Annotated in this window: 39 protein-coding genes (1 of these 39 running past the window's edge); 22 read left to right on the top strand and 17 right to left on the bottom strand. The window is 46.4% G+C overall.

The genetic code is table 11. The features are described 5' to 3' along the window. Positions 1 to 1175, top strand: partial view of an ROK family transcriptional regulator gene (locus tag B5F25_RS10475; protein WP_022040241.1) — the 3' portion only. 28 nt of this gene lie to the left of the window's left edge; 1175 of the gene's 1203 nt are visible here — the last part of the coding sequence; the start codon falls outside the window, past its left edge; it ends in the stop codon at positions 1173 to 1175. A 72-nt stretch (positions 1176 to 1247) separates the two neighbouring features. Here the strand turns inward: B5F25_RS10475 and B5F25_RS10470 are convergent, their stop codons facing one another. The 4 genes from B5F25_RS10470 to B5F25_RS10455 form a co-directional block, all read right to left on the bottom strand. Beyond that, on the bottom strand, positions 1248 to 1415 hold the full coding sequence (locus B5F25_RS10470) for a 4Fe-4S binding protein (protein WP_013618916.1): 168 nt from the start codon (positions 1413 to 1415) through the stop codon (positions 1248 to 1250). A 121-nt stretch (positions 1416 to 1536) separates the two neighbouring features. Continuing rightward, positions 1537 to 4503, bottom strand: coding sequence for a glycoside hydrolase family 3 N-terminal domain-containing protein (locus B5F25_RS10465; protein ID WP_087249450.1), 2967 nt, complete (start codon positions 4501 to 4503; stop codon positions 1537 to 1539). A 1-nt stretch (position 4504) separates the two neighbouring features. After that, positions 4505 to 5350, bottom strand: coding sequence for a metallophosphatase (locus tag B5F25_RS10460; protein WP_022040244.1), 846 nt, complete (start codon positions 5348 to 5350; stop codon positions 4505 to 4507). Positions 5351 to 5363: 13 nt separating this feature from the next. After that, on the bottom strand, positions 5364 to 6119 hold the full coding sequence (locus tag B5F25_RS10455) for a 5'-nucleotidase (protein ID WP_087249448.1): 756 nt from the start codon (positions 6117 to 6119) through the stop codon (positions 5364 to 5366). Between the two features lie 199 nt (positions 6120 to 6318). Between B5F25_RS10455 and rplS the strand changes: the two genes are divergently transcribed. After that, positions 6319 to 6672 (top strand): 50S ribosomal protein L19, encoded by a 354-nt coding sequence (gene rplS / locus B5F25_RS10450; RefSeq protein WP_022040246.1) that lies wholly within the window; start codon positions 6319 to 6321, stop codon positions 6670 to 6672. A 448-nt stretch (positions 6673 to 7120) separates the two neighbouring features. On the opposite strand, the gene B5F25_RS10445 is transcribed toward rplS, so the two are convergent. After that, positions 7121 to 8446, bottom strand: coding sequence for a glycosyl hydrolase family 28 protein (locus B5F25_RS10445; protein WP_206423543.1), 1326 nt, complete (start codon positions 8444 to 8446; stop codon positions 7121 to 7123). 325 nt (positions 8447 to 8771) lie between these two features. On the opposite strand from B5F25_RS10445, the gene B5F25_RS10440 reads away from it, so the two are divergent. The 4 genes from B5F25_RS10440 to B5F25_RS10425 all read left to right on the top strand — a co-directional run bounded on the left by B5F25_RS10440 (position 8772) and on the right by B5F25_RS10425 (position 14600). Continuing rightward, positions 8772 to 9902 carry a glycoside hydrolase family 88 protein gene (locus B5F25_RS10440; protein ID WP_022040248.1) on the top strand — a complete coding sequence of 377 codons (1131 nt, stop codon included), beginning with the start codon at positions 8772 to 8774 and terminating at the stop codon, positions 9900 to 9902. Positions 9903 to 10133: 231 nt separating this feature from the next. Further along, positions 10134 to 10337 carry a hypothetical protein gene (locus B5F25_RS21715; RefSeq protein ID WP_162614397.1) on the top strand — a complete coding sequence of 68 codons (204 nt, stop codon included), beginning with the start codon at positions 10134 to 10136 and terminating at the stop codon, positions 10335 to 10337. Positions 10338 to 10516: 179 nt separating this feature from the next. After that, positions 10517 to 13294 (top strand): glycosyl hydrolase, encoded by a 2778-nt coding sequence (locus tag B5F25_RS10430; protein ID WP_087249444.1) that lies wholly within the window; start codon positions 10517 to 10519, stop codon positions 13292 to 13294. A gap of 22 nt (positions 13295 to 13316) precedes the next feature. Next, positions 13317 to 14600 (top strand): rhamnogalacturonan acetylesterase, encoded by a 1284-nt coding sequence (locus tag B5F25_RS10425; protein WP_087249458.1) that lies wholly within the window; start codon positions 13317 to 13319, stop codon positions 14598 to 14600. On the opposite strand, the gene B5F25_RS21710 is transcribed toward B5F25_RS10425, so the two are convergent. Together B5F25_RS21710 and B5F25_RS10420 are read right to left on the bottom strand one after the other, a co-directional pair. Continuing rightward, the gene (locus tag B5F25_RS21710) at positions 14525 to 14824 is read right to left on the bottom strand and encodes a hypothetical protein (RefSeq protein ID WP_162614396.1); all 300 of its coding nucleotides are present in this window, start codon (positions 14822 to 14824) and stop codon (positions 14525 to 14527) included. The two genes, B5F25_RS10425 and B5F25_RS21710, sit on opposite strands and share 76 nt — an antisense overlap. A 145-nt stretch (positions 14825 to 14969) precedes the next feature. After that, the gene (locus B5F25_RS10420) at positions 14970 to 17063 is read right to left on the bottom strand and encodes a beta-galactosidase (RefSeq protein WP_087209614.1); all 2094 of its coding nucleotides are present in this window, start codon (positions 17061 to 17063) and stop codon (positions 14970 to 14972) included. A 593-nt stretch (positions 17064 to 17656) separates the two neighbouring features. Between B5F25_RS10420 and B5F25_RS10415 the strand changes: the two genes are divergently transcribed. The 4 genes from B5F25_RS10415 to B5F25_RS10400 all read left to right on the top strand — a co-directional run bounded on the left by B5F25_RS10415 (position 17657) and on the right by B5F25_RS10400 (position 23112). After that, positions 17657 to 18292, top strand: a complete 636-nt coding sequence (locus tag B5F25_RS10415) for a DUF4450 domain-containing protein (protein WP_022039936.1) — start codon at positions 17657 to 17659, stop codon at positions 18290 to 18292. Continuing rightward, positions 18289 to 19710: a glycoside hydrolase family 28 protein gene (locus B5F25_RS10410; protein ID WP_087249442.1), complete on the top strand. Its 1422-nt coding sequence runs from the start codon at positions 18289 to 18291 to the stop codon at positions 19708 to 19710. Before B5F25_RS10415 ends, B5F25_RS10410 begins: the two co-directional genes overlap by 4 nt. A gap of 89 nt (positions 19711 to 19799) precedes the next feature. Then, positions 19800 to 21698, top strand: a complete 1899-nt coding sequence (locus B5F25_RS10405; protein WP_087249456.1) for a rhamnogalacturonan lyase — start codon at positions 19800 to 19802, stop codon at positions 21696 to 21698. A gap of 13 nt (positions 21699 to 21711) precedes the next feature. Continuing rightward, positions 21712 to 23112, top strand: coding sequence for a glycoside hydrolase family 88 protein (locus B5F25_RS10400; RefSeq protein ID WP_087249440.1), 1401 nt, complete (start codon positions 21712 to 21714; stop codon positions 23110 to 23112). Positions 23113 to 23186: 74 nt separating this feature from the next. Here B5F25_RS10400 and rhaM read toward each other — a convergent pair whose 3' ends face one another. The 5 genes from rhaM to B5F25_RS10375 all read right to left on the bottom strand — a co-directional run bounded on the left by rhaM (position 23187) and on the right by B5F25_RS10375 (position 33504). Then, entirely contained in the window at positions 23187 to 23501 is a 315-nt protein-coding gene (gene rhaM, locus B5F25_RS10395; RefSeq protein ID WP_022039940.1) for an L-rhamnose mutarotase, read from the bottom strand. Between the two features lie 194 nt (positions 23502 to 23695). Further along, positions 23696 to 25342: a rhamnogalacturonan acetylesterase gene (locus tag B5F25_RS10390; RefSeq protein WP_022039942.1), complete on the bottom strand. Its 1647-nt coding sequence runs from the start codon at positions 25340 to 25342 to the stop codon at positions 23696 to 23698. 293 nt (positions 25343 to 25635) lie between these two features. Beyond that, the gene (locus tag B5F25_RS10385) at positions 25636 to 26958 is read right to left on the bottom strand and encodes a glycoside hydrolase family 28 protein (protein WP_225226445.1); all 1323 of its coding nucleotides are present in this window, start codon (positions 26956 to 26958) and stop codon (positions 25636 to 25638) included. 229 nt (positions 26959 to 27187) lie between these two features. Next, positions 27188 to 30424, bottom strand: a complete 3237-nt coding sequence (locus tag B5F25_RS10380; protein WP_087249438.1) for a DUF6250 domain-containing protein — start codon at positions 30422 to 30424, stop codon at positions 27188 to 27190. 83 nt (positions 30425 to 30507) lie between these two features. Next, positions 30508 to 33504, bottom strand: a complete 2997-nt coding sequence (locus B5F25_RS10375; RefSeq protein WP_087249436.1) for a sugar-binding domain-containing protein — start codon at positions 33502 to 33504, stop codon at positions 30508 to 30510. Between the two features lie 329 nt (positions 33505 to 33833). Here B5F25_RS10375 and B5F25_RS21705 point away from each other — a divergent pair, with 329 nt between their 5' ends. Beyond that, positions 33834 to 33971 (top strand): hypothetical protein, encoded by a 138-nt coding sequence (locus B5F25_RS21705; RefSeq protein WP_162614395.1) that lies wholly within the window; start codon positions 33834 to 33836, stop codon positions 33969 to 33971. 116 nt (positions 33972 to 34087) lie between these two features. Here the strand turns inward: B5F25_RS21705 and B5F25_RS10370 are convergent, their stop codons facing one another. From B5F25_RS10370 to B5F25_RS10355, 4 genes are all read right to left on the bottom strand, one after another. Beyond that, the gene (locus B5F25_RS10370; RefSeq protein WP_087249434.1) at positions 34088 to 38419 is read right to left on the bottom strand and encodes a two-component regulator propeller domain-containing protein; all 4332 of its coding nucleotides are present in this window, start codon (positions 38417 to 38419) and stop codon (positions 34088 to 34090) included. Positions 38420 to 38677: 258 nt separating this feature from the next. Beyond that, complete coding sequence (secA, locus tag B5F25_RS10365; protein WP_087249432.1) at positions 38678 to 41974, bottom strand: preprotein translocase subunit SecA; 3297 nt, start codon at positions 41972 to 41974, stop codon at positions 38678 to 38680. A 102-nt stretch (positions 41975 to 42076) separates the two neighbouring features. Next, positions 42077 to 43660, bottom strand: coding sequence for an alkaline phosphatase family protein (locus tag B5F25_RS10360; protein ID WP_087249430.1), 1584 nt, complete (start codon positions 43658 to 43660; stop codon positions 42077 to 42079). Further along, positions 43660 to 44835, bottom strand: a complete 1176-nt coding sequence (locus tag B5F25_RS10355) for a DUF4105 domain-containing protein (RefSeq protein WP_087249428.1) — start codon at positions 44833 to 44835, stop codon at positions 43660 to 43662. The genes B5F25_RS10360 and B5F25_RS10355 overlap by 1 nt, the downstream gene beginning before the upstream one ends. A gap of 133 nt (positions 44836 to 44968) precedes the next feature. Between B5F25_RS10355 and B5F25_RS10350 the strand changes: the two genes are divergently transcribed. The 11 genes from B5F25_RS10350 to B5F25_RS10300 all read left to right on the top strand — a co-directional run bounded on the left by B5F25_RS10350 (position 44969) and on the right by B5F25_RS10300 (position 57032). Further along, positions 44969 to 45697: a type III pantothenate kinase gene (locus B5F25_RS10350; protein ID WP_022039037.1), complete on the top strand. Its 729-nt coding sequence runs from the start codon at positions 44969 to 44971 to the stop codon at positions 45695 to 45697. After that, on the top strand, positions 45684 to 46946 hold the full coding sequence (locus B5F25_RS10345) for a hypothetical protein (RefSeq protein WP_087249426.1): 1263 nt from the start codon (positions 45684 to 45686) through the stop codon (positions 46944 to 46946). Before B5F25_RS10350 ends, B5F25_RS10345 begins: the two co-directional genes overlap by 14 nt. 22 nt (positions 46947 to 46968) lie before the next feature. After that, positions 46969 to 48327 carry a hypothetical protein gene (locus tag B5F25_RS10340; protein WP_022039039.1) on the top strand — a complete coding sequence of 453 codons (1359 nt, stop codon included), beginning with the start codon at positions 46969 to 46971 and terminating at the stop codon, positions 48325 to 48327. A gap of 6 nt (positions 48328 to 48333) precedes the next feature. Beyond that, positions 48334 to 48957, top strand: coding sequence for an LPS export ABC transporter periplasmic protein LptC (gene lptC / locus B5F25_RS10335; protein ID WP_022039040.1), 624 nt, complete (start codon positions 48334 to 48336; stop codon positions 48955 to 48957). Between the two features lie 5 nt (positions 48958 to 48962). Next, positions 48963 to 50228 (top strand): hemolysin family protein, encoded by a 1266-nt coding sequence (locus tag B5F25_RS10330; protein WP_087210997.1) that lies wholly within the window; start codon positions 48963 to 48965, stop codon positions 50226 to 50228. A 101-nt stretch (positions 50229 to 50329) separates the two neighbouring features. Next, positions 50330 to 52465, top strand: coding sequence for a peptidylprolyl isomerase (locus B5F25_RS10325; RefSeq protein WP_087211000.1), 2136 nt, complete (start codon positions 50330 to 50332; stop codon positions 52463 to 52465). 598 nt (positions 52466 to 53063) lie between these two features. Continuing rightward, the gene (locus tag B5F25_RS10320) at positions 53064 to 53567 is read left to right on the top strand and encodes a UpxY family transcription antiterminator (RefSeq protein ID WP_225226456.1); all 504 of its coding nucleotides are present in this window, start codon (positions 53064 to 53066) and stop codon (positions 53565 to 53567) included. Positions 53568 to 53669: 102 nt separating this feature from the next. Next, positions 53670 to 54794 (top strand): hypothetical protein, encoded by a 1125-nt coding sequence (locus B5F25_RS10315; RefSeq protein WP_087249422.1) that lies wholly within the window; start codon positions 53670 to 53672, stop codon positions 54792 to 54794. Positions 54795 to 55057: 263 nt separating this feature from the next. Beyond that, positions 55058 to 56305 (top strand): nucleotide sugar dehydrogenase, encoded by a 1248-nt coding sequence (locus B5F25_RS10310; RefSeq protein WP_087249454.1) that lies wholly within the window; start codon positions 55058 to 55060, stop codon positions 56303 to 56305. Positions 56306 to 56370: 65 nt separating this feature from the next. After that, positions 56371 to 56619, top strand: a complete 249-nt coding sequence (locus B5F25_RS10305; protein ID WP_087249420.1) for a DUF6364 family protein — start codon at positions 56371 to 56373, stop codon at positions 56617 to 56619. Next, positions 56616 to 57032 (top strand): PIN domain-containing protein, encoded by a 417-nt coding sequence (locus tag B5F25_RS10300; protein WP_087249418.1) that lies wholly within the window; start codon positions 56616 to 56618, stop codon positions 57030 to 57032. Before B5F25_RS10305 ends, B5F25_RS10300 begins: the two co-directional genes overlap by 4 nt. Before the next feature lie 205 nt (positions 57033 to 57237). On the opposite strand, the gene B5F25_RS10290 is transcribed toward B5F25_RS10300, so the two are convergent. After that, positions 57238 to 57671 (bottom strand): IS5 family transposase (locus tag B5F25_RS10290; RefSeq protein ID WP_140406916.1); only part of this gene is annotated, 434 nt, incomplete at its 5' end.

Raw genomic sequence — 57671 nt, 5'->3', positions numbered from 1 at the left:
AAAAAGGTTCGAAAAGTGCTATTATGAAAAAGCATATCATTACCTATTTAATATATAATGAAAATTCGACCATTACCGACCTAGCCAAAGACATGGACTTAAGCATTCCTACTGTAACAAAAGTAATAGACGAAATGCATGAACAAGGCTACATTGATGAATATGGGAAATTGGAAACGAGCGGTGGAAGACATCCAATTCTTTATGGACTAAACCCTGATTCGGCCTATTTTATCGGCGTATCCATAACGTGGAACAGCCTGCATATCGGTCTCATCAACTTCAAAGGTGATTTACTGAAACTACAAATGGGTATCCATATCGAACGGCAAGACACAATGGCATGCATTGACAAAATCTGCCGACACATTGAAACCTTTATTGATGGACTCAGCATCAGTAAAGAGCGGATTATACACATCAATGTAGCTCTGTGCGGACGGGTGAATCCAGAACTGGGATACAGTCACAGTTTCTTCAACTTCGGCGAACGCCCTTTAGCAGAAATATTGACAGAACGTATACACATCGAAGTTTCTATCGAGAACGATAGCCGCGCCATGTTGTATGGCGAATATATCAAAGGAGCTCTAAAAGGTTCGCGCAATGCTCTTTTTATCAATATAGACTGGGGGCTGGGCATGGGTATTCTGATAGACGGGAAATTATACAAAGGCAAGTCTGGGTTCTCGGGCGAATTCGGCCACACCTATGGGTATGACAACCAGATTATCTGCCATTGCGGCAAAAAGGGATGCCTGGAAACTGAAAATTCCTGTTCGGCTCTCTACCGCAAATTCATCGAACACCTGAAAGCAGGCGAGACTTCGATTGTCCTGTCTGAAAAGTCCATCGAAGACATTACCTTGGATGATATATTCAATGCCATAGGCAAAGAAGACTTACTTGCCATTGAACTGGTAGAAGAAATCGGACAACAACTGGGGGTGCATATCGGTAACCTTATCAATATTTTCAATCCTGATACAGTTATCATTGGAGGGGAAATGTCGAATGCAGGCGAATTTCTGTTACAGCCCATCATTACCACCGTACGAAAATACACACTTAGCCTGATGAGCCGCGATTCAGAAATCATTTTGTCAAAACTGAAAAGCCAGGCAGGTATCATAGGCTCATGTCTATTATCGAGAAGCCGGATGTTTGAAGCCTGACCCAAATACAAAAGAGGATGCACTCCAAAAAGAGAACATCCTCTATAAATTTTAAAACCGACGATTTATCGATTATCCTTGGTGGATTGCTTCAGAAGGACATACATCTGCGCAAGTACCGCATTCTGTACACATATCCGGGTTGATAGAATATTTGTCACCTTCAGAGATTGCGCCAACCGGGCATTCATCGATACAAGTACCGCAAGCGATACAATCGTCACTAATTACGTAAGCCATTGTTGTAAAAGTTAAAAGTTATTATTAGTACTAATTTGATAATGCAAAGGTAACTTTTTTATGTGAAGTTGTAACGTCTACATAGCAATATTTGATTAATTTGTACATAGTCTAAATAGAATCACCGCTTTATAGACTGATACATTGCTTGTTGCATACGTGTACGTATATTCAGCTTAGTCAGATTCTTATGATTGAATGCACGCGGATAAGTGCGGTTGCTCAAGAAAACAAAGACCAAATCGTTTTCCGGATCTGCCCAAGCACAAGTACCAGTAAAGCCTGTATGCCCAAAAACCCCTTGCGGAGTTTCAGCCGCACACGGGCTATGCTCTGGATGCCCGGTATCAGGCTTGTCGAACCCCAGTCCTCTCCTGCTCTCTTCCGACTGTAAGGTAATGAATAAGTCGCATGTAGCCCTACTCAGGTAACGATGCCCTCCATACACTCCCCGATCCAACAGCATTTGAAAGACAGCTCCTACATCATGTGCCGTCGAAAAAAGTCCGGCATTACCTGAAACTCCTCCCATGAAAGCTGCAATCTCATCATTTACATACCCTTGCAGTTCTGTTCTACGCAAAAAGTCTTCAGCCGCAGTAGGCACAATCTGCGATTTATCAAACCGATGCAAAGGATTGTATGCCGTATGCACCAAACCCATCGGCTTATAGAATACACTATCCAAATACACATCCAATGCAACGCCTGCAACAGATTCCACTAACTCTTTCAGCAACATAAAGTTCAAACAACTATACCGGTAAGAATGTCCTTTCAAAGGTATATCTGCCAATTGCCGGTTTATCTCTTTCCGAAAATCAGCATTCAAATACAAGCTGTCGGACAAAGGCAACACATACTTCCCTGTGCGTACAGAAGAAACCCATTCTTTTTTATAAACGAACCCGGTACAGGCATACAGGTTTTCATCTACTTGCAACGTGTGATACCGGTCATACTTTTTACGAAACAAACCTCCTTTACATGACTTCGAATCAATAGCTTCCTTATAGAAAGCCCAGTAAGCAGGCAAACCAGATTCGTGAAACAACAAATCCTGGACAGTAATACGCGATTTCCGTGTATCTTCCAACATTGGCAAATACTGACTCATCCGATCGGTCAATCCGAATTTACCTTCGTCATACAATTTCATTACAGCCAACAATGTACCGGTCACTTTACTCAAAGAAGCCAAATCATATAAATCATTTTCTTTCACCTTGCGCGAACCATCGTAGGTAAATGTTCCGAAGCATTTATTATAGACAGGATATCCATCCTTCAATATCAGCACATGACATCCGGGATAAGCCTGCGCATCAATCCCTTCCTGGGCTATTGTATCAATACGTGCCAATATACGCGAATCCATACCAAAATCTTCAGGTGTATACAAATAGGGGCAATCAGGGTCTATTGTTATGCCTACACCTGCTTGACACCAGCCGGGAATGCCTACCGACAAACGTCCTGTCACCTTGTCTCTGCCTGTCATGACCTTTGCTACATAACGTTGAACTGCTTCTGTTCCGACATGTGCCTGAACAACGGCTGAAGCATGCTGCAAGACAGGAAGCATAGTCTTCAAATCCTCCTGAGGAACAAAAGAAACGACCACCAGTGGTTTATCGGCTGCCAATTCCTGAAGAAACGGCACATAAGATTCATAATCTTTCTGATGCAATGCCACGATAACCTGCTGTGCCGTGCGAAGCCGCTTACGAATGGACTGCAACGAATCCACACGTGCATGTACCCAATTGATTGTTATCGATTCCTGCAATCCGTTGTAAAAAGGATAAGAATCGACTATCGAAGGAGAAATGCTCAACAAGACATTACCTGACAAAGCCAATTCCAACGGAAGTATTTCCAACGAGTCCTTCAGTACTGTAACAGCTGCTTTATCCAATGCCAGCAGCAAGCTGTCTGTTTCAGGAATGCGTATACGAGACTTCAAATCTTTTTCATCCACCACCGGGCGCTGACTTAGACCCAATGCATATTTAAAGGTAAGTACCTTCCGGCATTTCTCGGTAATCACCTCTTCGGTAAGCAGGCCTTTCTTTATAGCATTCATTACTCCAGTCATTTCCCGCTTTAAATTACGTGGAGCCAACAACAAATCGTTTCCGGCCAAAAGTGCCTGTGCACACACATCGTCCGCCTGACGGATACCTCGCATTTCGAGCGCATCGGTAAAGACTAGTCCGGAGAAATGAAACTCATCCTGCAACATAGTGGTTATAATATCGGAAGAAATAGAAGCCGGCTTCTCCTCCAATTCAGGAACTTGCAGATGCCCGACCATCATACCACTTACTCCCGCATCTATCGCCCTACGAAATGGATACAACTCAATAGAATCCATACGGGCACGGTCAAAAGGAAGCACTGGCAATGCCTTATGCGAATCGACATCCGTATCACCATGTCCGGGAAAATGCTTGCAGACAGCCAACACACCTCCATCTTCCAAACCGCGTGCATAAGCAATAACTTTCCGTGCCACTTCTTTGGGGTTACTCCCGAAAGAACGGGTATTGATGACTGGATTTCCCGGATTATTATCCACATCCGCCACAGGAGCGAAATTAACCTGCACCCCTATTTCACGCAACTGACGTGCCACCTCTCTCCCATAACGATAAATCAACGAATCATCCTGAACACATCCCAATATCCGGTTTTTGGGAAATTCGGGCGTATCTTTCAGACGCATAGCCAATCCCCATTCACCATCAAAAGTAATCAGCAAAGGGATCCGGCTCCATTGCTGTGCCAAGTTAGTCAATTGCACCTGCTGGTCTATCCGCCCCTTGGCAAACAACAATCCACCTAATCCATATTCCTCAATCGCTTTCCGTATCTGGGCTTTGTTGCGCGGAGCTGTAACAGGATCTACCGTATGGATAAACAGCTGTCCGATTTTCTGTTTCAATGTCATCTCCGACAACCGGCTTTCTACCCATCTGCGGCACGCTGCCGTATCTTTCACCTGGCTCAATACCGAAGGCATCGTGTGAGCCTCTACCCAGACAGACAACAACAAGCATATATATAAAACGACCGCCTTTCTCATCTCAGTTCTTTTGCAAAGTCAACACCATTTTTCCTATAAAAGCGGCATGCTTTCCCATTTGTTGCAAAGGCACTTCCACGCCATCCAGATTCTTATAATATTCAGGTTTCTCAAAATAAGAATGCGAATGTCCGCCCAATACTACATCGATATTGCACGTATTCTCTATCAGTTCCACATCCGAATAAGGCTCTCCTTTCCAACCCAAATGAGAAAGACAAATCACCAAATCACACTTCTCCTGCATTTTCAGCAGGTCAGCAATCCGTTGTGCTTCAGAGACAGGATCCTCAAACTTCACATCACCATACGATGCTTTTGCCACCAAACCTTCCAGTTGCGCGCCCAACCCGAACACTCCAATCTTAATGCCATCCCGATGCAACACAACATACTCTTTCACCAAACCTTCCAGCACAGTACCCGTCACATCATAATTGGCACATACAATGGGAAACTCTGCCAACCTGAACAAACGCGCCATATTCTCCAAACCGAAATCGAACTCATGGTTCCCGATAGTACCAGCATCATAACGCATCTCGTTCATCATGCTGATTTCCACTTCTCCCTTATATATATTATAATAAGGTGTACCTTGCGAGAAATCCCCACAATCGAAAAGCAACAAATCAGGATGGATTTCACGCTGCTGGCTGATAAAAGTAGCACGTCGCACCATACCGGCTTTCCCTGCCAGCAAGGTATCCTGGTAATTTTCAGGAAAAGGCTCAATACGACTATGCATGTCATTGGTATGAAATAAATAAATCTCCTTGGTTGACTGGGCTGCTGCTGTAACCACAAGCAAACATACCCATAAAGAAATAAGACACAATTTTTTCATTGCTTAATCTGTATTATTGTTCAACAATCCGCCCTTCCACCTTCGCATCAACACACTTGCCCAAAGCTTCCATCTTTTTCACATAATCGATGAACAAATCCCGCAAAACAGCATTTTCCGGTTCAAGCTTACCCACAGCTTCTTTAAAGGCTGACAAGTGATCATTCCCTTCGGCCAAATAGTCAATGGTAGCTACCTGATAGTCCTTTTCCGGGTCAATGTCCTTTCCACCGACTTTCGCACTCAGCAGATTGCCCGATTCCGATATGACAAGCCTTGCTCCACTTAGTCCTTCTCCATGTACCCCAGCCATCTGCCTGAACAGTTCCTGCAAGTCTTTCCCTTTCAATGTCACTACCACCAAATGGTTTTCGAACGGAGTGATTTCATAAACCGATGCAACCGTTACCTCCCCTTCATTCAGCAGACTGCGTATGCCTCCCATGTTCATCACGCCCACATCTGCCGGCATACCGGTTTTAACTTCCGCCGCCGTACGCAACACGTCTGCTAACAGATTCGACAAAGGCGATTCGGGACGGTAAACTTCCAACTTCCGTGCCGCATGGCCGATTACCGGCTTCATGATGCTATCCACACCCTCCTGGTAAGGCTGCAACATACGCCACGCTTTCATATCTTGCTCCACATCGTATGCTTTTGTCACAGGTACCCTTTCTCCTTCTACCGACACCAGCGAATAGCCTGAACTACATGCCGTTAAAGCTAGGGCTACCACATACATGCCATAACATAATCTTTTTTTCATATTGATTGTCTGTTTATTTCCAGTCAAAGTTAGAAAAAAAGCCGACGATGCCCAAATTTTCCTTCAAAATAAAGCGAAAAGGCTTTGCCATGTCGCAAAAAATCACTTACTTTGCACCGCTTCCGCGCAATCGCTGTCAAGAAGAGTTACTTGGTATGTTGCGTTGGGTACGATAAACAATTTAATTTCAAAAAACAAGATGGATTTAATTAAAATTGCAGAAGAAGCATTTGCTACTGGCAAACAGCATCCTTCATTCAAAGCAGGTGACACGGTTACAGTAGCATACCGTATCGTCGAAGGTAACAAGGAACGTATTCAGATGTATCGTGGTGTAGTTATCAAAATCTGTGGACACGGCGAAAAGAAACGCTTCACCGTACGTAAAATGTCTGGTACAGTAGGTGTAGAACGTATTTTCCCCTTGGAGTCTCCGGCTATCGACAGCATTACTGTCAACAAGATTGGTAAAGTGCGTCGTGCTAAATTGTACTACTTGCGCAAACTTACCGGTAAGAAAGCGAGAATCCAGGAAAAACGTACAAACTTATAATTCGGATTCGATTGTTTCCTTACATAAAAGCCGGCTTCTATTATCAGAGGCCGGTTTTTTTATGATATCTGTCGTGCATGTGGCTACCATTATATAAAAAGAGTCAGGGAAATCAAAGCCAATACTTCTGTGCTATTGGCATTTATAGTCAATCAGAGATAATTTTACGCAATTCATTTCTGATTGACTATATAAGTTCCTATGTTTGTAATGTGCTAGCAAAATAGCATAAAGCCAAGAGAAACTGTTTTGAATTTCTCCAAAAAGTTTTTCTTGGCTTTATGTATCCGTTTTCGTGTGTGCTTTGGGCAATTTTTGGTCATTTCCGCTTCTGTCCTTCATCAGATAGCCCGCTATCTTCCTCATCACACTAGCGGAAATACTCCAAATCAGCACACGATAAATTCAAAACAGCTGCTTGCTGGAAATTTAAGGGTATCCACTAATATCATTCCACTTTCTTACCGTTTATCGTCACATTCTTCAAAGTAAACCCTTCTACACAATCTTTCTGTATTTCGGGCTTCTTTGTTACGGTCAAGTTTAAGTTTTCGAACATAAAATCGGACAATTTATATTGGTCTTCCGCTTTTGCCACATCAAACACCACCTCACATTCCATCGTAATATTCCGCATCGTCACGTGGCTAGAATATGAATAAGGTATATCCTCCCGCCCTTGCAGATCGAAGAATTGGGTCCATGGTTTTGCATAAAGAAAGCTGGAAACCGTACCGGTGATATTTTCTACCGTAATATATTCGTAGTTCTGGGGCGTATCGGGACGCATCTTCAACCAAAGCAAGCGCTTTGCATTGTCCAGCCGGCAACGACGAAGCACGATGTTATGGTCATGGATGGATTCACTTCCGCAAGTCAATGCACTATGGCAAAACCCATACACGCAATCTTCTATGATAATGTTACGGTTCGAACCATTGTTTTTCTTATCCTGGTCAGCCCATGGTCCCTTTCCACCTTTCAAGGCAATGGCATCATCGTTGACCGACATATAGCAATTCTTCACCAACACATTGGTGCAGACATCAATATCAATGGCATCCGAACTGGGCGCCTTCACCGGTTCGTAAGGGGCGAAAATTGAAAGGTTCAGCAACTTGACATTCTCGCAACGGTAAAGATGGGTAGTCCAAAAAGGAGAGTTCTCCAGACGCACACCCGAGAGCTGCACATCTCTTGAATCGGCGATATATACCAGACGTGGGCGCAACTCTTCCAAGTTGGTGCATTTCGGATTCACTTGCCGGCGCAACCAAAAAGATTTCCAATAACGCAGACCATTTCCGTTAATACGTCCTTCACCCGAAATGGTAAAGCCATCCACCCCGATGGCATTGACCAAAGCTGCAAAATATTTCAGGTTCTGCCCTTCCATACGTGTATCAATAACAGCAAAGTGGCTGATATCATCACTTCCCTTCAAAGTTCCACCTTTTTCTATATACAGGTGTGTATTGGGCTTAAAGAAAAGTGAACCGCTCAAAAACGTTCCTTTCGGGATATAAACCACTCCGCCCCCATCCTGCGACGCCTTGTCGATAACTGCCTGTATCTTCTCTGTCTGCAAGACTGTACTATCGTTTACCACTCCATAATCTGTAATGCGATAACTTTTACCCAAATCCTGCAAATTCACAATTTCCGTCTGACGGAACCAGTCGGGCACCGGAGTACCATCGGGAAACACATCTTTTGCCGAGAGATGCAAAGCACACATCGCTACCCAAGCAAAAGCCAACCACTTTGTCCACATTTTATTCATATTACCTATACTTTTTAAATTGAGAAACTGTTTTGAATCTCTCCAAAAATTTTTTGCGTCTTAATGTATTCGTTTTCAAAACAGTTTCTGGATATACCAATCAATTGTCATGTCGCAAAGATAAACGAACCAAACAATATTTGAAATAGAAAATCATACAGAAACCAAGTGTAATTGTACAAATTACTTTCCCCGCAGACAAAATTTACCCAAATATGGATAAAAACAAAGGAATCTGTATTATTTTCCATTTTTTCAGTACAGAATAATCCGTACTTTTGCCCAGGAAATATTTATTTAATCAATATAAAGAACCATGAAAAAATTATTTATTGCAGCATTGGCGCTCTTCTTGGGAGGTATTGGAATGCTGAAAGCACAGGAAATACCCGACCAGAAAGAAACGCTGAAAACACTGATCAAGGTAAACGATTTCTACATGAAAAACAATCCCGACTGTCGCCAGCCCAGCTACGTGAACAAGATGCGGCCTAGCAACATCTGGACACGTGCCGTATATTATGAAGGACTGATGGCACTCTATTCCATCTATCCCGATGACAGATATTACAACTACACCTATCAGTGGGGAGAATTTCATGACTGGAACATGGTGCGTGGTGAAACATGGACACGTCATGCCGACAACTATGCTTGCACGCAAGTATATATAGATATGTATAACCTCTGTCCCGACCCAAAAGTGTTACGTCATGCCAAGGCCAACCTGAACATGCTGCTCAATACGCCGCAAATCAATGAATGGACATGGATTGACGCCATACAGATGGGAATGCCCGGATTTGCCAAGATGGGCAAACTGACCGGCGAACAAAAATATTTCGACAAGATGTGGCAGATGTATGAATATACCCGCAATCGGTTGGGTGACAATGGCATGTTCAACCTTAAAGACGGTCTGTGGTGGAGAGATGCAGACTTTGACCCTCCCTACAAGGAACCAAACGGCGAGGACTGCTACTGGAGTCGTGGAAACGGATGGGTATATGCTACCTATGTACGTATATTAAATGAGATTCCTGCTGACGAGACCCACCGGCAGGATTACATCAACGATTTCCTCACCATGAGCAAAGCACTCAAGGCTTGCCAGCGTGAAGACGGATTCTGGAACGTCAGCTTGCACGACCCTACTCATTTCGGAGGCAAAGAACTGACTGGTACTTCGCTCTTCGTATATGGCATGGCATGGGGTATCCGTACAGGATTGCTTGACCGGAACGAATACCTGCCCATCGTACTGAAAGCCTGGAATGCCATGGTGAAAGACGCTGTGCATCCCAACGGATATTTAGGATACGTACAGGGAACTGGCAAAGAACCGAAAGACGGACAACCCGTAACCTACGACAGCAAACCCGATTTTGATGATTTCGGTACAGGGTGTTTCCTGTTGGCAGGAAGTGAAATATATAAGTTACAATAAACAGTAAAAAACAATGCATGCACCTGCATGTGTGATATATAACCGGATTTTTCAATAGGAATATACTTGTTTTTCAGGATTGGATTAAAAGTGTGTTGAGCTGATTCACCACAGGAAGCCTTGCCTATTTCGGATAGACAAGTGTTTTCTGTGGTGTTTCTTTTTGTCCTGTCCTGCATCTTTCCTCATCACGGAAGTGAAACTAAGAAGCTGTTTTGAATTTATCGTGCGATGATTTGGGATGAGTTTTTGAGACATTTTCGCTTCTGTGATGAGGAAAATAGCGGGCTATCTGACGAAGAACAGGAGCGAAAAGGACCAAAAAATCGCCCAAAGCACACACGAAAACAGATACATCAAGCCAAGAAAAACTTTTTGGAGAAATTCAAAACAGCTTCTAAATTCAAATACTCATTCCAAATCAGCGCACGATAAATTCGAGACAGACTCTATAATCTGTTTTTACGCGAAAAGTAAAAGAAAGATGCCATACCACCAACTACCAGACAACAATCTGTACAATAATCCATGAATATGTACTTTTCTATATGGAAATATCGGCAAAAACGCCTTACTTTTGCTTCCATATAATCATTCGATAACACTGAAAACACATGAAAAAGTACAACATGCTATGGACGCTACTGTTTTTGGGCAGTACGGCACAGGCCCAAGACTGGCCGGAAGTGAAACCAGAAGCCCGGCCGGGTAGCCGGTGGTGGTGGTTGGGTAGTGCCGTCGACCAAAAGAATCTTTCGTATAACCTGAAAAAATACGGTACAGCAGGACTGGGAAGCCTGGAAATCACTCCCATCTACGGTGTACAAGGAAACGAACAGAATGACATCGATTTTCTCTCGCCCCAATGGATGGAAATGCTTGAATATACCGAAGCTGAAGCTCAAAAAAACGGTATCAGCATCGACATGAATACCGGTACAGGCTGGCCTTTCGGAGGACCCGAAGTCACTATCGGAGAAGCTGCCACCAAAGCCATCTTCGAATCTTATCTGATAAACGGAGGAAAAGATGTATCATTGGATATATGCATCACTGACCCGAAAGAGAAAAAACGGCAGGAAGGTATTGCCAAACTAAGCCGGCTGATGGCATACGACGGGAAAGGCAAATGCCTCGACCTGACTTCGAAAGTAAACGAAGGAAAACTGATATGGAAAGCACCCGCAGGGGAATGGCAACTGGTTGCCTTATTCGAAGGAAAGACCCTGCAAAAAGTGAAACGTGCCGCACCCGGAGGAGAGGGGTATGTAATGGATCACCTGAATCCGAAAGCTGTAAAAAATTACTTTGCCAAATTCGACCAAGCTTTCAAGAAAAGCCAGACCGACTGGCCACGTTCCTTCTTCAATGATTCTTACGAAGTATATGGTGCCGACTGGACACCTGGACTGCTGGAAGAATTTGCAAAACGGAGAGGATACCGGCTGGAAGAACATTTTCCCGAATTTCTGGATGAAACACGTCCGGAAACCAGCAGACGTATCCTGTCCGATTATAGGGAAACCGTAAGCGAAATGCTGATAGACAACTTTACAACCCAATGGACCAAATGGGCACATGGACACGGAAGCACCACCCGAAACCAGGCACACGGTTCACCCGCCAACCTGATTGATACATACGCATCGGTAGACATACCTGAGTGCGAAGGCTTCGGACTGACCGACTTCCACATCAAAGGATTACGCCGTGACTCACTGACACGCCCCAATTTTTCCGACATTTCCATGCTGAAGTATGCTTCATCGGCTGCACATATCTCCGGAAAGCCTTATACTTCTTCGGAAACTTTCACGTGGCTTACCGACCACTTCCGCACTTCCCTGTCACAATGCAAACCCGACATGGACCTGATGTTCGTATCTGGCGTAAACCACATGTTCTTTCACGGCACGCCATACTCGCCTCAAGAAGCAGCATGGCCCGGATGGCTGTTCTATGCCACTGTCAATATGTCGCCCACCAATTCCATCTGGCGCGATGCACCGGCATTCTTTAACTACATCACCCGTTGCCAGTCTTTCCTGCAAATGGGACAGCCCGACAATGATTTCCTGGTATATCTTCCTATCTATGATATGTGGAACGACCTGCCAGGACGTATGGTAGCATTTGATATCCATAAGATGGACCAATATGCCCCCAAATTCATCAAAACCATCCAGACCATCATCCAAGGCGGATATGACGTAGACTATATCTCGGATGCATTCATCCGTACCACCCGGTACGAAGACGGGCAGCTGGTAACCAGCGGAGGAACCCGATACAAAGCACTGGTAGTGCCAGCCGCACGCCTGATGCCTGCCACTACCCTTAAAAAACTGATAAGTCTGGCACGAGAAGGAGCCACTGTGGCATTTGTCGAACAATACCCCGAAGACGTTCCGGGCTACAGCCAACTGAGACAGAACCGCAAAGCCTTTTCAGCTGTCTGTGCCGACCTTCCCCAAGCTGATTCCTTCGACAAGACACAATGCTTCGACTTCGGCAAGGGACGGATTATCATTGGTTCTGACTACCATCAGGTACTCGATGCCACCGGCACACCGGCAGAAGAAATAAAAACACGCTATGGCTTACAGTTCATCCGGCGTACCAATCCCGACGGACACCATTACTTTGTATCCTGCCTGCAAAAACAAGACGTAAACGGATGGGCAACGCTTAATGTAGCCGATACCGCAGCCATGCTCTTCGACCCTATGACCGGTGAAAAAGGCATGGCACAGACACGTACGAAAGATGGTAAGCTACAAGTGCGCCTGCAACTGAAATCGGGCGAAAGCCTCATCGTACAGACATTCCGGGAAAAACCGGAAGGACAATCCGCATGGAAATACGGCTCCGAACAAGCATACAGCCTTAGCCTGGACCATGGTTGGAAACTGGCATTCACTGAAAGCCATCCCAGCATCGAAGGCGAATTCGACATCGACACCCCCATGTCGTGGACAGAAATAGACCATCCCAATGCCACTATCAATATGGGAACTGCACGCTATACAGTAACTATCGACATGCCCCAGCTGAAAGCAGACGACTGGATTCTTGACTTGGGCGACGTGAGGGAAAGTGCACGTGTACGCATCAACGGACACGAAGCAGGAACTGTATGGGCCGTACCCTTCCGCCTGAAAATAGGAAAATGGCTGAAACCCGGCAAGAATACCCTCGAAGTAGAGGTAACCAACCTACCGAGCAACCGCATTGCCGACATGGACCGCAAAGGTGAACAATGGCGCATCTTCAAGGAAATAAACATGGTAAAGCTGAACTACGAAAAAGGAGACTACAGCCACTTGCAACCCATGCCTGCTGGACTGAACAGCTGCGTAAAACTGATTCCTGTAAACTATGATAAACTCTAACTCGAAAACACCTATGAATAAGATGAAACCAAACATTCTATTCAGCCTGCTGATAGCCGGATGGATTCCGGCTGCAGGCCTATCGGCACAAACCTACGACTTTACCTTTGCTCCCAACAAAGCGGATAAAGGAAGCACAACCATCTACATTACCCCCGATTCACTATATCCAGGAGAAGGACACTTCGGCTATGACCTCATTCCTGCCCCTGATGGAAAATCGGACCAACCATTCTTCTTCTCGGTTGACGTACCCGATGGTAATTATCGCATCACCGTCACCCTAGGAAGCAAGAAAAAAGCAGGACTCACCACCGTAAGAGGTGAATCGCGCCGCTTGTTCCTGAACAGAATCCCTACCCGCAAAGGAGAATTCAAGACCTTTACGTTCGTTATCAACAAACGTAACACGGTTATTGACGGAGAGGAAAAAGTACGTATCAAACTACGCGAAAAAAACAAGTTGAACTGGGATGACAAACTCACGCTGGAATTTAATGGCAGCGCCCCTTGCGTAGCAAACATAAAAATAGAACGGGCAGACAATGTCCCTACAGTTTTCCTTGCCGGAAATTCTACCGTAGTAGACCAAGACAACGAACCGTGGGCAAGTTGGGGACAGATGATTCCCGCTTTCTTCAACGACCGCGTATGTTTTGCCAACTATGCCGAAAGTGGCGAACGTGCCGATACCTTCATCAAGGCAGGACGCCTGAAGAAAGCTCTCACGCAAATGAAACCAGGCGACTACATGTTCATCGAATTCGGACATAACGACCAGAAACTGAAAGGACCCGGCAAGGGAGCCTATTACTTCTTTGCCACCCAGCTGAAGACTTTCATCGATGAAGTACGTCTCAAAGGAGGCACTCCGGTCTTCGTTACCCCGACCCAACGCCGCTCATTCGATGAAAACGGCAAGATACTCGAAACCCACGAAGACTATCCCGATGCCATGCGCTGGGTGGCACAGCGCGAACAGGTACCAGTCATCGAACTGCACGACATGACCCGCACACTGTATGAAGCACTGGGAGTAGAAACCTCGAAGAAAGCCTTTGTACATTATCCTGCAGGCACTTACCCGGGACAGACTCGCGAACTTGCCGATAATACCCACTTCAACCCTTACGGAGCCTACGAAATAGCTCGCTGTATAGTAGAAGGAATCCGTGGGCTGAACCTTCCATTCGCTGCCTGTCTGAAAGACTATCAGCCTTTTGACCCAGCTCATCCTGATAATCCAGACAGTTTCCAATGGGATGACAGCCCATTCACCGAAATAGAGAAACCGGACGGAAACTGAGAAACTGTTTTGAATTTATCGTGTGCTGATTGGGGATAAGTTTTTAAGCTGTTTTGAGAAGCTGTTTTGAATTTCTCCAAAAAGTTTTTCTTGGCTTGATGTATCCGTTTTCGTGTGTGCTTTGGGCGATTTTTGTAGCATTTCCGCTCCTGTTCTTCGTCAGATAGCCCGCTATCTTCCTCATCACAGAAGCGGAAATGCCACAAAAACTCATCCCAAATCATCGCACGATAAATTCAAAACAGCTTCTGAATTTCTACAAAAAGTATTTTTGCTTGATGCATTTACTTTGAGCGATAAATTCAAAACAGCTTAATTATAGATTTTCATGAACAATGCCTAATAAACCGATTGTATATCCATCAGTTATCATTCACTACTTTTCATTTGTGACTTAAATACTAAAACACCTGCTGTAGGAATATCAGGTGTCCCTATCATCACTTTGCTATCATCTGGAAGATTGAAATGGTAAGGACGGTCGCTATAGTTTAAAACGATACCGAATCCATTACGGTATTCAAGAGTAATCCCATAAGGAAGGTCGAGTACAGGGATTTGTAAACGGGCATAAAGTTTGTCTAATATACGGCGTTCCAGCTTGCCATCACGCGTGTCAACACCGATATATGTAACTGTTCCCTTACCTAAACGACGAAAAGTAACGGCTGGCCTTCCATCATAAAACTCATCTTTGTAAGTCGCCCATACTTCATTTTCTTTGCCAGGGACAAGAATTTCACCCCATGTATTCCACAGATAATCTGTTCCATCCATTGAGACCTTTCCAGGTATGTCGGGCAACAAAAGGTCATAAAAATCAATCCGGTTTCCTGTCAGTTTATCCAACATGGCACCGAAAGGAGCTTCGGGAAAACGTCCGAAACGGTCTTTCTGTCCTGTACGGCATGTCAGCACCAAATTACCTCCCTGCTCTACATATTTCATCCAACGGCCGACTAACGCAGTATCGGCAAGTTCGTATGCCGGAACAATCATCACAGGATATTGGGTAAAGTCTTTTTCCTCGGAAATGAAGTCTACCGGTGCACCATACGCCTTCAATGCCCTGTAATAATGATTCAGATGATGGAAAGTATCCCAGGTACGGTTTTGCTTCTGGCGGTCCATACTCCAATAATTTTCCGGATTCCAAAGCACGGCAGTAGTGCGCTTCAGATAGGCTTCCGGTTTATGGTCGAGAGGTGCGGCTTCTTTTCGCAGAGTCTTTATCTCTTGTATGAATTGTGCATATTCGTGACCTCCGGGAGTCAATGTCACACCGTCAGTACCTACAATTCCATAATGATACTGCTCGGTGCCATAAAGAGGTTGCCGGTAACGATAAGTACAGATAAAGTCGGAGCCACCGGCAAAAACACTCCACAACCACAGACGGACAGCTCCGGGAAGCGGCTGTGGGTTAATACTTCCCCAGTTAACTTGTCCGGGCTGGAGTTCCATTACTCCATAAGTGCCGTTTATCGGACGTACGTAATCGTTTGCCATAGCAATACGCAAGGGATTTCCAACCCGGTAGCCCCGACGTCCGATTCCTTCATTATCGCCATATACCATATAGCGTGTATAGCTTACGAAATCAAGCTGCCTGCTTCCACCGATAATTCCTCGGTCGTAATCGGGAATATAATTAGTGGTAACCCACTGGTCATGTGCATACTGTTTGATAAGGCGACACTGCTCGTTGAGGAAGTCGTTAGTCACGTGTGCAGCGTAGCGCTTGTAGTCCAGTATCTGATGGGCATTCATAAACATCTGTGCCATCTTGGGGAGAGTAATTTCATCGAATGACGCATATACCTCGCTCCAGAAAGCAGTTCCCCAGGCGCGGTTCAGCGCAGTGATATCATCATGGTATTTCTGGCGCAGGAAATCGCGGAACCCCAGTTCGGCCTGCTTGTTGTAGTCAAACTGCACATTTGGTTCGTTATCCAGTTGCCAGCCTATGATACGCGGGTCATCGCCATAATGCTGCGCCAGAGCTTCTATCATGCGTGCAGCCAGCTTACGGTACAAAGGCGAGGCGAAAGAGGCATGTTGACGGGCACCATGGTCGAGGATAGTACCATCTTCGTTCCGGACGAGTATTTCCGGATATTTCCGGCTGAGCCATACGGGTGGAGTGGCAGTAGATGTACACATAATGACTTTCAGGTCGTACTTGGCAGCCAGTTCCACTGCCTTGTCCAACCAGCTGAAATCGTAGATACCTTCTTCGGGTTCCAGCTGCGCCCAGGCAAATTCGGCAAAGTGCGTAAACTCGAATCCCAATTCGTGCATTCGTTTCAAGTCTCGTTCCCACTGGCTTTCGTCCCAGTGTTCGGGATAATAATAAGCCCCTGTCAGAGTCAGGTCTTTTTCGTCAAACCACTGCTTTTGGGCACAAATGCCGTTCACCGACAAAACACTCCCCAGCAGCAAAGCAATCCATTGTTTTTTCATCGCAATATAATTTAAACATGAGTAGACAAATCCACAAGATGATGAACTAAGAAATTGTTTTGAATTTCTACAAAAAGTTTTTTCCTGGCTTGATGTATTCGTTTTCGTGTGTGCTTTGGGTAACCAAATCATCGCACGATAAATTCAAAAACAGTTTCTAACAGGTCCTTAATAATATTTTAATGAATGTCCGCATTCATCCAATACATACCCCTAAAAAATGAATATATACTGCATCCGCAGTTGAATATATACTGCATCCGCAGTTGAATATATACTGCATTCGCGGTTGAATATATACTGCATTCGCGGTTGAATATATACTTCATCGGCAAACGCAGTACTACTGCATTTTCAACTCAGTCGAATTGGCTAATTGCGGACATTCATTATATTTTAAGGTATCTGAAAACCTTATCGCCTCATCAACTAAAAAACAATACAAAACTAAGAAGATTTTCCGCGCTTTCCATACCCTCCCTTTCTTTTTGCACAAATATCAAGGTTTCTGTATAATATTCCATGTAGCTGTATGCTGGAAAACACTACTTTTGCACTACAAACACATAGACAACATCAAATATTGACCAATTATGAAGAAATACATTTGGGCAGTCATCTGCTTCATAGTTTGCCATGTCCTGCCTGCCAAAGCACAGTATGCTGGCAGCTATCCGATGCCCGACGGGTCGGGGACATTAAGACTGGGCATAACCGGAAACGGACAAGACAGATGGCTAAAAACAAACGATACACTGATGAAAGAGAGCCTCATCATCCGGCACATCCTTCTGAAAGACACGCAAGGCTTCATCCTGGAAGTAACGAACCATTCTTTGCCCGACAGCATCAGGCTGGTATGGGCATTGGGAGGTTTCGACTCGCCCACCCCTTCCACCGATATCGCTCCGGAAACCTGCCGCGACAATATATTTAATATAGAAGGTCACCAAATAACCGTCTATCATGGAAAAATAATGCATCTGCGGGTGACTCAAGCACTCGTACCTCCACATATCGAAGTCCGCCTGTGCGACGGGAACCAGCAAGAAACGCCGATGACACTTTTCACGTCTGGGAAAAAGACAGATGCGCCCGTATTTTGCGGTACAAGCTATATTCCGCAGGGAGAAACCGTATACTTCTGCCTCTACAAACCGAACCGACAGGCTGACTACGCCTATTACATGCTACCCGAACTTGTACAATCTTTAAAACACCGGCCATGAAAATACTGATTCACATTCTGTTTGCCCTGCTAGGCTGCAGCCACCTGTCTGCCGCCATTTACAATGTAAAAGATTTCGGAGCCACTGGAGACGGAACTCATATCGATTCCGAAGCCATCAACCGTGCTATCCGAAAAGCTGCTTCCGGAGGAGGAGGAACAGTCTATGTACCGGCAGGCGAATATGCCTGTTATTCCATCCGGCTGGCAAGCCATATCCATTTATACTTGGAACAAGGAGCCACACTCATAGGAGCTTTCCCGACACCGACCGGAAAATACGACTCAGCCGAGCCAAACAGCCATGATACATATCAAGACTTCGGACACAGCCATTGGCAAAACTCGCTCATCTGGGGCATCGGACTGGAAGACATTACCATCAGCGGTCCCGGTACCATCTACGGCAAAGGGCTGACACGTGAAGAAAGCCGGCTGGACGGTGTAGGCAACAAGGCTATCAGCCTGAAAGACTGCAAGAATGTAACCTTAAAAGACCTGAATATGTTCCAGTGCGGACATTTCGCCCTGCTGGCTACCGGGGTGGACAACCTGACCATCACCAACCTGAAAGTGGATACAAACCGCGATGGATTCGATATAGACTGCTGTCGGAACGTACGCATCCTGGCTTGTAGTGTCAATACCCCTTGGGATGATGCCATCGTACTGAAGGCTTCGTATGCCTTGGGCACTTTCAGAGATACCGAAAACGTCACCATCTCCGACTGCTATGTCAGTGGCTACGACCGCGGTTCGATGCTGGATGCTTCGTGGCAATTGGACGAGCCTCAAGCTCCCGACCATGGCTACCGTACAGGCCGCATCAAGATAGGAACCGAATCAAGCGGAGGATTCAAGAACATAGCCATTACCAATTGTATCTTCGAACATTGCCGGGGACTGGCTTTAGAAAGTGTAGACGGAGGTAGTTTGGAAGACATTGTTATCAGCAACATCACTTTGCGCAACATCGTCAATGCCGGCATTTTCTTACGCCTGGGAGCACGGATGCGGAGTCCTGAAGGGACGCCTGTAGGGAGTATGAAACGCATCCGCATCAGCCATGTCAATGCTTACAACGTCGACTCACGCTATGCTTCCATTATTAGCGGAGTACCCGGTGCCATTATCGAAGACGTAAGCCTAAGCGATATACACCTTTATTATAAAGGAGGATATACTCAAGCAGACGCAGTCAACCCTGTACCCGAAGCCGAAAAAGCCTACCCTGAACCTTGGATGTTCGGTACTGTTCCGGCAAAAGGATTTTACATCCGTCATGCACGCGACATTTTTTTCGACCAAGTCAGCTTCCACTTCGAACAACCCGATGAACGTCCGCTGTTCGTAACCGATGATGCAGAAAACATCCATTACGAAAATATCCGGGTAAACGGAAAGAAAATAAATCAATAATCGTCATTTAATTAAAAACCAATAACACAAACAAAGACATGAAAACACAAAACAAATGGCTGTTGCCGATAGCCCTCTGTTGTACCTGCATGGCAGGAACGGCACAGCCTCGTTACGATTTCGAACACATGCAACGCGAAAAACTGGGACGTGGTGTAGTGGCCATCCGTCAAAATGTCAATCAGGTAGCTCTATCATGGAGATACTTGTCTTCCGACCCCATCGAAACAGCTTTCAATCTGTATCGCAACGGAACAAAGATAGCCACCGTTCCAGCTGGAACAGGTACATTCTATACCGATTCGTATCAAGGAAAGCAGGCAACTGTCTATACCGTAAAGCCTCTCGTCAATGGAAAAGAAGCAGAAGGCAGCTCGTATACCCTGCCGGCAAATGCACCTGCAGGCTACATCAACATCCCGCTCGACCATCCTGCCGACGGAGTGACTCCAGCCGGAGATACTTACACTTATAGTCCGAACGATGCTTCCATCGGCGATGTAGACGGAGACGGAAACTACGAAATTATCTTGAAATGGGATCCATCAAATGCACATGACAATGCACATGACGGATACACGGGTAATGTCTATTTCGATTGCTACCGCCTGACGGGCGAAAAGCTGTGGCGCATAGACTTGGGCAAGAACATCCGTGCCGGCGCACACTATACCCAATTCATGGTGTACGACCTGAATGGTGACGGACGTGCTGAAGTGATAATGAAAACTTCTGACGGAACGATAGACGGAAAAGGGAATGTGATAGGCAATGCCAATGCAGACTACCGCGAACCGGGTGACCCACAAGCCCCACGAGGAGGCGATTTCTCGCCCAATGACCCTCGAAGCAAACGGAATGCAGGTGCACCTCCCCGCAATCAGGGACGTATCCTGACCGGAAACGAATACCTCACTGTATTCAGCGGACTGACTGGCGAGGCTTTGAAAACCATCGATTACGTTCCTGCCCGAGGCAACCTGCAAGACTGGGGCGATACACGTGCCAACCGGAGCGACCGCTATCTGGCATGTATCGCTTATCTGGACGGAAAGCACCCCAGCGTAGTGATGTGCCGCGGCTATTACACACGCGTCACACTGACTGCTTTCGACTGGGATGGAAAGGAACTGAAGCAACGCTGGATGTTCGACAGTTACCAACCCGGCTGGGATGATTACTCCGGACAAGGGAACCACAACCTGCGGGTAGCCGATGTGGACGGAGATGGATGCGATGAAATCATTTATGGCTCATGCACCATCGACCATGATGGAAAAGGACTGTACTCTACCCATTTGGGACACGGCGATGCCTTGCACCTGACACAGTTCGATCCGTCAAATCCCAGACTACAAGTATGGGCTTGTCACGAAAACCGCAAAGACGGTTCTACATTCCGTGATGCAGCTACAGGCGAAATCCTGTTCCAGATACCAGACAAATCAGATGTAGGACGTTGTATGGCAGCCGACATCGACCCCACGAACTATGGTGTGGAAATGTGGTCGCTGGCATCAGGCGGCATCCGGAACTTCAAAGGAGAGACAGTGGTTCCTGGACGTGTTCCCGGACTATCCTATAACATGGCTGTATGGTGGGACGGTGATCTGCTACGCGAACTACTGGACAAGAATCGAATCAGTAAGTACGACTGGGAAAACAAACGCTGTAACATCATCGCAACTTTCGATGGATGCGATTCGAACAACGGTACCAAGTCTACCCCCTGCCTGCAAGGAGACATCATAGGAGACTGGCGCGAAGAAGTATTGCTCCGTACCACCGACAACAAATCCTTACGGCTCTATGTCACGACAATACCCACGTCTTACCGTTTCCATCCGTTTACTGAAGACCCGATATACCGTATCAGCATCGCTACCGAAAATGTAGCTTATAACCAACCGACACAACCTGGTTTCTACATCGGTCCTGATTTGAAAAAAGGCATATTCAGAGGATTTGACTTCGATCATTCAAAATAAAACATAGAAAAACATGAACGCATTTACACGAAACACCGCATTACTGGCATGCCTCTTCCTGGGAGGCATTGCCTCGGCACAAGAAAACGGGCAACCGGTCAATGATTCAAACACTCCTTTACACCTGCTCAAACCCGCCTATCGGGTAGGCTATGGAGTCGTCTCCGCCGATGATATCAAACAGGACATGGACCGCGTTTTACGTTACCTGCAAGGAAACACGCCCACCCACGTGACAGATAGCCGCACAGGCGAACGCATCACCGACTATGCACGGATAGACCGACATGCCCAACTGGAACGCGGAGCCTTCCGTCTTGCCAGCTACGAATGGGGAGTAACTTATTCCGCCATGCAAGCTGCTTACGAGGCAACCGGCGACAAAGCTTATCAAGACTATGTATACGAACGGTTCAGGTTTCTTGCCGAAGTGGCACCTTACTTCCGGAAAGCATACGAAAAAGAAGGGGACATCGACCCACAGATGCGCCAAATCTTAATGCCCAAGGCACTGGATGACGCAGGAGCCGTATGTGCCGCCATGCTCAAAGCGCAGCTGAAAGGTGCCAAGCTGCCCGTAGATGACTTGATTGACAATTATTTCGACTTTATCATCAACAAGGAATACAGGCTGGACGATGGAACCTTTGCCCGCAACCGTCCTTATCACAATAGCGTATGGCTGGACGATATGTTCATGGGTATCCCTGCCGTTGCACTCATGGGAAGCTATGATGAAAGCAAACGCCAGACATATTATGATGAAGCAGTCAAACAAATCCGCCAGTTTGCCGACCGTATGTTCGTATCCGAAAAAGGCTTGTTCCGCCACGGCTGGGTAGAAGGCATGACAGACCATCCGGCATTCCACTGGGGACGTGCCAATGGATGGGCAATTCTGACAATGTGCGAAGTGCTTGACGTCCTGCCCGAAAACTACGAAGGACGCGAAGACATTCTGAATCTGCTCCGTGCCCATGTACGCGGACTTGTCGCCTGCCAAAGCAAAGACGGATTCTGGCATCAACTACTCGACCGCAACGATTCGTATCTGGAAACATCCGCTACTGCCCTCTATGTATATTGCATGGCACATGCTATCAATAAGGGCTGGATTGATGCCATGGCTTACGGACCGGTAGTACAACTGGGATGGCACGCCGTATCATCTGCCATTAACGAAAAAGGTGAAGTAGAAGGAGTATGCGTAGGTACCGGTATGGGATTTGACCCGGCATTCTATTATTACCGGCCGGTTAATGTGTATGCCGCTCACGGATATGGACCGGTTATATGGGCTGGTGCCGAAATGATTTGCTTGCTGAAACAGCAACATCCCCGTTCCAATGACAGTGCCGTATTGTTTTACCGCACCCCACAGCAGACCGAGGAACCTATTTTCAATGAGGAATAAAAAATGAAGAACGAAGAATAAAAAATAAGCCACAAACCTATTCCTTTATTCTTCGTTCTTCATTTTTCATTGAATCAGTCCATGTGGAAGACTTCCTTCAAAGGCACAGATACAGGCGAATTATCCGGATTCACTTCCATAATATCTGCCATATAGTCCCACCATTTCTGCACAATTTCCTGTGCGCCCAAATCTTGCGAACCAGCTTCACCTTCCGTCTTCTGAAACGCAAAAAGAATATTAGTTTCCTTATCCCAGTAAATGGAATAATCGAACACACCGTTTTTCGCCAGCAATTCTTTCATTTCGGGCCAAATGGCAGCATGGCGTTTTTCATACTCAGCCTCACATCCAGGCTTCAAATACATCTTAAAAGCTTCTCTTTTCATGGTTCTTCGTTTTTAAGGCTCCTCACCACAGAAGACACAGAGTCACACAGAAGAATTATATATTTACTATTTCCCGATTGACGAAATACGTTTCATATCAAAATAGGAAATTGTCAAATTGTAAATTAAAAAGACTCTGTGTGCCTCTGTATTCTCTGTGGTGAAACACACCATTATTAATTGTTAATTATTAATCATTTCAAGTATTCTTTCAATGCACAATCAGTCTGTTGTAACCCCTCGGCTATGCTCTTCGCATTCAGGCGCGCACCTTTAAGCGAAGTGTGCGTATGGTCTTTACAGAAATAAGGCATCACTTCTTTCAATCCTTTTTCGTAACCTAACTTTTGCAATTTATCTCCCGTTATCTTATTCAGGTCAATGAAATAGGCACCGGCTCTTTCAGCTGCCTCACGGGTCCATTTACCGAATGAAGAAGCATTGCTTTGGATTTTTCCATTATCCCACATATTACGGGGCGTATGGCTCAACACAACCGGGATGGCTCCTTTCTCCTTGGCATCCATGATAAACTTACGGAGATACCACCCGAAGGTATAAACTACATTATATTGCTTGGTAGCTTCCATCAAGAAAACCTTACTTTCATCGCCAGCTCCAGGCAGTTCGGCACGTGCCTTTCCGGTATGAATGTCACCTGCATCGTTATGTCCGAACTGAATCAAGACGAAATCACCGGGTTGGAGAGCATTGTACACCTTGTCCCAGCGTCCTTCTTCCAGATATGTACGTGCACTGCGCCCGGCTTTGGCACAATTTTCTACCGTAATACGGTCTAAGTCGAACAATTCAGCAATCACGCTTCCCCAACCCCATTGTCCATCGGGATCCTCATCCTGATTGCGCACCGTGCTGTCGCCTACGGTAAACAATACCGGACATCCTTCCTTACGGCTTGCACCTGTCACCGTATCTTTTTCTACCGGTTTCAAATACTTGGCAAGCTCCAGTCCCTTGCAGGCACGGATACCTTCGGCAGCAGACGCTGCGTTTACGCGTGCCCCGAAGGTACTGGTATGAATACGGTCCAGATAGAACATCGTCTTTACCTTTTCCTTACCGAACTTCTCAAACTTACGGGCAGATATTTCGTTCAGGTCGATAAAGGGTACGTGCTCTTTCTTTGCCACCTGTTTTGCCCACAACCCGAAAGTCTTATTTACACGCGTAATAATGGTACTGTCGGCATCTTCCCACGCATTGCGCGGAGTAAGTGAGAACAAGATGGGATGAGCACCCTTCGCTTTCGTCTCACGGATAAACCGGCGCATGTACTCACCATAGGTATAAACAGTTTCTTTTTCACCAGTTTCCTTGATAGTCACATTCAGTGTGTCCTTCCCTATGCCCGGAATTGATGCACGGGCACGCCCGCTATCGTACGGACCATTGTCATTATGCCCCAGTTCGATAATGACCCAATCGCCTTTACGCACACCTTTCAATACGTCTTTCCACAACTTGGTATAAAAGGTACGGCTACTGGTTCCACCCAAGGCATGGTTCTCTACCGTAATCTTGTTTTCATCAAAATACTCGTGGGCAAAATATCCCCAGCCCCACTGGCCGTTATTCCCATTACCCAAAGTACCGGTACGCATAGTCGAGTTTCCCACAAGAAACAATACCGGATTGTCTCCCTTCCGGCTGGACCCGGCAACGGGACGCACGGTATTTGCTTTGTTCAAGCTGTCCAAGGTAAGGTCGGTCACCTGATTGACATCTTTCATCGGAGCTGCCACTTGATTTTGGGCAGATACAGACATACCCGCTATCCCCAGCAGGCACGCCATGACGCTTTGCAGCATTTGTCTTTTCATACGTGTTTTTTATTTTCAAAATTAGGAAAAATATACCATCCTCTACATAGATAATCATGCAAAATCCTATAAAATCGTGTACATCCAAGTTCCCGGATATCCCAAACGGCAACAAATCCCGGTGTACCGACGGATGAGGAGGTTTACTTTTGTCTGTACACCGGGATATCGTTCTCCAGGCAATCTGCTATACGAACATCAGATTATCAATCGAACATCCGACGCACCTGTATGCCCCATGCCCTGCAACTATTATCACACCTCCACGCATATAGTTGCGTGGCAAGGCTCAATTATTTCCGCAACAACACATCGTAAGAGACACCATTCTCGTGCAATCCTTCCACATGATGTATCCGGTTGACGAACTGGCGCACGGTGTCTACTTTTACTTGCTCGATAAAGACATCCCGGATAGGCTCTTCGGCCTCACCTTTCAATTCGTAGATGGCATCCGCCGACTTGCAATGCACGTTTTTCATATAAATTCCCCGTATACGGGTCAGCTTCCGCTCATACGTGGGCACCAAGTCTTTCCACTGGTAAAGCACATCGGTATCTATTTCGAAAGCACGCAACATATCGCCCGCCTCAATGTTTTCCAGGTAGATGTTTTCAATAAAGCCTCCTCTGCGGTGATTGGTTTTCAAGAAGAACAGCCTGAGCACCTTTTCGGGCACTGTGCAATCGTGCATGTAAATATTCCGCACTCCACCCGACATCTCGCTTCCGATACCTAACAGCACATGCCCTTTGCGGATGGCACAATGACGGACCACAATATTCTCGCATGGAGTATGCAGGCGCCAGGCATCCTGATTACGTCCCGACTTGATGACCACGGCATCATCTCCCTGGTCGAAGGTACAATGTTCTACCAGAAAATTACGGCTCATCTCGAAGTCGATACCATCATTGTTATGTCCGTGTGCCTGAACATCGAGGTTACGCACCACACCGCTGTTGCACAGATACAGGTGAATGGTCCAGAATGGGCTTTGCCGGATCTTGAACCCGTCCAGCAACACATGGTTACAACGGTTGAAATGAATCAGGTGCGGACGCAGGTTATTTTCACCCTGTGCCATTTGACGTTGCTCTACCGGTACATCCGTAGAGCCCATGGAATACAGCTGTGCCAATGCATGCAGGTGAGCCTGCGGACGCTTGAACCATACCCGCCACGTATCCATCTTGGGTGCCAGTGTACCGCTCCCCGTAATAGCTACATTTTCACACCCGAAAGCATATACCAAGGGAGAATAATTATAACACTCCAGCCCTTCCCACGAAGTCATCACCGCCGGAAGATAATCGGCTGGATTGTCACTAAAACGCAATACCGCACCTTCCTGCAAATGCAGGTTGACATTACTTTTTAAATGAATAGGACCTGTCAGCCATTCCCCCTCAGGCACTACTACCCTGCCCCCTCCGGCACGGTTACATGCTTCTATTGCCTTTGCTATAGCACGGGTATTTATCTTCTCTCCTCCCTCTACAGCCCCATACCGCGTTATCACAAAATCTTTTTCGGGAAATGAACACAACGTGACCGAATCCATCGGGAAAGGTGCTTCCACCGGCACCCTTTCGTAGATACGCTCTGTAGCCATCACCGCCACAAAGGGTAAGGCACACAGACAAGTCAAAATCAAGTTTCTTTTTTTCATAATGCATTTATTGTTTATTTATGCCAATCTGGAGTTAAAAAAGAGTTAGAGACATTATCGCCCGCCAGGCGGACTGGAAGTCAGAAGCCAATATTTTTTGTATCGGTTTCAGAAACTGGGACACCTTGTATCTCTCAGAAACTGTTTTGAATTTATGTGAACAGTTTCTTAGTTATTGCGGAATCACCTCCTGCATATAAATAGCATCCAGGCTCCACGAAGCTGCATCGTTGGTACTGATGGAGGTATCTTCATCCAGCGGAACAGGAGCTTCGGGAGGTGCCACTCTCTTGATTTCCAGCACTGGGGAAAGCTTTTGTTTCTTCCTGCTCCACAGGTCTTCCCATGCCTCAGCAGCCAGCTTCGGGTCATACAGGTGCCAGGCAGCGTATGCTGTCAGCCGGCAAATACGGAAATGATTATACTGCTTAAAGTCGCGCGCATGCTCCAGCCATACCCGGTTAAACTCAGGTATCTCAATCATGTCCTGCATCTCGTTCATAATTTCGAAACCTCCCATAATGGTCATCAAGTGATTGGTGTTTTTCAGCGTCGGGTCTCCTTCGTACGTAATAACTCCGGTAGCGGGGTCGAAGCCCAATGCTTTGTTACCGGTAAACATACCGTTAGGGAGCGAAGCAATGCTTTTCATACCCGTCACAATCTTATCCCGATAGGCCACGTTACGGGTCCGTTCCCACTCTGTCATCCAATTGCCTGCATAAGCAAGCCAGTCGGGACCAATGCGCAAACGTGCCGGAGCCGAACAAGGGAACTTGCTGCGCGGCTCAGCCAACCGCATTGGGTCGAGAGTATAAAGTTTCTGCTCGGTATCTTTTACTTCACTCATCAGATCACCGCTCCGTTCATCGGTTGTCAGATAATAATAAAAACGGTTCCATGCAGCCTGGCTAATACGTGCTTCTTTGGCTCCACATCCCCAATGGCTGACATTATGACGGCTTCCCAATCCAGCATTCGGACCGATGTGATACACATCCACTTCGGTTGTATGACGAGTCATTGCCTCAGCCATCTTCCATATATCATACTTGCCTGTACGCAGGAAACTATACCACAACCACATATTGGAGGCCAATTCGGTATTATCCCATGCAAAACCGCCCACATCGTAACGCCACGTATGGCGGACCGCATCATAAGCATGCATAAAGTCGCCATAATTCCAGAAGCCATACCATTTGTGCTGCTCGATGGCATGGTGATAAAAACGAAGATAAGACTCCAGGCGGTCTTCTACCATGCTGCGTGCTGGCGTGCTCCTGTCAGGCAACGACCAAATACCGAAAGCCCGGCAAGCGTGCAGATATTCTGGCGTACAAAGCAACGGAGCAGCTTGTGCCAACAGATGTGCCTTGTCAGCTATGCCCTTCTTTCCCGGATAAGCCGGTTGCAGAACCAGTGTAAGCGTATGCGTACGGGCTATGCCGTAAGGAGTACTCATCCCCTCCTGTACATCTTCATAACTGGCGTTCAAATCATGTGCCACCTTATCGTAATGCCGCAAGTCCATGGCTTCGGCTTCCGGACTCCACAACCATGCTATCAGCGATGCCTCGGAAGAACGGGCATGCTGTACTTCTAGCGAAGCCGGATAAGCCTGCCAGAAATCTTGCAGGCATACACCAAGTCCTCCGCTAACATCACCAGCAAAAGCATATCCCTCTGCACGTGTACCAGTAAAGGTGCCTATCCACGGACGGTCTGCCAATGCCCTTTTGCGGATAGAAAAAGCATTGTCACTGAGTTGAGACAAACGGTAATTATCCCATGCCGCCCAATGGTCTATCAAGGTACGGTTTTTTTCATCAAACTCTTCATAAGCAGGAATCCGCTTGCCCTCCATCTGCTGTTGTTGCAACGTATCATTACCTGCCAAAGTCAATACCCTTCTTCCTACCAAAGGCTGTACCGGCTCCGACCATACTCCCCCATCGGCACAGGCAAAAGCAATGTGACGGTTGTATAGCTCTTCACGCATGGGCACACTGAAACGCACACCCAGCGAACGGATAAAATCCTTATCTTGGTCTCCATCGAATACAAAAGAGTGTACCATGCGTATCTGCTCGCTACCTGCATAGAAATACAGGCGCAAAACGAAAGGCAACCATTCCCGTTCTTCATTCCGAAGCATTCCTTCCAACTTAATGGTAGCACGGACATTGCCTACCCGTTCTACCATCGTCCGACAAAGTTTGGTAGCGAACCGATAGACATGAAATTCGTCCGAGTCTTCTCCTGAAGGCTTATCTTGTACCGATGCTATCAAGTCTGCCTTTCCGCCTACTTTCACCTTGCCATAAAATAAGCTGTCAATAAAAAAAGCACCCGAACGTGGTATATAAGCGGTAATAACTCCTGTAGACACCTTCACTCCGTGAACACTCTCTTCTACCTGCAAAGCTGTATCCGATGCATCTGCCTCTTTGGAAGAAACCGGAACTACCTGCAAGCCGGAAGTATTGCCCGGAACTACTGCTGCCATACCCGCCCACTTTACCGAACCATCGGGCCAATAGGCTGTAGTCCATACATCGGAAGCAATTGTCTTACCATCATCGGTCTGTAAACGCAAGGTTGTGCCGGGCTGCACTTCCCCTTGGCGGAAAGGTACACCCCAACTGACGCTACTGGCTTGAGAAGGCACATCACCTACCCAATGAAGCCGTGCCGTTTCCTGCGCCGACTGGTAAGAATAACGGAAATTCGTAATCCGGGTCCGTGACAGAGTTGTACGGAATCCAAACCATCCTTCAGCCAACGGACGGGGATCGTTAAAATCCACCAACCGTTCTCCGTCAATATAATATTGCACCCGGTTTCCTTTATTAACGAGCCTGATATGGTACCATTTATTGGCTTTCAATAAATGTGCCTGGTCGGTATATTCTTTCAGGATGCCCGGACGTTGGGCTGCATCGCTCACCCCAGCCTGATTGCCATCGTACCGTCGGAAACGGGTTGTAGAATTGTAATTGCCTCCATAGCCCAGGTAATAAAGCTGTAGCGAATAACACTTCAAGAACTCCCCTTGACGCCAGTCCATACGCTGCCAGATATCTTTTGCCTGCGGATCGGATGCCATCCAAAAACAATTCAGGTCACTCAAACGGTCACCCGGCTTCCCCTCGTCCACCACACAAGCATCATATTCGATTACGACATTTCCACTCATCTTCTCTTTCCGCCATAAAGTCAATCCTTTAGGCGAAAGAATTTCACATGTATCTCCCGAAAATGAAACTTCATAATCCGGAGATTCCGACTCTACTTTCCAATACTTGTCAAACAGCTTCTTGTCCAGTCCGGACACTTCGCCTGCAGGCTGCGCATAGGCTATCCACGCCATGCATACCGCCATCCCTGCCAATACTAATTTCTTCATACGCTTTTATTCATAAAAACCTACCTAACAAAAATATACAGCTTCTCTGAAGAGGATAATCTTCTCCAGAGGAGCTATGTCCTTTAACGGTTCAGATGTTCTTTAAATTCTATTTCCACTATCCGAAGCTCGTGTCCGGTCTCGGCACCGCCCTTTGCCTTGAACAAATCCAGTTCGTTCGCCACCGGTGCGGCAACCTCGACTATCTGGCCGAATGCATCGTCTTCCTTACTGCTGCCTTTCAGGCGGATGGTTATCTCCGAAGCCGGCACTGGCTTCACATTCAGATGCACATAACCCAGGCTCTTATCGGTTTCGCCGCTCCATACCAACGTGTCTCCGGCATAGATTTCCAACGGATAGCTGCGCATGCGCCAGCCCGTCAGCTTGAGGCAGACTTCATCTATCCGCGCAATGCGTTCCAACCGGTAAGTAATCCAGGCGGTAGAAGCTTTCCCGTCATTCCGCCACTCGCTCAATTCGTTGTCATCGAAACTGTTGCCTGCCTTTTCGGTATGAGCTCCTGCCCGGGCAGAGAGAACCGCCACATCTACAGCACGGTCACGATAAGAAGGCGTATCCGGCGTTTCGCCACGGGTAAGCCTGCCTGCCAGACAATCTCCCGGTATATATGTGCTCAACCCATTTTCCACTTCTATGCTTTCAGTTGATAATACCAGTTCGGCAGGCTGCAATCCCTTGGCTTCGGCTTTCAGCACGATTCGTCCGGACCGGGTGTGCGAACGCAACAGCACACGGTTCACGCCACACTCCACCGGCAAATCTTCCGACAAGATATAATTGTCCGGTCCCTGCGCAATGCCTCCACGCCATTCGGCAGGTCCATCCAAGGTGAAATGAATCAAGTCATTTGCCAAGGGGCAACGGCGCCCCTGTGCATCGACCACCTCCACTTGCACCAAAGCCAAATCGGCACCATCGGCTTTCCAGCCGTCCGGGTTCTGAATGGCGGCCAGCTTGATTGCAGCCGGTTCGCCTGCTGTTTCCAGACGGGTACGCACCGCTTCCTTGCCTTCATTATATCCAATAGCCTCCAGGGTTCCTGCCTCGAAAGCCACACTGTCGGCGGTAAACAGGAAATGATAGTCACGGTGAACGCCTTCCACCGCTTTTCCATTGACCAGCAAGGCGACACTGTCTGTATTCGAAACGACATATACCGGCTTTACCGTACCGGCATCATAGTTCCAGTGCCCTACGATATGGATACGGGGCTGTTCCGTATCTACCCAGCCGTCCCACATCACCTGATGGGCATAGTACGAGTCTTTCGGGATGCGCATCGGGTCGGTATCTCCGCTCCGGCGATAGTTTTCCACCCCGCGGAAATGGGTATTCGTATCCGAAAAGATGATTTTCGCACCGCCTGAGCTGACACGCCGCCCCGTCCCCGGACGCTCGCGCCAATAATCGAACCAGCGGATGACATTCTCTACAGCAAACGAATCCTGGTTGCGGTTATACACACTGGCATCGGCATGCTTCTGGGTCTTGCCCGTAGCAGCCGAATGATATGCCGTATTCCCTTCACCGTCTTTATGGAACGGATACGAATAATTGTCCCAATACTTACGCAATCCCTCGTCGCGGCAATACTCCATCGCCCACATCGGATGGTGCGCACTCTTGTTGATGTAAAGCATTTCGCCCCCGTATTCCGCATCACGGATATCCAGCATCTCGCGCGAACCGATGGCACGGCCTCCATGATAATCGTACCGGTCACGTATGGCTTTCATTTCGAGCATGTGCTCACGGCTGATGGACTCGTTGCCGCACTCGTAGAAAAGAATGCTCGGATTGTTGCGGTTATAAATAATGGCATCACGCATCACAGCCTTGCGCTGTTCCCAACGCACGCCTGTACAGTCTTTTTCAGCGTCACCTGCCGGCATTGCCTGAATCAGCCCCACACGGTCGCACGACTCTACGTCCTGTTTCCAGGGCGTAACATGCATCCAGCGCACCAGGTTGGCATTGCCTTCCACCATCAGCCCGTTGCTATAGTCGCTCAGCCATGCCGGAACCGACATGCCCACGGCAGGCCATTCGTTGCTGGTACGCTGGGCAAAGCCTTTCAACTGAATCACCCGGTCGTTCAGCCACACCTTGCCTTCGGCAAAACGGGTCTTGCGGAATCCGATACGCGTCACCACCTCGTCGGTTTTCTTCCCATCAATTACCAAAGCGGTCTTCACGGTATACAGATATCCGTATCCCCAACTCCAGAAGTGCAGTCCGCCCACTTCCGCCTCAGCAGACAATATTGCTGTGCCGCCTGCCGGAACCGTCTGCTCTTTACCCGAAAAACGCTTCACCAGCTTGCCGTCACGGTCCAGCAGCTCTACCTCATAACCTACCGTCTGCGCCTTCTTTGTCTCGTTCTTCACTTCCGACTCGGCATGCACAACGGCTTTGCGCGATTGTACCCGGATATCTTCGGCATAGACATACACTCCTGTCGTTTTCAGATTGCTATAAAGCGGAAGGGTCTGATAAACCTTGCCGGTCACGTGTAGCCATACGTTCTTGGGCAGACCGCCGTAGTTGGCATTGAAATTGCGGTCGCTCCACTGGTACTTCACGCCCGTAGACCGCTCCGCATAATCCCAGTCGTTGTCAATACGGGCGGCAATCACATTTTCTCCCGAATGAATATAAGGTGTCAGATCGAATCCGAAAGCCATCACCCCGTTCTCGTGCTGTCCCACCAGCTTCCCGTTCACATACAGGTCGATGCCCTGGCGTGCCCCTTCAAACTCGATAAACACCTTCCTCCCTTTTGCCTCTGCCGGAAGGCGGAAATGCTTGCGGTACCACACGATGGTATCGGTCAAGTCTTTTATATTTACGCGGAAAGCCTCGTCTTCATTGAACGCATGGGGAAGCGTCACCTTCTCCCAATCTCCATCCGCATACTTGGGCGACTCTGCCCGTTCCATATCTCCAATCTTCAGCAGCCAGTCGCTGTTGAAATTATACTTCTTCCGTTCGCTTGCCTGTATCCCCATTGCCACGGCAAACAACACGATGCCTACAATAAAACGCTTCATTTTCATGATATCAATGTTCGGTTAAATTATGCGTCGCTAAATTAGGGATAAAATCAGTTCTGCCTATGGATTTTTGTACTTAATGCCTAGAAATTCGTACACGATAAAGCATGACATATATCAAGACAAAAGAATTCATTTCTGATTGATCTTTGATTTTATATCCTCCATACCGAGGGTATACGTCCTACGATGCAGGGACGTATATCTTATGTCCATCAGTTGCTTTTCCAAGCCAAGCCAGAACATCAGCTTAGCCCGATAATCCAAGCCACATGCCTGCCTTGCTTGTAAGATTATTAATCTTCAGGCTGTAAGATTAATAATCTTTCGACGTGAAGATTAATAATCTTACAGGCGATGCAGCTATATGGCGGAGAGAACAAAGCTTGCTTGTCATGCCGGATGTGGAAGCCAGCGTAATTGAAGAAGCGGATTGGCAATCCTGTGTGACACTGGAAACAGAGGAGTAACACCAACTGTGTGTATTCCATTAAAAAGCACAATTGCACACCGTTATATTCTATGGCAGTTCCATACATAAAAACCACCATAGAATATATTTCGTTTAAAACAACATTTGATGAACCTATTTGGAGGCATTTTCTTCTCTGTCAGCATCACCATTACCCGGAAGCACTCCCCCACTCTTCTGATAAGCAGAAGGAGTGATACCAAATTGGGTCTTAAAGCATTTACTGAAATAGAACGGGTCGTTTATGCCTACCTGACGAGCCACTTCGGCAATGGTAAACTCATCGGACTGTGCCAGCAAATCGGCCGCTTTCTTCATACGCATGACACGCAAGTATTCATTAGGCGAATAGCCGGTTATGCCACGTACTTTCCGGTAGAAAACCGACCGTCCTACCCCCATCATTGTCGCCAGGTCGTCTACCGACAATTGAGGGTTCTCCATGTGTTTTTCTACAATCAATGTCAGACGCTCGGTAAACAATTTGTCTTTATCGGTACGGCAAAGTGCCGAACCAAGCATCGTCGGGTCGTTCGAGAACTTTTTGCGCAACTTGTCGCGCTGTTCGATAAGACGGAAGGCTCTTACCAACAGCAGTTTCAGACTAAATGGTTTTGTAATATAAGCATCTGCCCCGCAATCGATACCTTCTACATGCTTATCATCGGTACCTAATGCTGTCAGCAAGATAACGGGTATATGACTGGTTTCGAAATTGTCTTTCAACCGTCTTGTCACTTCGAAACCAGAATAGCCAGGCATCATCACATCACTGATAATCAGGTCTGCATCATATTCTAAAGCTTTCTTCAGCCCCGATATGCCATCTTCTTCAGCATCCACTTCAAAATAAGTACTCAACTCCCGTTTCAAATATTCACGCACATCGGTATCGTCTTCGATAATCAGTACTTTACGCTTATTCAGCGGAACAGGTATCTCAACATCCTTTTCCCCGCAGCCTTCTTTTGATGCATCGGAAGCATTTTCCAAGAATAATTCCGTCTGCTGTTTCTCCGTCTTTTCTTCTTCCCGCAAAATCACGTTATCAGGAATCAAGAAATCTTTTTCATCGTATGCCGATGCATCCGATGGCAAAGAAACGATGAAAACCGAACCCTTTCCCCCTGCATTCTCCCGATAAGTGATTGTCCCTTTGTGAACAACGACCAATTCATGAGTCAGATGCAGACCGATTCCCATACTGCTTCCAGAGATACGATTCTTGGCAAAACGTTTGAACAGTTCTTCACGCTTTTCTTTCGGTATACCCACTCCGGTATCTGACACCTGGACTATAAATCGGTTGCCAGCCTCATCTACCTTTGCCGTCAGGATAATTGTCCCACCGGAAGGAGTATATTTGAAGGCATTAGACAACAGATTATAAACTACTTTGTCCAGCTTCTCCTTGTCGACATACATATTATAATGGTCCGTCGAAGGTTCGAAACAGAATTTCATGCGTTTGGATTCTGCCATTTCCTTAAAATTCAAAGTCAAGTCGTGCAAGAAATCCATGACATCTATTTTTTCCAATGAAAGAGTGAGCTTGTTGTTCTGCATCCGCCGGAACTCCAAGAGTTGGTTGATAAGCCGTAACAGACGCATCGTACTCTTGTCCATAACCCGTACCGAAGAAGCTATCTCCTTGGGAAGCTTCCCAGACAGATGTATTTTCTCCAACGCATTTTGTATCAGTGTAAGCGGTGTACGAAACTCGTGCGATATATTGGTAAAGAACACCAGCTTGTATTCTGTCAGCTGCTCTTCCACCTTAATCTGATTACGCAAGGCATTCATCCTTGCCAAAATGCGATATGTCAAATACAACGCCCCTCCCAACAGAAGGATATAAATCAGGTATGCCCATATTGTACGCCAAAACGGAGGAACTACAACAATCTTCAATACCGATTCTTTTTCATTCCACACTCCCAGCGAATTGCTAGCCTTGACATGCAAACGATATGTTCCGGGACGAAGGTTTTTATATGCTGCGAAATTTAATGGCGAAGGAATACTCCATTCCTTTTCATATCCTTCCAACATATAGCAGAACTTTTGTATGCCCGGCCGTACATAATCCAAGGTAGAAAAATTGACAACAAAAGAATTCTGATTATAATCCAACCTGATTTCGGACAGATAAGGCAAAGCCAATTCCAGCGGAGAGGAATCATCACCGGGACGTACAGATACTCCGTTCAGTTTCAAATCGGTAAATGTCACGACACTTTCATTTCCGGCTTCAGACACCAATATCGGATTGATGACACTCAATCCATAGTTCGTGCCGAAAGCAAGCCGCCCGTCAGGCAAACGGATACCGCAATTCTCACAATAGATATTCCCCAATACATTCGAAGAAAAGAAATGATTTTCAAAAATCCCCGTCTGCCGGTCGAAACAGGAAATGCCGTATTCTGTAGAAATCCACATATTGCCTTGCTGGTCTTCTACGAAATCCTGCACCATATTGTTTACCAGACCATCGGTCACTCCACAATGCACAAATTTCAAACGGGCATAATCCTGACCCGGCGCACAATATGAAAATCCGGCTCCGGTCTCAGCTATCCAGACATATCCTTCCGAATCAAGAACAATGCTCCGTATCTCATTACTGTACAGACTGCCATTCTCCAATGCATAATGATAATAAGCATTCGGATTACGTATCAGCTCGTCTGGCTGAAATACATAGATACCCTTGTCTGTCCCCATCCATATCCATCCTCCACGGTCTTCACACAAAATACGTACCCGGTTTTGTGCCTCCGACTGGAAAAAACGGCGAAATTGGTATTTCCCCTCTTTACGTACAGCAAGATTCAATCCTCCTCCAAAAGTAGCGACCCACATCCTTCCACGACTGTCGCACATCAAGTTATAAATCTGATTGGAAGAGAGTGAAGTCGAATCGTCCCGTTGGTGCATATAACGCTCTTCACCGACAATGATTCCCTTTCCACGCGTGCCATACCATTTCGTGCCCTCCCTGTCTTCGGCTATGGCATATACATTGGTATTGGCTTTCAATACATTCTTTACTGCCAGCAAAGTATCATAAACGACCACATCTCCTGTACGTGTTGCCAAATAGATATCGGAACCATCGAGACAAGAAACAAACCGTACAGCATTGGAACGGTTTATTTTCTCTTCTCCATTGGGATATACCCTGGCTACATCTGTATTGACTATGTTCAATTTATCCACCCCGGTAAACTCCGAACTGACCCACATGTTACCCAACCGGTCTTCCATCAGACATAGCAGATAATCAGAACTTATAACTCCGTTATCCTTTTCACCTGTTGTAAAATGTTGCATCTCATCATGCTGCAAATCATATACATACAAACCATTCCCGTATGTAGCAATCCATAAAAGGCCACGCGAATCATGTACAATCGAATAACGTTCCTCATCAATGTAATCCAAATCCTCTTTCGTCATAAGCTGGAATTCCAATACTTTCCCACTTTCTACCTGCAGATAGCGCAATTTCCCGGAATTGTTATAAATCCAGAAATCATGCTTGTTATCTTGCTGAATCTGCACATTGCGTATATCCAACATGGGATTGGGTTTTACGTAACATCCTTGACGGAAATTAAAACAAAAATTACCAGCCGATGTATAAATCATCCACTCATCACGGTAATATACCTGACCATTGAAACGAAGAGACTTATGTACGGCAAGCTGATCCAGCTGTTTTATCTGTCCTGCCGCATCTGTCCCATACATAGAACCATCGGAAGCAAAAAAGTATGCCTTTCCCTCATACCGGTAAATATACCGGATATTCAAACGAGAATCGATAGTCAGTAATTTTCCGTCCAGCCAATGGTATAAACCGTGAGCAGTAGCAATCCATACACCTCCCTTTCCATCCGGGTAAATCTGATTCACATCATCCGATGCCAAACCTTTACCTTTCTTAAAAGATTCTGAAGTCAATGACCCTCCTTTACAGACAACCCTACGGCATCCGTCCTGAGTGCCCCATAGCCAAACATCTTCGTCTGCTTTCTCTGGAATATAAATAGAACTGTATGAATCCAAATATTCTCCACACCCGGTAAAATCAACTACCTGTCCTTTGCGCAAATCGTAACAACTATATAACGAGTTGGTATGACGTATCCATAAGAAGCCGTTTTTATCTTCAGCCAAACGGTATACACGATGGTCGGCAAGCGAAATCTTCATCTCCTTTTCAGGCAAGAATGTCAGAAAAGACAAACCGTCATACCGGTTAAGTCCGTCAAGCGTACCAAACCAGATAAATCCTTTCCCATCCTGATAAATACAACGTACTGAATTATTCGCCAGACCTTCAGCAACGGTCAATCGCTCCGAACGTACATCAACTCCCCCTAAAACTGCAGTGCATATTCCCAGCCAACCCACAAGTAACAATACTATCCTTTTCATGTCTTCACGGTATCAAATGATAATGATGTGCAAACTTAAAGAAAATTATCATTCGCCCCAACAAGAAAAAAGGGATTTTTGAACACAAAACCACACAAGTACCCGTACAAGTGGTCCACAGGTGTCTATTTTCCCAACAAACCTACACACAACCGCCAGACCTTTAAAAAAACATTGCCGCAAAGATGCGAAGAGGAACAATCCTCTTTCGTATCTTTACGGCAATGCATGTTTAAGTTATTATGTCAATAGAAATACTTACAAGTTCCGTCCGTGGCAGTTCTTATATTTCAAACCACTTCCACAAGGGCAAGGGTCATTGCGTCCTACCGTCTTTTCGGCACGATAAGGTTCTTTTTTAGCATCACGTGTATCTTTTCCAGCAGCTTCCTGTTGGTCGGGATCATTCAAGTCCTGCTTTTCCTCACGGTATTGCTGACGGGGTTGCTGAGGTTCGGGAGCAGCCTGACGCACTTGCTGAGGTTCTTGTACTGGAATCTGTCCGCGCATCAATACAGATATGGTATTGTTATTGATTTTGTTCACCATAGCATCAAACAAATTGACTGATTCGAGTTTGAAAATCAACAACGGATCTTTTTGCTCATAGCTTGCATTCTGTACCGAATGTTTCAATTCGTCCAGTTCACGGAGATTCTCTTTCCAGGCATCATCAATCACGTGTAATAATATCGCTTTTTCGAAAGCCTTGACAATAGCCTTTCCTTCGGTTTCGTAAGCTTCTTTCAGATTCACCGAAATGTTATACATACGCTTACCGTCGGTTATCGGAATCAAAATGTTCTGATAAACCTGTCCCTGGTTCTCATACACTTGTTTGATTACCGGATTGGCAATCTGTGCCATACGTTCGGTCTTGCGCCGGAACAGGTCCATCGCACTTTGGAAAGTCTGTTCGGCAAGTTCGTCTTTGCTCTTGTTGCGGAAATCATCGCTGGTAAACGGAGTTTCCATTGCCAGTGTCTGAAGAATTTCCATCTTGGCATCTTCGTAGGCCGGCTGAGCTACTGCATTGTAGCAACGATCCCAAATCATATCTGCGATATCCATACCGATACGTTCGCCCATCAAAGCGTGACGGCGTTTCGTATAAACCACGGTACGCTGCTTGTTCATCACATCATCGTATTCCAACAAACGCTTACGAATACCGAAGTTATTCTCTTCTACCTTCTTCTGGGCACGTTCGATAGATTTCGATATCATGCTATGCTCTATCATCTCGCCTTCTTTAAAGCCCATCTTATCCATCCAATGAGCCAGACGGTCGGAAGCAAACAGACGCATCAGGTCGTCTTCCAACGATACGAAGAATACAGAAGAACCCGGGTCTCCCTGACGTCCGGCACGACCACGCAACTGACGGTCTACACGACGTGATTCATGACGTTCTGTACCAATGATAGCCAAACCGCCTGCCGCCTTCACTTCCGGACTCAGCTTGATATCGGTACCACGTCCTGCCATATTGGTGGCAATGGTCACCGTACTGCTCTGTCCTGCCTTTGCAACAATTTCCGCTTCCTTCTGATGCAATTTCGCATTCAATACGTTGTGAGGAATCTTACGAAGGGTAAGCATCTTGCTCAGCATTTCCGAGATTTCGACCGAAGTAGTACCTACCAATACCGGACGGCCTGCCTGCACCATCTTCTCGATTTCTTCGATAACAGCCTTGTACTTTTCACGCTTGGTCTTATACACCCGGTCATTCATATCAATACGGGCAATCGGACGGTTGGTCGGGATTACTACCACATCCAGTTTGTAGATGTCCCAGAATTCACCCGCTTCGGTTTCTGCTGTACCGGTCATACCTGCCAGCTTGTGATACATACGGAAATAATTCTGGAGTGTAATCGTTGCAAAAGTCTGGGTAGCAGCTTCCACCTTCACTCCTTCTTTGGCTTCTACAGCCTGATGCAAGCCATCGCTCCAGCGACGTCCTTCCATAATACGGCCGGTCTGTTCGTCAACAATCTTCACCTGACCGTCCATGACTACGTAATCGGTATCTTTTTCGAACATCGTGTATGCCTTCAGCAACTGGTTGATGGTATGTACACGTTCTGCCTTGATGGCATAGTTCGTCATGAATTCATCTTTTTTGGCAAGCTTTTCTTCATCGCTCAATCCGGGAGCATTTTCCAGTTCCGAAAGTTGGGCTGCAATATCGGGCAACACAAACAATGTAGGATCTTGAGATTTTCCGGTAATCAAGTCGATACCCTTATCGGTCAAGTCTACGCTCTTCAGTTTTTCGTCAATTACGAAATACAAAGGTTCTACCGCCTCGGGCATACGCTTGTTGTTCTGCTCCATATAGATTTCTTCGGTCTTCAGCATGCCTGCCTTGATACCCGGTTCGCTCAAGAACTTAATAAGTGGCTTGTTCTTCGGCAACGCCTTATGGCTACGGAACAAGGCAAGGAAACCGGCTTCCTGATCTTCTTTCTTGTCCGAAGCTATCAGACGCTTGGCATCTGCCAGATACTGAGTAGCCAGTTTACGCTGTGCTTCTACCAGTCTTTCCACCAACGGGCGAAGCACTTCGAACAATTGCTCGTCACCTTTGGGCACCGGACCGGAAATAATCAGCGGCGTACGTGCATCGTCAATCAAGACCGAGTCGACCTCATCGACAATGGCATAATTATGCTGACGCTGTACCAAGTCTTTGGGGCTTACTGCCATATTGTCACGCAAATAATCGAAGCCGAATTCGTTATTGGTACCAAATGTAATGTCTGCCATATAAGCACGGCGGCGGGCTTCCGAGTTGGGCTGATGCTTGTCAATGCAATCCACGCTCAAACCATGGAACATATAAAGCGGCCCCATCCATTCCGAGTCACGCTTAGCCAAGTAATCATTTACGGTTACGACATGCACACCGTTTCCGGTCAAAGCATTGAGGAATACCGGAAGCGTAGCCACCAGAGTCTTACCTTCACCTGTTGCCATTTCGGCAATCTTGCCTTGATGCAATACCACACCACCGAAAAGCTGTACATCATAATGCACCATATTCCAGGTAATCTCATTACCACCAGCTATCCAATGATTCTTCCAGACAGCCTTTTCACCTTCTATCCGTACGAAATCACGTCCTTGTGCAGCCAGATTGCGGTCCATTTCGGTAGCTGTGACCTCGATTTCTTCATTCTCGGCGAAACGACGTGCCGTATCTTTTACAATCGCAAAAGCTGTAGGCAACACATCATTCAATGCCTTTTCGTATTTGTCGAGCACGTCTTTCTCCAGCTTGTCTATCTGATTGAAAATCGGCTCACGTTTTTCGATGTCTGTTGCTTCGATAGTTGCTTTCAAGTCTGCAATCTTCTGAGTCTCTGCAATTGCAGAATCCTTGATATACTTTTTCAATTCTTCTGTCTTGGCACGCAACTCATCGTTCGTCAACTTCTGGATTTCCGGATATACTTCCTTTACCTTGTTTACCCACGGCTGAATCTCTTTCATGTCACGAGTAGCCTTGTTTCCGAAAATCTTACTTATAAATTCATTAAATCCCATTTTATGTTGTTGTTTTTATTATTTCTATTAAAAATGATTTTGTTAATTCGGTTGCAAAGATAAGCAATTCGCCATGTATCCGAAAAGCTTCTTGATACAAAATTACTTGCGAATGCCTGTAAGAGGGGCTGACATCGCAGCATTAGGCGCCCGAATGCGCATGAAGTGAGCTACCGTAGGAGCTATTGTAGCTACTTTTACCGGAGTATACAGAATTTCCGGCTTGATGTTGTTACCAATGAAAATAAGCGGAACCGATGCATACGTATCCCGCACTACATGAGTAGAATGTGAAACCTCATCGATAACCGACCAGCCGGGCATCACCTCCACGTAAATATCTCCCGAACAATTCGGATTGAATGTATTGCGGATTTTATCGATACGCGGAGTCCATGCTCCCAACAACAGGCGTTGTGAAGAATATGCCGTACGCACGCCACTCATCTGCACAATAAAATCAGAAGCACAGTTCAGTATCTCCGTCAGGTTCAGCTTGCGGTCTTCTATCAGTTTATGGTTCAAGTAGATTTGACGGTCGTAATACGTCTCCACGTATTGCCCGGGACCGTATATCGCCATCAAATACATGTTCAGCAAAGCGGCACAACGCTCGATGTGAAATTCACCGCTGGGGATACGATATTGCTCAGGGTCTTTAGGTTCCGAATCCGCATACCCCGTCGAAGTTATGAAGAACAGCGTATTGGCAAGCCCTACCCTGCGGTCTATCAGTTCCAGCAATTCGCCGATGGAATGATCCAGGCGCACATACATATCCTGAATTTCCATTGCATATTCCGTATTCGGCTTGTGCGCATAGTTGCCCGCATAATACGAAAGGGTGAGCAGGTCGGGAATATTGTCTTTTCCCACCTGAGTATGAAGCAGACATGCATCTACCAAACGGTTCACCTCATCATTCACATACGGACTGGTCTTGAACTTCCTGTATTTTTCCGACCGCTCATCCGAAAAATCGTGTTTGAAAGTCAGTTGCTTGGCGGTAGATGTCACATAACGGTACGAAGTGACTGGCAAATAAGGTCCCCATGTCAAACTACCGATACGGAAATCAAGCCCTTCCTGGTCATTATAGGTAGTCACCCAGTCGGGAAACGTACCATAGTAAGTAGAACCACACCACTTACCTGTTTCATCATTCAGCCAAAGCGCACACTTTGCTGCATGTCCGGCGGAAAGAATCGCCATTTCGCGTGTAGGAGCAATAGAATATACTTCGGCAGCCCCGTTCGATGCCACCATCAGCTCATCCGACAAGGTAGATACCAACAAGTGCTGGGGCGAAGTGCTTTCGGAGGTATAAATGCCCATATAGGCAGGATCGTCTACACACTTTACCATCCGGAGTGTATTACGGTCCATCCAGCGGTTGCCCACAATGCCATTATAATAAGGTGTAGTGCCCGTGTAAACCGATGCCACTGCCGACGAGCGGTCGATATTGATAAAGTCGTATTCCGCATTACAATACACCCGCCCTTCTTTCATCAGCCGTTTGAAGCCTTTCTCGCCATACAAGGCAGAGAATGCCTCGATGTAATCCGAACGGAGCTGGTCGATGGTAAGGCCAACTACCAGACGGGGTACGGGTGACGCGGTCTGTGCCTGCAGCCCGGTCAGTACAATCACGGTGATTAAAGATGTCAGTATGCGTTCTTTCATTACTTTTTGTTCCAAACTAATATACGGCTCACGGAGTTCACCAGCAAACCGAGTGCCAAAGGTAATACTGTTAAATTAAATTCTTGCCCACAAATCGGGATAATCACCATAAATAATGTTAAATACACGATATTTATGACATGATAAGGGTCTTTCAGCCCTTTTTTCTCATGAAAAACGAGGAATGGAAGGTAGAACAACGGCACCGGATTGAACAACCAGAGCAACCAGTTCGAGCCTACCGTGGGGTGGGTAGAGAAGAAAAACAGGAAAGCGACGATACACCCTGCCAGCCCCTGCAGCAAGAGCAACACTACGTCCCATCCCCACCACACACACCGATGCTTCCATTGTACCCATCCCATCACGATGCAAACAATGAGGAACAAGATACCACACGCCACCGGAGATAAAGGAAAACCTGGTTCCACTGGTTCAGGATCGACATTGACGATAGTTGTCTTTTCGGACACCAACGGACGCTTCACTCCGGCGGACGACACAATATAAGCACTATCCGCATAATGCAACATATAGAAAGGAGCAAACATCTGCAGGCGTTTTCCTATCTCCCGGTCCGCCTCCACACCCAAGCAAAGGTCGATACCGAATTCGTCCCACAGAGCTTCGGAGGTAAACTCGTGAATGATGCTACGGAATGTCTTTCCGACGATGGAATCGGCATACACCACTTTTCCTTCGATAGCTTTCTCTATCTGGTCGCGGGCACGGGTGGTACAGTTATCATAAAAATAATTATACCGGTACACCCGATTCTCAGGACGGTAATTCTCTTCGAGCAATCCCAGAAGCCTCAACTTTTCCTCCTGTGTCAGGTTCAGCACTTGCTGATACACCGAAGAGCCACGCATGGCATATTCAGCCCTAAAATATATATAAGGTGTAATACCTAGCTGATAATCGGTCTCTCCTTTCACGAAACGCCACACGAAATGCGGCTCACGGAAATTGAACATCCCGTAATTGAATACCAGGTCAATCTTCCTCGTGTAGTTCTCGTACCGGATAGCCGTATGCCCGAAGTGCGCATAAATTTCGCTTCCCGGCGCACAGGTAAGCAAGCTGAACCGTATGCTGTCCGACTTGAAGCTGGCTGCGCGGGCAAACCCGACTATAAGCAACGCCAAGAGCAAGTATATGAGTTTCCTCTTCATTCTATATTCGTTTCTGTCTCAATCCGGATGCAAAAATACAAGGAATAATTCAGATGTTCGAAAGAAATTATGAGTTTTATTGCGTGACCTATTCATTTTTTAATTTACTTTGCACCGCAAAAAACGAAAAGAAGTGAACTTAGTTATCGACATAGGCAACACTGTTGCCAAACTTGCCGTATTCGACAAAGAAGAGATGGTAGAAGTGCTCCGCGGGTCAAACCATTCGCTGGACTATCTTCCCATGCTATGCCACAAATACCCCATCGGACACATCATCATTGCATCTGTCATCTCGCTCAGCAATACGATACGCAGGCAGCTGAAGAAGATAGACCTGCCCATTCTGGAATTGACGTACGAAACCCCTGTACCTATCCGGAATATGTATAAAACCCCGAAAACACTGGGCATGGACCGGCTGGCAGCGGTAGTAGGAGCCAATTACCTATGTCCGGACAAGAACCTGCTGGTCGTCGATGCGGGTACGGCACTCACCTATGAGTTCATCGATGCACAAGGATGCTACTGGGGAGGAAACATCTCGCCAGGCATCTATACCCGCTTCAAAGCCTTGAACGCTTGTTGCGACAAGCTTCCTCTGATAGAAAAAGGAGGCGACCTGCCCGAGTTCGGCTACAGTACCGAAACCGCAATCCGCGCAGGTGTCATCAAAGGCATCGAGTTCGAAATCATGGGCTATATCCGTCTGATGCAAAAAAAATACCCTGACCTTTTGGTTTTTTTAACCGGAGGAGATAAATTTTCTTTTGATACAAACTTAAAAAGTATCATCTTTGCAGACAGATTTTTAGTATTGAAAGGTTTAAACAGAATATTGAATTATAATGTTAAGAAATAAAGCACTTCTACTCAGCGTCTTGATGATAGGAAGCTGGTTGACGGCCTCTGCCCAGTCAAGCACGAACTCTCCTTATACACGATATGGCCTGGGCGACTTGTCCGACCGCGGTTTTGCCAACAATGCAGCCATGGGAGGCATCGGTTACGGCCTGCGTTACAGCGAACACATCAACCTGACCAATCCGGCATCCATATCTTCGGTCGACTCTCTTTCGTTCATGTTCGATATGGGAATGAGCCTGAAAAGTTCGAACTACAAGGAAAACGGCATCAGTTCCAATGCCAAGAACTCCAGCTTTGACTATATCGCCATGCAGTTCCGCCTGCACAAGCGCTTGGGTATTGCCGTCGGATTCACTCCGTTTTCGAACGTAGGATATAACTTTTCGACCACTACCCCTGTAGAAGGAAGCGAAAGCTATACGGCTACCAATACATTTTATGGCGACGGAGGTCTGCAACAGATTACCGCAGGGCTGGGATTCAAGATACTGGATAACCTTTCTATCGGAGCAAGTGCCGGATACATGTACGGCTCGCTCAATTACCAGTCCAGTGTAGGATTCAACACTACCAGCGACCAGACCATTGTCTACAACGAAGTCAGGGTAAAAAGCTATGTGGCCAATTTTGGCTTGCAATACACCCAGAAGATCAACAAGACTGACAACCTGACACTGGGCTTGGTGTACGAACTGGGACATACCCTGAACTCGACCGACACGCGAGGCATTCAAGTTACCGACAATTCGAATTATTCTACAACAAACGAAACGAACATATACGATTCGTATGGCATTCCGCACACATTCGGTGCCGGTGTGGCATATATGCATAAAAACAGGCTGACCATCGGTGCCGACTATACCCTGCAAAAATGGGGTTCGGTAAAATACAACAACCAGACCGATATGTATAAAGACCGCAGCAAAATCGCGATAGGAGCCGAATACCTGCCCAACCCCATCGGAAGAAACTACTTGGCACGGGTACGTTACCGCGTAGGCTTCAATTATGCCACTCCTTACCTGAAGCTTCCCCAATTCGAAGGTCCTTCCGAATACAGTGTCAGTGCCGGATTCGGATTCCCTCTCAATGTATTTCAATACAAGACTGTCTTAAGCCTGACAGGAGAATATGTACGCGTGCAGCCTTCAGTTGCCAATGTATTATCAGAGAACCGCTTTGTCATCAAGTTGGGCCTGACCTTCAACGAACGCTGGTTCATGAAATGGAAAGTCAACTAAGGAAGCGGTTATCCGCAATGCCATGAAGTATGCAGGTTTATTGGTAATATGGCTCCTCTGTTCCCTTTCAGCCAATGCACAAAAAGGAATAGAAGATGGTTCACGCTTCGGACACGGTGAAGATAGTGTCCGGTGCATACAGCATATTGCCCTGTATAAAACATATCTGCAAAAAAATGATTTTGCCCAAGCCTACAGCCCATGGAAATCAGTATTTACCGAAGCCCCCTGGGCATCTCCCAATATCTACACCGATGGCACCCAAATCCTGCGTGCACTGATTGCCGATTCGGATAACGAAACAAAGGAAGAGGATTACTTGACAGAATTGATGAATATACATGACCAGCACATACAATATCTGGATTCATTGAACACATTGACCCATACACCGGTTACCCCCGGATTCGTCTTGGGGATGAAGATACACGACTATGTCATGTTCTCGGGTACCGACATCAATATAGACAAGGCATACAGAAAAGAACAAGAAGCCATCGGCATGGAAAAAGAGAAGTCCACTTATTATATGCTGGAAGACCTCATGGACCTGTCGCTGCAAAAGTTGAAAACAAATGCCGGACACATCGAACAGTTTATCCAAGACTACCTGAAGGCATCCCGCTACATCCGCTTCCGTTTGGAAAGCACCATAAACGACCCACAGAAGCAACATCTATGGTCGATAACAAAAGACTACATAGACACCCGCTTTATCGAGAGCAGATGTGTAACCTGTGAGGACTTACAAAAACTATATGCCCCCAAAATAGAACAGCATAGAACCGACCTGGCATATATCAATCTGGTTCTTTCTACCCTGAGACAACTGAAGTGCACGGGTGAAGAAGTATATCTGACGGCTTCAGAAGCCGCCTATACCTTAACGCCTACAGCTGGACTTGCAGCAGAATGTGGACGCTTATGCTATCAAAGGGGCAAAATAGAAGAAAGCATAACCTACTTTGACGAGGCGGCAATGCTGGCCCCCAATCCTGCGGACAAAGCCGAATATTGCTATCGCGCGGCAAGAGTCTTGTTTCAAGACAAACAATGGAAACGGGCAAAACAATATGCACTCAAATCCATATCCCTTGATAAAGACGAAGGTAAACCGTACATATTGATTGCGCAAATGTATGCTTCGAACCCCAACTGGTGCAAAGAAGCTACCCTGAACCAATGCACTTACTTTGCCGTAATCGACAAGCTGCAAAAAGCCCAATCAGTCGATACAAGCACAGCCGATGAAGCAACCCAGCTCATCAATACCTACCAGAAACATATCCCTACCGAAAAAGCACTTGCCGGCTTGGGACTGAAGAAAGGCAACGCCGTCATTTTGGGCGGATGGATAAACGAAACCATAATCTTAAGATAAACCGACATGATACAACATAAACCGAACCAAAAGAAATACATGATACCGCTGTGCCTGACGATTGCCGTATGGGCAATTTTAATGGTTGTCTTACTGCCTTCATGCGGGAAAAAAGAAAATCTGGCAGAAGCTGTAGGAAAAGGAGACTCCATCCCAGACATGCGCACCACCGGAGTAACCACCTACATCTCCGACTCTGGAATGATACGCTATAAAATCATTACAGCCGAATGGCTTGTTTACAGCCGGATAGACACCCCGTATTGGGCATTCCAGAAAGGCATTTACCTGGAAAAGTTCGATACCCTGTTCCACATAGACGCCAGCATCAAAGCAGATACGGCTTTTTATTACGAACCCAAGAAATTATGGGAACTTCGCGGCAATGTACATATACGTAGCCAACGGGGCGACAAATTCGACACCCAACTGATGTATTGGGACCAAGGCAAAGAACGAATCTATTCCGACCGCTATATCCGGATCGAACAGCCCGACAAAATACTAACCGGATACGGATTCGAATCGAATCAGCAAATGACCGAATACCAAATATTCAATAATACCGGTATCTTTACCGTAGAAGATACAGCACCGGCAGATACCGTCCAACAACCGAAAACCAATTAAGTGACATGACGAGCCTTATCATTAACCTAATCATATGCATGACACTTTCCGTCTTTTTCGCAGGGACGGAAATAGCTTTCCTCTCCTCCAGCAAGTTACGCTTCGAGATGAGGAAAGACAATAGCTTGTCGGCACAGATTCTTTCCAAATTTTACCACGATGCCAATCACTTCGTGTCTACCATGCTGGTAGGAAACAACCTCTCGTTGGTAATGTTCTGCATCGGGATGACACAATTGTTCGGGCAATATGCATTCCCCCGTACATCCCTGCCTGCTGCCTGGATAATAATCATCGAAATCCTGACCTCTACGGCAATCATGATTCTCACCATCGAATTTATCCCCAAAACATTGTTCAAGATGTTTCCAGGACACATGTTGCGACTTTTTGCCGTACCCGCCTTCATCTTCTATATAATCCTGTATCCCATCAGCTGGCTTGTGGCATCACTCTCCACCGGCATTTTACGCATATCCGGACATAAAGTCGATAAAAAAGTAAAAGAAAAGGCATTCACCAAAGTCGACCTCGACACATTTATTGAAAACAGCTTGAAAGACACGAATGACCCGGAGAACATCAACACCGAAATCGAACTGTTCCGCAATGCCCTCGACTTTACGAATATCAAGGTACGCGACTGCATGATTCCCCGTACCGAAATCATAGCTGTAGAACTCGATACTCCACTCGAAAAACTAAAAGAAACATTTATCGAGCATGGCATCAGTAAAATCATCGTCTATAAAGAAAGCATTGACAATATCGTAGGCTATATCCATTCCTCTGAAATGTTCAAGCCTCTCACCGACTGGCACAAAAACATACGCCGCATCCCTATCGTACCCGAATCGATGAGTACCCATAAACTGATGAAACTGTTGATGCAGCAAAAACGGTCACTTGCCGTAGTAGTCGATGAGTTCGGAGGTACATCAGGTATTGTATCCATGGAAGATCTGGTAGAAGAAATCCTGGGTGACATTGAAGATGAACATGATACCAAATCTACCATAGCCAAAGCCATCGGTGACAACGAATACATTTTCTCCGGACGGCTTGAAATTGAAAAGGCAAACGAGGAATTCGGACTCAACCTGCCCGAAAGCGACGAATACCAAACCATCGGAGGGCTGATTCTCCACGAATTCCAAAGCTTTCCCAAACCTCATGAAATAGTAAACATCAACCATTTTCATTTCAAGATAATCAAGGTCACAGCTACGAAAATAGAGCTGGTCAAACTGAAAGTTATGCCTCAAACATAAGGAAAACATCATTTTTTTTGAGGAAAAACGACACTGCTACGTACATTTTTTGTATCTTCGTGCGCTAAAAGGAAAAACAATAAACAAAATAATAACTTTAAATGGCAACTTTACAATCAATTAGAAGCAAAGGACCACTTTTGGTCATCGTAATCGGTCTTGCCTTATTCGCTTTCATTGCGGGTGATGCATGGAAAGTTCTCCAGCCGCATCAGGGAAGACAAGACGTCGGAGAAGTCAATGGAGAAAAACTCTCCGCACAAGAGTATCAAAAAATGGTAGATGAATTCAGCGAAGTCATCAAGCTGACCAACGGGCTGAACTCGTTGAACGAAGACCAGCTGACAAACGTCAAAGACCAGGTATGGAACACTTATGTCACCAACCAGCTGATAGCAGGAGAAGCAGAGAAACTGGGACTGACTGTTACCGATAAAGAACTTCAGGCAGTCATCGATGAAGGTACGAACCCGCTGCTGATGCAGACTCCGTTCCGTAACCCACAGACAGGAGCATTCGACAAGGATATGCTGAAAAAATTCCTGGTAGAATATGCCAACCTGGGCTCATCACAAATGCCTGCACAATATGTAGAGTATTACCAAAAACTGGGTAACTTCTGGACATTTGTAGAAAAGACATTGAGACAATCTTTGCTGGCATCCAAATACCAGAATCTGATTGCAAAATCCTTGATTTCGAACCCGGTGGCAGCAGAAGATGCTTTCAAGGGACGCACCGAACAAAGCGACCTGCTTCTGGCTGGGGTTCCTTATGCCAGCATCAGCGATTCTACCATCACCGTATCCGATGAAGAAATCAAGAACTTATACAACGAACGGAAGGAATCTTACAAACAACCGGTCGAGACCCGTGACATCCAGTACATCGATGTACATGTAGTACCTTCTGCCGAAGACCGCGGTGCCGTATTGAAGGAAGTAACCGAATTTACAGACCAACTGGACAAAACCACTACAGACTATGCTTCATTTGTCCGCTCTACCGGTTCTACCGTCAACTATACAGGCGTAGCCATCAACAAGACTTCACTGCCACAAGATGTAGCAGCCCGTCTTGACTCTGCGTCAGTCAACGAAGTATACGGTCCTTATTACAATGCGGGCGATGACTCGTACAACACGTTCAAGATTCTTGCCAAGACTACGGCTCCCGACTCTATCCAATTCCGTCAGATTCAGGTAATGGCAGACACAGAAACAAGACGTACCGAACTGGCAGACAGCATTTTCAATGCTATCAAGGGAGGTGCCGACTTTGCAGAAGTGGCAAAAGCATACGGACAGACAGGCGAAGCTACATGGGTGAATGCCATGAGCTGGGAAGGTGCTGCATTGGATGCTGACAACTTGAAGTACATCCAGACACTTATCAACCAGCCGGTAAACGAACTGAAGAACCTGAAAGTAGGACAAGCCAACCTGATTCTTCAGGTAATGAGCAAAAAGGCTATGAAACCGAAATATGATGTAGCCGTTATCAAATGCCCGGTTGAATTCAGCAAAGAAACATACAATGATGCTTATAACAAATTCAGCCAGTTCGTAGCACAGAACACAACGCTGGAAGACATGAAAAAGAACGCAGAAGAAGCCGGTTACACAGTAATTCCACGTTCCGATTTCACCAGCGATGCACACTACGTAGGCAACATCCACTCTACCCAGGAAGCCTTGAGATGGATTTTCAACGCTAAAGCTGGCGAAGTTTCTCCGCTTTACGAATGTGGAGACAATGATCACATGATTATGGTAGGCGTAGAAGCCATCAACAAAAAAGGTTACGTCAACATCAACAAAGTAGCAAACATGCTGCGTAACGAAATCATCCGCAACAAGAAAGCCGAACAATTGATGGGACAAATGAAGGACTTCAACAGCCTGGCACAAATAAAAGAAATGAAAGATGCCGTAAGCGACAGCGTAAAACACGTAACGTTCAATGCCCCGGCATACATTTCTGTTACACATGCCAGCGAACCTGCCATCAGTGCTTACGCTTCGAAAACCGACGTAGAAAAGGTATCGGCACCTATCAAAGGCAACGCAGGTGTCTATATGATTCAAGTATACGCCAAAAACAAAGGCAGCGAAGAATTTGATGCTAAAAAAGAAGAATCTGCACTCTCATCCATGAGTTCAGCCTATGCAAATCAATGCATCTCCGAACTGCGTGAAAAAGGTAAAGTAACCGACCAGCGTTATTTATACTTCTAACGACAACTACCCCATTCAAACAAGGAAGGTGTGCCGAAATGAAAACTAACTTTTCGGCACACCTTCCTTGTTTTTTATCCATTCAGAATTTGTTTTGAAACGCGGATTAACCCAGATTAGCACGGACAATAGTTTATACTATATGCGGTATAGACTATGTATTTTAATGAAACATAACTATTCACCACAGAGGCCACAGAGTACCACAGAGGAAAAATTTAAAAGACTCTGTGTACCTCCTTTAGTGTCAGTGGTGAGAAATGCACAAATCTGTATCACGTATAATATATAACAATTCAACCAGGGGAAAAATGAACATCTCCTATTATGAGACGGATGGAATCCGTCATGGAAACCAACACCGATGCAGGCGTTGTTGGGAGCAGTGACGGAGCTGGAACAATCTTATGAAAATAAAGAGAAGCCAACAGTCCGGCGCGTATAACTGCTTGTTATTGAGTATTTCACAATAGCTTGCAGGATTAGAAGAAATGTCCCTGCCTGAACCATGAATGAATCTTACCCTAACATACAGGACGGTATCCCGGCGGCAGACGCCGCTTTGCCCGATGAACACGGCCGTTTGAAATGGTTCGTCATGCGCGACCTTAAAAGATGCAACGCCAGGCTACCGGCATACAGGCTGTTCAAGGAGCTGGGGATAGAGGCTTTTACACCGATGGTGTGGAAACTTTCGGTAAGGCATGGCAAACGGTGCCGTGAGAAAGTCCCTTTCATGCAGGACCTGCTTTTCGTGCATGACACCCGGCATTCCATCGACTCAGTCGTTGAATCGTACAACACCATCCAGTACCGCTATGTGCGTGGCGGCTACAGGATCCCCATGACGGTAAGGGATGCCGACATGCAGCGTTTCATCCACGCCGTAGAGTCCTCCGAGAGTCCACGTTATTACACGCCGGATGAAATATCCTCCGACATGATAGGCAGGAAAGTACGTATTATCGGCGGTTTCCTGGACGGTTATGAAGGATATCTGCAAAAACTGCAGGGTTCACGCATCAGGCGTCTGTTCGTCGGACTCCCCAACCTCCTGACCGCTTCCGTTGAGGTACAGCCGGAATACATCCTGTTTTTATAGTTGACAAGGTATCAGTTGACAAGGCAACAAGGTTCTGATTACACTAATGGCATCTAAAACCTCGTCAACTTGTCAACCCGTTAACTTGTCACCTGAAATAAAATGCATACGATAGACCAGTTCAAGTCCCGATGGAAACGCCTTCACCATCCGTCCATGAACGTGGACGGCGACGTGACTTTCTTTTATGGGATCTATGTCAGGCTGCACCATCTGGCGGAACAGGATGCACGGGCATTCGATGGGCGGCTTATCCTTTCCCTGCTGCTTTATACGGAAAATACCGTCGCCATCGGGCTTGACGGCGTTTACGAAGACATGTACCGCAGCCTGGGCAATGTGGTGTTCCGGTGGTGCGACGGATCCGGCATGAGTGCCAATGCCACCTCACAGGTCCACGACCTTGTGTCACAGGCTGTGGCGGATGCCCCCTGCAGCGCCCTCAGGCAATGGATAACGGAAAGCGTGCTGTCATGCGACTTCCAGCGTCTGAGCGATGTGCTGACCTATTTTGCACGGGAAGACAGGGTCCTGCGGCATGTCTATCCGGACTTGCGCTGCCGCAAGCCGATGTTCCTGCGGCTCGCCGGAGAAAAGCAGGCAGCCCGGCAGATGTTATGGGCGGACCTTGCCTTCAACTGGCAGGACAAACACGGCAATTCCCTGCCGGCTACTTTGGCAAGGCAGTGCCGTCTGACGGCTCCTTTAATGGAGGAGTGGGAAAGGCTCCCGCTGCAGGAAGCGGCAGGCCTTCTCGATACCGTCCGTTCCGAACGGCTGGATACCTATACGGTCATTGGCGTAAAAGACGGACGTACATTCACTTTGCGCCACAGGGACGGCAGGCTGTTCAAGGACGTAACGTCCCGTAGCCCTGTCCCAGAGGATGTCCGGACCGGCTGTCTCGCCGCCCAGCTCGTCTTTTATAAGGACAAGGCATACATCAGCGGCCCTGCTGTCCGGCTTACGGATGACGCCGCAGCCGGCTGGAACGGGGAGACCATCTGGAGCGACATCTTTAAAAAGGAGCATGAGGCAGCAAGGCAGGTCTACTTCACCACACCGTTCGGCAGACGGATCAGCCTTTACGAAGACCTGTATACCATCCCGGAAGACCCTGATGAAGCCAGCTATGCCGGCATGGGCATCTACCTGGACGAACCCAACATCTTCGATTTCCTGGAATGGCTGAAACCGTCGGATAATGCTCAAGGAGTATCACGATGAGCCAGACAAGCTACACGGGTAGGAAGACTCCAAGTCTGCCTGCATCATCAACGGCGGCAAGAACCTCATCGCCCCGAACGCGCGGCAGGCAGAACAGACCATACAGGATAGTATCCACGAAAAATGAATATATACTGCAACTGCTGATGAATATATACTGCAACTGCTGATGAATATATACTGCAACTGCCGATGCAGTATATATCCCTAAAAAGCATGAGCGATTGCCTACAACCACAATAGAACAACATAAACTTACCGATATGAAGAATATAAAAATAGCCGTAGCCGGAACAGGTTACGTAGGACTTTCCATTGCCACGCTCTTGGCACAACACCATCAGGTAACGGCTGTAGACGTGATACCCGAAAAGGTAGACTTGATCAACCAACGCAAGTCACCCATCCAGGACGAATACATTGAAAAGTATCTTGCCGGGAAAGATTTGAACCTGACCGCAACCTTGGACGGAGCAAAGGCATACAGTGATGCAGATTTTGTGGTGATTGCAGCACCTACTAATTACGACCCGGTAAAGAATTATTTCGATACCAGCCATGTAGAAGAAGTCATTGAACTGGTAAAGAGTGTCAATCCGCACACCATCATGGTGATTAAGAGCACCATTCCCGTAGGCTATACCGAAAGCATCCGCAAGAAAATGCAGTGCGACAACATCATTTTTTCACCCGAATTCCTGCGCGAAAGCAAGGCATTGTATGACAACCTCTATCCCAGCCGCATCATCGTAGGCAGACCCGAAGGGGATAAACGGCTGGATGAAGCAGCCCACACATTCGCGGAATTATTGCAGGAAGGAGCAATAAAGGAAAACATTGACACCTTGTTCATGGGTACAACGGAAGCCGAAGCGGTGAAACTTTTTGCCAATACCTATCTTGCCTTGCGTGTAAGCTATTTCAACGAACTGGATACCTACGCAGAAATGAAAGGACTCAATACACAGGCTATAATCAACGGTGTTTGTCTTGACCCACGAATCGGCACTCATTACAACAATCCGAGTTTCGGTTATGGTGGTTATTGTCTTCCTAAGGACACGAAACAGCTACTTGCCAACTATGCCGATGTGCCCGAAAACCTGATTCAAGCTATCGTGGAAAGCAACCGAACAAGAAAAGATTTTATTGCTGACCGTGTACTTCACAAAGCTGGTTACTATAATTATTATAACCGTGGCGATTTCAATCCATCAGAAGAAAAAAAGTGCGTCATCGGTGTTTACCGCTTGACAATGAAATCAAACTCGGACAACTTCCGTCAGTCAAGCATCCAAGGTGTAATGAAACGGGTGAAAGCCAAAGGTGCGGAAGTGATAATCTACGAGCCTACGCTGGAGAATGGCAGTACGTTTTTCGGCAGCAAGGTGGTGAATGACCTGGATGTTTTCAAGGCGCAGAGCCAGGCGATTATCGCCAACCGCTATGACGCTTGTCTGGATGATGTACAGGAAAAGGTTTATACGAGGGATTTGTTTGGAAGAGACTGATTTTGAAATATACTCCTTGCTTATAACAAAAATAATTTTTATTTTTGCAGAAAAGGGATAAAGCTATGGCAACGACAGCAATCAGACTGAACAAGGAATTGGTAGACAAGGCGCAAGCATACGCTACAGCAGAAGGGAAAAGCCTTTCTTCCATTATTGAAGATTTTCTTTCGCGTCTCACCTCTTCAAGAGAAGAGACGGAAGAAATTCCGGATATTGTATTGAGTCTGTTAGGAGCTGGGGCTCCGGTAGATGATGACGACATCAACGGACGGAAAGCCTATTATGGTCATTTAGAACAGAAGCATCAATGAAAAGGGCATTTCTTGATACAAATGTTGTAATAGATTTGCTGGATAAGCGTGAAAGGTTCTATCCTGCTGCTGTAAAATTGTTTACGTTGGTCTATAAAAGGGAATTGTCTTTATATATCTCTCCTTTGACTTATGCCACAGCAGCTTATGTCCTTCGAAAACATCCTATTGAAGAATTACGTATACTCTTATCTAATTTGCGTAAACTTTCGCATGTAACTTTAGCTGATGAACAAACTGTTGACAATGCGCTGTCTTCCGGTTTTGATGATTTTGAGGATGCGTTGCAGTATTGTTCAGCTATAAAAGAAAACGTAAGTGTCATTGTTACCCGAAATGTTAAAGACTTTTCCTTGTCTAAACTTCCGGTTATGACACCAGATGATTTTTTAGCAAGATATTTCTGTAAGTAGTCAAAAAATGGCTATTGATTGAAATGGGTAACTTCGCTGCCAACCAAATTTATAGAATTATGTATAGCAGTGAAGATCTTGAAAGGTTTTACTTTCAGTACCAGACCGAGGCTTTGCCTCATGGAGAATCTCTCCAGTCGTTTTGTGTCAAGAACAAAGTCCCTTATAACATTTTCCAGAAATGGTTTAAGAAGCTGTTTTGATTTCATTCGATAAATTTGTTAAGCATGATTTGTATGAATGCAATCTGTACCATAGCTTCTGCGGTTTCAGCAAGGAATTCATAATCGATGGTCAGCCTTCTGAAGTTTTCCAACCATGAGAAAGAGCGTTCCACAATCCAGCGTTTGGGCAGTACTTGAAATTTGGATGGACATTCGTCCGGTCTGAGTACGACCTCCAATATCCATCCGAATTTCTTCTTGACCCAATCAGCCCAATCTCCCCTGTAGCCTCCATCCGCCAATATTTTAACCAAGCGCGGAAATTTATAAGCGAGTTTTTCTATGGCTTGTGGGGTGCCCTTGCTGTCATGCAGGTTGGCTTCATGGATTGCGACGGCTAACGGAAGGCCGAGCGTATCGACTATGATGTGCTCTTTCCGTCCCTTGATTTTCTTGTTCCCGTCTATACCACGGT

The organism is Bacteroides sp. An19 (assembly GCF_002160215.1).
Lineage (GTDB): Bacteria > Bacteroidota > Bacteroidia > Bacteroidales > Bacteroidaceae > Phocaeicola > Phocaeicola intestinalis.
The sequence above is the reverse complement of the archived record's forward strand: the minus strand, read 5'-3'. Positions and strand labels throughout refer to the sequence as shown.

Coding starts and splice junctions, on each gene's coding strand:
- B5F25_RS10470 (WP_013618916.1), bottom strand. CDS start 1,415: ATGGCTTACGTAATTAGTGACGATTGTATCGCTTGCGGTACTTGTATC.
- B5F25_RS10465 (WP_087249450.1), bottom strand. CDS start 4,503: ATGAGAAAGGCGGTCGTTTTATATATATGCTTGTTGTTGTCTGTCTGG.
- B5F25_RS10460 (WP_022040244.1), bottom strand. CDS start 5,350: ATGAAAAAATTGTGTCTTATTTCTTTATGGGTATGTTTGCTTGTGGTT.
- B5F25_RS10455 (WP_087249448.1), bottom strand. CDS start 6,119: ATGAAAAAAAGATTATGTTATGGCATGTATGTGGTAGCCCTAGCTTTA.
- rplS (WP_022040246.1), top strand. CDS start 6,319: ATGGATTTAATTAAAATTGCAGAAGAAGCATTTGCTACTGGCAAACAG.
- B5F25_RS10445 (WP_206423543.1), bottom strand. CDS start 8,446: ATGTGGACAAAGTGGTTGGCTTTTGCTTGGGTAGCGATGTGTGCTTTG.
- B5F25_RS10440 (WP_022040248.1), top strand. CDS start 8,772: ATGAAAAAATTATTTATTGCAGCATTGGCGCTCTTCTTGGGAGGTATT.
- B5F25_RS21715 (WP_162614397.1), top strand. CDS start 10,134: ATGATTTGGGATGAGTTTTTGAGACATTTTCGCTTCTGTGATGAGGAA.
- B5F25_RS10430 (WP_087249444.1), top strand. CDS start 10,517: ATGAAAAAGTACAACATGCTATGGACGCTACTGTTTTTGGGCAGTACG.
- B5F25_RS10425 (WP_087249458.1), top strand. CDS start 13,317: ATGAAACCAAACATTCTATTCAGCCTGCTGATAGCCGGATGGATTCCG.
- B5F25_RS21710 (WP_162614396.1), bottom strand. CDS start 14,824: ATGATTTGGGATGAGTTTTTGTGGCATTTCCGCTTCTGTGATGAGGAA.
- B5F25_RS10420 (WP_087209614.1), bottom strand. CDS start 17,063: ATGAAAAAACAATGGATTGCTTTGCTGCTGGGGAGTGTTTTGTCGGTG.
- B5F25_RS10415 (WP_022039936.1), top strand. CDS start 17,657: ATGAAGAAATACATTTGGGCAGTCATCTGCTTCATAGTTTGCCATGTC.
- B5F25_RS10410 (WP_087249442.1), top strand. CDS start 18,289: ATGAAAATACTGATTCACATTCTGTTTGCCCTGCTAGGCTGCAGCCAC.
- B5F25_RS10405 (WP_087249456.1), top strand. CDS start 19,800: ATGGCAGGAACGGCACAGCCTCGTTACGATTTCGAACACATGCAACGC.
- B5F25_RS10400 (WP_087249440.1), top strand. CDS start 21,712: ATGAACGCATTTACACGAAACACCGCATTACTGGCATGCCTCTTCCTG.
- rhaM (WP_022039940.1), bottom strand. CDS start 23,501: ATGAAAAGAGAAGCTTTTAAGATGTATTTGAAGCCTGGATGTGAGGCT.
- B5F25_RS10390 (WP_022039942.1), bottom strand. CDS start 25,342: ATGAAAAGACAAATGCTGCAAAGCGTCATGGCGTGCCTGCTGGGGATA.
- B5F25_RS10385 (WP_225226445.1), bottom strand. CDS start 26,958: ATGGCTACAGAGCGTATCTACGAAAGGGTGCCGGTGGAAGCACCTTTC.
- B5F25_RS10380 (WP_087249438.1), bottom strand. CDS start 30,424: ATGAAGAAATTAGTATTGGCAGGGATGGCGGTATGCATGGCGTGGATA.
- B5F25_RS10375 (WP_087249436.1), bottom strand. CDS start 33,504: ATGAAAATGAAGCGTTTTATTGTAGGCATCGTGTTGTTTGCCGTGGCA.
- B5F25_RS10370 (WP_087249434.1), bottom strand. CDS start 38,419: ATGAAAAGGATAGTATTGTTACTTGTGGGTTGGCTGGGAATATGCACT.
- secA (WP_087249432.1), bottom strand. CDS start 41,974: ATGGGATTTAATGAATTTATAAGTAAGATTTTCGGAAACAAGGCTACT.
- B5F25_RS10360 (WP_087249430.1), bottom strand. CDS start 43,660: ATGAAAGAACGCATACTGACATCTTTAATCACCGTGATTGTACTGACC.
- B5F25_RS10355 (WP_087249428.1), bottom strand. CDS start 44,835: ATGAAGAGGAAACTCATATACTTGCTCTTGGCGTTGCTTATAGTCGGG.
- B5F25_RS10345 (WP_087249426.1), top strand. CDS start 45,684: ATGTTAAGAAATAAAGCACTTCTACTCAGCGTCTTGATGATAGGAAGC.
- B5F25_RS10340 (WP_022039039.1), top strand. CDS start 46,969: ATGAAGTATGCAGGTTTATTGGTAATATGGCTCCTCTGTTCCCTTTCA.
- lptC (WP_022039040.1), top strand. CDS start 48,334: ATGATACAACATAAACCGAACCAAAAGAAATACATGATACCGCTGTGC.
- B5F25_RS10330 (WP_087210997.1), top strand. CDS start 48,963: ATGACGAGCCTTATCATTAACCTAATCATATGCATGACACTTTCCGTC.
- B5F25_RS10325 (WP_087211000.1), top strand. CDS start 50,330: ATGGCAACTTTACAATCAATTAGAAGCAAAGGACCACTTTTGGTCATC.
- B5F25_RS10320 (WP_225226456.1), top strand. CDS start 53,064: ATGCGCGACCTTAAAAGATGCAACGCCAGGCTACCGGCATACAGGCTG.
- B5F25_RS10315 (WP_087249422.1), top strand. CDS start 53,670: ATGCATACGATAGACCAGTTCAAGTCCCGATGGAAACGCCTTCACCAT.
- B5F25_RS10310 (WP_087249454.1), top strand. CDS start 55,058: ATGAAGAATATAAAAATAGCCGTAGCCGGAACAGGTTACGTAGGACTT.
- B5F25_RS10305 (WP_087249420.1), top strand. CDS start 56,371: ATGGCAACGACAGCAATCAGACTGAACAAGGAATTGGTAGACAAGGCG.
- B5F25_RS10300 (WP_087249418.1), top strand. CDS start 56,616: ATGAAAAGGGCATTTCTTGATACAAATGTTGTAATAGATTTGCTGGAT.